This window comes from Geobacillus sp. C56-T2 (assembly GCF_007829715.1).
Classification (GTDB): domain Bacteria; phylum Bacillota; class Bacilli; order Bacillales; family Anoxybacillaceae; genus Geobacillus; species Geobacillus icigianus.
The window spans coordinates 2708665-2766335 of the sequence record NZ_VJWB01000001.1 but is presented as its reverse complement, the minus strand read 5'-3'; the positions used below and the strand labels follow the sequence as shown (position 1 = coordinate 2766335).

Genomic DNA, 57671 nt, shown 5'->3' with positions numbered 1-57671 from the left:
GAGCGGGTCGTTCTTTCCGCCTGACGACCGTCAAGCAAGCGGGCCAAGGAGGGGAAGGCCCGCTTCTGTTTCAAGTCGAAACCATTAGGGTAAAAAAACAGAAGAGGGGAGGAAATGGAGTGGAGTGGATGTTGTATGCAAGCCTCGCTGTCGTGGCGCTCGCTTTTGCGCTTTTGGCCGTTTACATAGCGAAAACGCTGACGGTGTTGCAGGAGACGCTCCGGCGCTTAACGGAAATGATCGGCCACACGGATGAGCAAGTGCAAGCGGTGGCGGGGGAAATGCGCCAGCTTTTGCAGACGGCCAACAGGGTTGCCCATGATGTGCAAAAAAACGTTCACGCCCTTTCCGGGGTGGTGGAAGCCGTTGGGGAAACCGGGGAGGCGCTGAAATTGGCCAATCGCGCCCTGCGCCAGACGGCGGCCACGCTTTTGCGCGCGGCCGATTCATCGAAAATGAAATGGTGGGAAACGCTGCAAAAGGCAAATGTTTTCCGCAAACGATGGGCAAAATGGAGAAGAAAACAATCAGGCAAGGAGGTTGAAATCAATGGGCAAAGACAATAACTTTTTGCTTGGCGCACTGGTTGGCGGTTTGGCCGGCGCGGCGGCGGCGCTGTTTTTGACGAGCGAAAAAGGGCGGAAATGGCTCGCCGAATGGGGCGATCAAGAAGCATGGAAGCCGGTCAAAGATACGGCGACCGACTTTTTGACAACGGCGAAAGAAAAAACGAAAGAAGTGGCAGAATACATCCCGATTAAAGCGAACGAAATGGTGTCGAATGTCGGTGCGGCCACAAAGGAAGCAGCCGCCAACGCCAAACAAAGACTCAAAGAAACGGCCACTCAAATGAAACATACGGCAAAAGAAATGATGACCACGGTGGAAAAAACGATCAGCGAAACGGCGCCGCGCGCCAAACAGGTCGCAGATCGAGCCGCCAAGAAGGTGGAACAAGCGGCGGATGAGGTGGCGGCGCAGGCGGGAAATGCCGTTGACAACGTGGCGAAGATGGCCGAAAACATGAAAGACGTGGCGGCGTCAGGAAACATTGACCGCGACACGCTCCAACGCCTTCTGAAAGAAGCGGAAACGGCCTTGGATGATGCCGAGAAAAACGTGAAGCCGCCGAAAGAAGGGGAGAGCTATGGGCATGGAGAAGCTGGAGACGATCGAACAGTTTGAACGCCTCAAGAGTGAAACGGGCCGCTTTTTGTTCGTCAAGCACAGCCTGACCTGCCCGATCAGTCGGGCGGCGTTCCGCGAATGCGAAACGTTTGCGGCCGACCATCCAGAGCTGCCCGTATATTGCTTGTACGTCCAAGAGGCGCGCCCGCTTTCCAACCATATTGCCGAGACGACCGGGGTGAAGCACGAGTCGCCGCAAGCGTTGCTGTTTGAAAACGGCCGCGTCGTTTGGCACGCCTCGCATGGGAACATCACGTACGCGACGCTAGAAACGGCGGCGGGAAGCTGATTTCTTCAGACGAGCGGACGGCTATTGTCGCCAGCACGGGATGAACGAGGCTGGCGGTGGCCGGCCGCTCGTTGTTTGACGCACAAAGCAAGTTCCTTCACAATCGCCGGCTGTCCGGCGCTTGTCTCGCCAAGCTCGTCTGCCCTCGTTTTTTGTTTTTTTGCTTTAATGCTTAAAAGCGTTTAATTAAAAAAGCATTTTTTTCGTGACAACGATGCGGCTATCGATTATAATAAACACTAATTATAAAACTCCGTTCGCCATGACGGGGGTGCCGCTGGGCGGCGCAATGATGCACGACATTGGGGAAAGGATGAGGGAAGCATGAGCAATGACAGATTAGACGAGCTGCGGGCACGCGTGGACGAGATCAACTTGCAGCTGCTGAAGCTGATCAATGAACGGGGGCGGCTCGTTCAGGAAATCGGCAAAATCAAAGAGGCGCAAGGAACGCACCGCTATGACCCGGTGCGCGAGCGGAAGATGCTCGACCTCATCTCCGAGCATAACGACGGGCCGTTTGAAACGTCAACGCTGCAGCACATTTTCAAGGAGATTTTCAAAGCGGCGCTCGAACTGCAGGAGGACGACCATCGGAAAGCGCTCCTTGTCTCGCGCAAAAAACATCCGGAAAACACGATCGTCGAGATCAAAGGGGAGCGAATCGGCGACGGCAGCCAGTATTTTGTCATGGGGCCGTGCGCGGTCGAAAGCTATGAGCAGGTCGCCGCTGTCGCTGCCGCGGTGAAGAAGCACGGCATTAAATTGCTGCGCGGCGGCGCCTACAAACCGCGCACCTCGCCGTACGACTTTCAAGGGCTCGGCGTGGAAGGGCTGAAAATTTTAAAACGGATCGCCGATGAATTTGATTTGGCGGTCATCAGTGAAATCGTCACACCGGCGGATATTGAAACCGCCTTGGATTATATTGATGTCATTCAAATCGGCGCGCGCAACATGCAAAACTTCGAGCTGCTCAAGGCAGCCGGTCAAGTGAACAAGCCGATTTTGCTCAAGCGCGGCTTGGCGGCGACGATCGAAGAGTTTATCAACGCCGCCGAGTACATCATGTCGCAAGGAAACGGGCAGATCATTTTGTGTGAGCGCGGCATCCGCACGTACGAGCGGGCGACGCGCAACACGCTCGACATCTCGGCTGTGCCGATCTTGAAGAAAGAAACACATTTGCCGGTGTTCGTCGATGTCACCCACTCGACCGGGCGGCGCGATCTGCTTCTCCCATGCGCCAAAGCCGCCTTGGCGATCGGCGCCGACGGCGTTATGGCCGAAGTGCATCCCGATCCGGCTGTCGCCTTGTCCGATTCCGCCCAGCAAATGGACCTTGCCCAGTTTGATGAGTTTATGCGGGAAGTGCGCGCCTTCCAGCGCCAGTTTGTTCAAGCGTAACGCGGCTCCCCCGGCTTGCGCCGGACAGGGTCCGCCGAAAAAAGCCGTCCATTTGATGGGCGGCTTTTCTCATGCCCGGTGATTGTTTGGGGAAAGCTACCTGTGAACGGTCGTTTGTGAACCAATCCGCTGTTTTCGCCCGTTGTTGTCAAGCGGCGTCGTTCGTGAACGGTTTGTGAACAAACCGGCAAAATGGTTGCGATTTCGTTGCGAGTTGGCGATAATGTATCGTATGATAGGTGTACATACATTCGGAATTCACCGGTTATCGGATCGAGTAAAAAGGAGTGAACGGAATGACCGTAACGATTTACGATGTGGCCCGTGAGGCGAACGTTTCGATGGCGACCGTTTCGCGCGTCGTCAACGGAAACCCGAACGTCAAACCATCGACAAGGAAAAAAGTGCTTGAAGCGATCGAGCGGCTTGGCTATCGCCCGAACGCTGTGGCGCGCGGCCTCGCCAGCAAAAAAACGACGACGGTCGGGGTGATCATCCCGGATATTTCGAGCATCTTCTTCGCCGAGCTGGCCCGCGGCATTGAGGACATCGCCACGATGTACAAATACAACATCATTTTGAGCAACTCCGATCAAAACAAGGAAAAGGAGCTGCATTTGCTCAATACGATGCTCGCCAAGCAAGTGGACGGCCTTTTGTTTATGGGCGGGACGATCACCGAGGAGCACGCCGCCGAATTTCAAAAGTCGTCCGTGCCGATTGTGCTGGCGGCGACGATGGGGCCGGAGGAGATTCCGTCGGTGAACATCGATTACGAGCAGGCGGCGTTTGAAGCGGTGACGTATTTGTTGGAAAAAGGAAACCGCCGCGTGGCCTACGTGACTGGGCCGACCGACGACCCGATCAACCAGCGGAAGTTGGCCGGGTATCGCCGGGCGCTTGAGGAGCGCGGGGTGTCGTATGATGAAGAGCTCGTCATCGAGGGCGACAACTCGTACGACTCGGGCTTGGAGGCGTATGAAAAAATCGCCGAGCTTGCCGAACGGCCGACGGCGGTGTTTGCCGGCACCGATGAAATGGCGCTTGGCATCATTCACAGCGCCCAAGACCATCGGGTGCGCGTGCCGGATGACTTGGAAGTCGTCGGCTTTGATAACACGCGATTGGCGACGATGGTGCGGCCGCGGCTGACGACCGTCGTCCAGCCGATGTATGACATCGGGGCGGTGGCGATGCGGCTGTTGACGAAGTATATGAACAAAGAGCCGGTTGACAACCATATCGTTGTGTTGCCGCACCGACTCGAGGTACGCGAGTCAACGAAATGACAAAACGGCTGATTCCACGCCTAGACGCGTTCGGAATCAGCCGTTTTCGTTCGCGGGGGCAAAAAAGATTCGTTCCGCTCTTTTGCCAAGCGGGATGTTTGCCGATCGTGAAGGCCGGCGGCTTTTAACCAGCCTCAGAAGTCTTCATCCCAAGCGCCGGCGCGAAGCCGCGCAGGAAAGGAGGAGGCGCCGTTCGCCCGGCGAGCGGGGCGGACCGCCAGCTGCCGAAGTCGTCCGGCATGGGGGTGTCGGCAGCGGCCGGCGTTCAGGACATCGCCGCGTCCGCTTTGCCGCCTAACATACGACTACAGCTGGTTCGAATGGGAACGGCGGATGAACGACAACGCCTTTTCCACCGTATGGGCGTTTTTTTCGTTAATTTCCGCTCGGCGCGGAATGGGCGGGTACAAATCATCCGGGTCATCCCACTCGAGCGGCAACGCGACGGGTGAAAGCGGTTGCCATCGTTCGCGCCAAGCGGCCGGCAATGGGCCGAACACATCGGCTTGATCGGTCATCTCCAGCCAAAGGAGGGCCCATGCCCGCGGCACGACGCGCCAGATGTCATAGCCCCCGCCGCCGACGGCGATCCAGCGTCCGCTGCAATATTCATGAGCGATTTGATGCGCAAGTCTTGGAATGACCCGATACGTTTTCATCGTCACCGACAAATGGGTGAGCGGGTCATAGTAATGGGCATCGACTCCGTTTTGCGTCACGATGACGTCGGGACGGAAAAAATCGGCGATTTCCCGGAGGGCGGTCGTGTAGGCGGCCAGCCATGATTCATCTTCCGTAAACGCATCGACCGGAATGTTGAACGAATAGCCATACCCCGCCCCATGGCCTCGTTCGTTGACATTTCCCGTCCCTGGAAACAAGTAGCGGCCCGTTTCATGAATCGAGAACGTGCAGACGTTCGGATCATCGTAAAACGCCCATTGCACCCCGTCCCCGTGATGGGCGTCGGTGTCGACGTACAACACGCGCAGCCCGTATTTTTCCCGGATATATTGAATGGCGACCGCGCTGTCATTGTAGACGCAAAAGCCAGACGCCTTGCCGCGAAACCCGTGATGCAAGCCGCCGCCAAGGTTGAGCGCGTGCTCCACCCGCCCGGACAGCACGGCGTCGACGGCGGTGAGGGTGCTGCCGACCAACAGAGCGCTCGCTTCATGCATGTTTGGAAACACCGGCGTATCTTCTGTGCCGAGGCCGTAGTTGAGCGCCACCGTCTCCGGCAGTTCGCCGCGCCCGGCTGCTTTGACCGCCGCAATGTACGACCGGTCATGAATGAGCGCAAGTTCATCGTCCGTCGCCATGCGCGGGGCGATGATATGTCGATCATCCAAAGCGCCGAGCGTGCGCAGCAAATCATGCGTCAGTTTGACCCGCAGCTGGTTGAACGGGTGGTCGTCATGAAATTTGTACTGAAGAAAATCCTCGCTGTAGACAAAGGCGCAGTTTTGACTCATGACGTAACCCCCGGCAAGTTCGGCCATAGCACGTGATAGCCGGCGTTTTGCAAATCGCGGATCAACGGCAGCGGGTTCATCGTCTGCACGCGGAAGACTAAAATTTTGTCGTTCGGGTCCGGGTCCGGGTACAACAGGACGCTGGCGATGTTGACATGGCGCTCGCTGATGATGGCCGCCGCTTTGCTGAGCATTCCGGCTTCGTTCGGGACTTTAATTTCGATTTGCGATCCCGGCTGATGCACGCCGGTCAGTTCCACGAACGTGCGCAACAAATCCGTCTGCGTAATGATGCCGACGAGTTTTCCGTTGTTGACGATCGGCAGGCAGCCGATGCGGTGTTCGTAAAAGAGCGCGGCTACTTCCTCGACAAAGTCGAGCGGATGGCCGACGATGACGTCGGTGTTCATGATGGAGCCGACCGGTTTTTGCAGGTCATCGAGCTGTTTGTGAAGATCGTCAATCGGCGGGCTGGCGCTGCGCAAATCGCGGCTGGTGACAAGCCCGATCAAGCGCCCTTCGTCATCGACGACCGGCAAATGGCGGATGCGGTGCGTTCGAAGCAGCTGCAGCGCCTCAGCGATCGTGTTCGCGGCGCGGAGCGTAACGACCGGCGATTTCATGATTTGCTCAACAAGCATCGTTTCCCTCTCCCTTTATGAGGCTGTTGATTTAGTGCAAAAACGACTGATTCCGCTCATTTCTCAATTAGAAAAACCTTGCAGAATCCGCTTTCTCTTCTGAATGGAAACGCCGCCGATCGGGGGTGGCAGCGGTTTGTCACCGGCTTTTTATGCATCCGATATGTTAGTACATGTAGCGGTTCATAAACCGAAGCCGGTCGAACCGTTGGATCGATTCGGCATCGACCCGTTTGCCGATGCGGACCATCAAGCAGTTCGCCGGATGCGAGCAAATTTCCGGGTCATCGGTCGCATACCAGACAAGTCCGCCGGCGTTCATCATTTTCTCCATCACTTTTCGGTATTCCCATACGTTCAGCCCAGTGCCTTTTAGATCCCAATGCCAATAATATTCGGTTGTAATGATGATGTAGTCTTCCATGGCATCGTCCATCATCGAGACGATCAACAAATTTTTGCCGACGCCAAACCCGCGAAACTCGGGGATGACTTCAATGGCGCCCAGTTCAAGCAAATTTTCCATGTTCCCTTCCGACCACCGCTCGAGCGGGTCGGGATACAAAAACGTCACATAGCCGACGATCGTTTCGCCGCGGCGGGCGATAATGATGCGCCCCTCGGGAAGACGGGCGATGTCGATGAGCGCGCGGTGCTGTTTCTCGGGTTGGCGAAAGGACGTCAAATCATGGTGAAACGCATAGCGGGCCAACGCTTCCGGCGTCACTGGCCCTTCGATGAGCAGCGTTCCTTTTGGTGTTTTCAGTTCTTTGGCATTATAAGTTTTTCGATGCTCCATTCGGTCACCACCTGAATCGATCGTTCTGCTTCCATTATACATGAAAATAGGCGTGAAAACGCTGTCATAAGGGTCGATTCAAAAAAAATTCAAAAAAGCGAGGACGAGGAATATTTTAAAAATTGAGAAACTGTGAATGATCCACTATAATAGAAATGTAATCACTTACATAGGGGGGATCGGAGAATGAAGACGGAACTGTTGCCAGCTGTACAAGGGGATTACAACTTGAAAAGCTATGAGGACACATATCCCCATTTTCAATGGTCGGAAGCTGAGAAAGCATTTTCTTGGTATGAAACGGGACGAGTCAACATGGCGTACGAGGCGATCGACCGCCATGCCGAATCGTTCCGCAAGAATAAAGTGGCGCTTTACTACCGCGATGCGGTTCGGAATGAAAAATATACGTTCAAAGAAATGAAGGAGCTGTCCAACCAAGTAGCGAACGTGTTGAGACAGACGGCTGACATTCAAAAAGGCGATCGCGTATTTGTTTTTATGCCGCGTTCTCCGGAGCTGTATTTTGCTGTTCTTGGCATCATCAAAACCGGCGCTATCGTCGGACCGCTGTTTGAGGCGTTCATGGAAGGCGCGGTGCGCGACCGTCTCGAAGACAGCGGGGCGAAAGCGATCGTGACGACGCCGGAGCTGCTGCCGCGCGTGCCGGTCGGTGACCTGCCGGAGCTGAAATACGTTTTCTTGGTCGGAGACGGCATCACCGAGGAAGGGCCGTACATCGATTTGAAAAAGCGGATGAAGGAAGCGAGCAAGCACTTTGACATCGAATGGGTCGACCGCCAAGACGGCTTGATTTTGCATTACACCTCCGGTTCAACCGGCAAGCCGAAAGGTGTTTTGCACGTCCATAACGCGATGATCCAACACTATCAAACGGCGAAATGGGTGCTCGACTTAAAAGAGGACGACATTTACTGGTGCACGGCCGACCCGGGCTGGGTGACCGGGACATCGTACGGCATTTTCGGCCCATGGCTGTGCGGAGCGTCCAGCGTCGTCGTCGGTGGCCGGTTCAGCCCGGACGCTTGGTATCAAACGATTCAAGATTTCGGCGTCACCGTTTGGTACAGCGCGCCGACGGCGTTCCGCATGCTGATGGGCGCCGGCGATGAGATCGTGAAAAAATACGATTTAAGCTCGCTCCGCCACATTTTGAGCGTCGGCGAGCCGCTCAACCCGGAAGTGATTCGCTGGGGGATGAAAGTGTTCGGCCGCCGCATCCATGACACGTGGTGGATGACGGAAACAGGGGCGCACTTGATCTGCAACTATCCGTGCATGGCCATCAAGCCGGGATCGATGGGGAAACCGATTCCGGGCGTTGAGGCGGCGATCATCGACGACCAAGGCAACGTCCTGCCGCCGTACCGGATGGGCAACTTGGCCATCAAAAAAGGCTGGCCGTCGATGATGAAAACGATCTGGAACAACCCGCAAAAATATGAATCATACTTCATCGGCGACTGGTACGTCTCCGGCGATTCGGCCTACATGGATGAAGACGGCTACTTCTGGTTCCAAGGGCGCGTCGATGATGTCATCAACACGTCGGGTGAGCGCGTGGGGCCGTTTGAAGTCGAAAGCAAGCTCGTTGAGCATCCGGCGGTGGCCGAAGCCGGTGTCATCGGCAAGCCAGACCCGGTGCGCGGCGAAATCATCAAGGCGTTTATCGCGCTTCGTGAAGGGTACGAGCCGTCTGAGGAGCTGAAAGAGGACATTCGCCAATTTGTGAAACAAGGGCTCGCTGCCCATGCGGCGCCGCGCGAGATCGAGTTCCGCGACAAACTGCCGAAAACGCGGAGCGGGAAAATTATGCGCCGCGTCTTAAAAGCGTGGGAGCTCAACTTGCCGACCGGCGACTTGTCGACGATGGAAGACTGAACATTTGCTAGACGGCTGGTGAAAAGCGGTTGTTTCTTTTCGGCAATGGGGGAGCGTTTGAAAGACGATTCCGATGCGACAAGGCTTTTCTATTTGAGAAACAGGCTTGATAAGCGACTTGCTCCCTTAAATCACCGGCCTCCTAGAACGTGCTCAAGAAAGGACAAAGCAAAGAATAAGGGCGAGCTGAAGCGCACCGTTGCATTCGAACGGGGCCACGCCGAGTGAAACAAACGGGGCGAGTAGGGTCGAACGAAGAAATGAGGGAGGGTGTCCCAACGGGGTCGGGACACCCTCTTTATTTACTAGATACGTATCAGCTGCTTTTGTTGGCTGTTGTGCTCCTCTTAGGAAGCTGGTGATGTAATCGTGGATACGGCTTTACAACGAAGGGATCAGTCGGCATTCGTCCCTTCCTCGGCTGCTTCCGAATGGGGAGGAATGTCGTTCTCCGCCCCGTCCTCGGCGGCCGGCGGTGCGGGTCGTTCGGCAGCCGGCCGCGAAACGAGATTGGATGGCGCCGATTCTTGGCCGGCGATGTCCACTGCCGTGACATCGTACGATGCCCCGGGTTCGAGCGCGGAAAACGCCGTTGGCTCCCCGGCTTTCACCACCGCCACTACGCGCCGCGCTCCGCCATCGTCCACTCGGTAGACGCGATACCCGATGACATCGCGTTCGCGGTGGGGCGTCCAGACAAGGGTGTGGCCATCAAGACGCGCGGACGGAGGGGCGGGCGGATGGCCGTTTTCTTTGAGCACCGCAGCGGTGAAATCCATTCCGTCCCAGTCGTCTTCCGCCACTCCCCAAGCGGAGAGCAGCTCGGGCTGGACGATGACTCCGCGGGTGACAAACTCCTCTGGCGTCGTCGCCAACGCTAAGTAGCGGCGTCCGTCAATGACCACGAGCCGGCTTTCCGTCAAATCGGCGCCGCTCCCTTCTTTGGGCGCAAATCGCGTATTGTACAAATCGTAGCGGACAAGCCCGGCTTTTTGGCACGCCTCCGACGGGCTGAGGCCGGTGGCGGCGCAGTAGGCGCGCCGGGCGATGCCTCCGGGCATGGCAAACCGCTCCCGCGGAGCGATGAGCTTCGGATGAACCCGATAGGCGGCGTTCATGAACTGCGCCCACAACAGTTGGGTACGTTTCCCATAGGAAAGTCCTTTATAATACGTTTCCAGCGGCGCCGGCCGGTCGTAGCCGATCCAAACGCCAAACGTAACGTTCGGGTTGACGGCGACAAACCACGAATCGCGGTTGTCTTGCGACGTGCCGGTCTTGCCGGCCCAGTCGGCGGAAAACGCTAAATAGCCGGGCAGTGAAGAAGCCGTTCCGCCATGGAGCACATCGCGCATCATGTCGATCATCAAGTACGATGTTTGCGGGGAAAAGACGGAAACGGGCTTGCTTTGATGTTGATAGACGACGTTTCCGTTCTTGTCAACGATTTTTTCAATCATATAGGCATCGACAAACGTGCCGTAGTTGGCGAATGTTGCGTAGGCGTTGACGTTTTCTTCGACGGTGACGCCGACGTTTGTTCCGCCGATCGCTAAGGCCGGATGGCTTTCCTCTTGCTTGGCAACGCTGGTGATCCCCATTTTGTGCAAATAGTCGACCGGGTCGCGATGCTGAATTCGCATGTAGGCGCGAACGGCCGGGATGTTGAACGATTGCTGCAAGGCATAGCGCGCCGTGACGAGCCCGTGCGTTTTCCCATCCGCGTTTTTCGGTTTGTAAGAGCCGATGGACAGCGGAAGGTCAGGGATGATGGTAGCGGGCTGGACGATGCCCATTTCCATCGCCGGTGCGTACACCAAGAGCGGCTTCATCGTTGAGCCGTTGGATCGGTGCGCTTGGGTGGCATGGTTCAGCTGTTCGCGCTTATAGTCGCGCCCGCCGACAAAGCTGAGGATTTTGCCGGTTTTGTTTTCGATGAGCATCGCCCCGACTTCCACAGGCTGGCGATGGGCGATCGTTTTGCCTGTTTGTTTGTCTTTCGCGTAATAGACGTTGTCGTTTCCATAGTATGGATAGCGGGCGGCGACGCGCTGCATTTGCTCATACAGGTCCTTGTCGATCGTCGTGTAAATTCGGTATCCGCCTTGGCGCAGCGCTTTCTCGGCTTCACCGACGTAGCGCCGGAACAGAGAAGGATTTCGCTTCAGTTTGGCCGGTTGGTGGCCGTCGCGCTTAGCGAGCACCTCCGCTAAAATGTCTTTGGCTCGCCGCTCAATTTCCATGGTCAAAAACGGATACTGCTCGAACGGCGAGGGCTTCGGAGCGGCGAAATGCTTGGCGACGTCGTATGCCAGCGCCTCGTTGTACTGCTCCTCGGAAATGTAGCCGGCGCGTTTCATCCGGTAGAGCACGGTTTTCATCCGCCGCAGCCCGGCCGAAATGTCCGGTTTGACGCTGCCGTCTGGCGCAAACGGCGTATAGACGAACGGATTTTGCGGCAAGCCGGCCAAAAAGGCGGCTTGGGCGAGGTTGAGGTCTTTGGCGTTAACGCCAAACACTCCTTGCGCGGCGGCCTGAATGCCGGCGATGTTCCGGCCCGAGGAACTGCGGCCGAACGGCACGACGTTCAAATACGCCTCTAAAATTTGTTGTTTGGAAAAAAACGTTTCCAATCGCAGCGCCAAGAGCATTTCTTTCGCTTTGCGCTCAAACGACACTTCACTGGTGAGCAGCTGGTTTTTGACGAGCTGCTGCGTGAGCGTGCTGCCGCCGCTTTTGATCGGCGAGTTGGTCAGCTCCTGGAACATGGCGCGGATGACCGCTTTCGGAACGACCCCGTGATGCTCGTAAAAATGTTCATCCTCGGTAGCGATGATGGCTTGCACAACATACGGGGAGACATCAGACAGCGGCACCGCCTCGCGGTCGAGATCCGATCGGAAGCGCCCTAAATAGACCCCATTGGCAAAATACATATGGCTCGTCTCCTCGTAGCTGGAAATCGCGCTGTGCATGCTCTCGCGTGAAGGGGCGTCCATATCTTTGACCAAAAACGCGAAATAGCCCGCGCCCGCGCCGACAGCAAAGCAGGCGAGACAAAGCAGGGCGACGAGCAACGCGAAGACGGTGTTCCAAACGAGGCGGTAAGTACGTGAAAAATAATGCCACGTTTTTTCCAAAGAAAGTGGAAACGGCTGGTGTTTCATGACGGCCCCCCTATCTTGGCCAATCGGTGTTTCTATAAGTATACCATACCGCTGGCGGCTGTTGTGGAATTTTGCCGTTTTTTCGCTGCTGAAGACGAAAAAGGACGCAAATTTTGGTCGGGGCGTTGCGTGCACCTAGTTGACATGGAGCGCCGCATATGGTAAAAGAAAGTATATCTTCATCATGACAAAGCCATGACGGGAACAAGTAGCGGCTGTCTCCCTGGTGCAGAGAGCTGGCGGGCGGTGCGAGCCAGCCCAAAGGCAGGCGTGAATTACCTCCCTGAGCAGCGATGGCGAACGGTTTCGTTTTTTGCGGTCGGGTCAAATGAGGATCGGCTCCGTTTTGCGACGGAGCTGGCGCGGAGGACCACGCCGCTGGCGGCCTAGTAGCCATTGGCCGGCATGCGCCGTTACCGAAATGAGCGAGAAAGCCTATGGCTTTCTAAGTAGGGTGGTACCGCGATGAACACTCGCCCCTTCATACAGGGCGGGTGTTTTCTTTATGTAGAACATTCCATAGAGAGGTGAAGGACATGGATTTGCTTGCAGAATTGCAATGGCGCGGGCTCGTCAACCAAACGACGGACGAAGACGGGCTCCGAGCGCTGCTGAACGAGGAAAAAGTGACGCTTTATTGCGGGTTTGACCCAACAGCCGACAGCTTGCACATCGGCAACTTGGCCGCCATTTTGACGCTGCGCCGTTTCCAACAGGCAGGCCATCAACCGATTGCGCTAGTCGGCGGGGCCACTGGATTGATCGGCGATCCGAGCGGGAAAAAAAGCGAGCGCACGCTCAATGCCAAAGAGACGGTCGAAGCGTGGAGCGCCCGCATCAAAGGGCAGTTGGAACGGTTGTTGGACTTTACGGCTGTCCACAACCCGGCGAAAATCAAAAACAATTACGACTGGATCGGGCCGCTGGATGTGATCTCGTTTTTGCGCGATGTCGGCAAGCATTTCAGCGTCAATTACATGCTGGCGAAAGAGTCAGTGCAGTCGCGCATCGAGACGGGCATTTCCTTTACCGAGTTCAGCTACATGATGCTGCAGGCGTATGACTTTCTGAAGTTGTACGAGACGGAAGGCTGCCGTCTGCAAATCGGCGGGAGCGACCAGTGGGGCAACATTACGGCCGGGCTTGAACTCATTCGCAAAACAAACAGCGAGGCGAAAGCGTTCGGCTTGACGATCCCGCTTGTGACGAAGGCGGACGGCACAAAATTCGGCAAAACGGAAAGCGGCACGATTTGGCTCGATCCCGAGAAAACGTCGCCGTACGAGTTTTACCAGTTTTGGATCAACACCGACGACCGCGATGTCATCCGTTACTTGAAATATTTTACGTTCCTGTCAAAAGAGGAAATCGAGGCGCTTGAGCAAGAGCTGCGCGAGGCGCCGGAGAAGCGGGCGGCGCAAAAGGCGCTTGCCGAGGAAGTGACAAAGCTCGTGCACGGCGAAGAGGCGCTCAGGCAAGCAATCCGCATTTCTGAAGCGCTCTTTAGCGGCGACATCGCCAAGTTGACCGCGGCGGAAATTGAACAAGGCTTCAAAGATGTGCCGTCATTCGTTCATGAAGGAGCCGACGTTCCGCTTGTCGAGCTGCTTGTCGCCGCCGGTATTTCGCCGTCGAAACGGCAGGCGCGCGAAGATATCCAAAACGGCGCCATTTATGTGAACGGGGAGCGCATCCAAGACGTGGGCGCCGTCCTGACCGCCGAGCACCGCTTGGAAGGGCGGTTTACCGTCATCCGCCGCGGAAAGAAAAAGTATTATTTGATTCGCTACGCCTAAACAAAAAGATCCGAAATGCCGATGCATTTCGGATCTTTTTTGCGCCTTAACGCGAGTAGAACTCAACGATGAGCGCTTCGTTGATTTCCGCCGGCAGTTCGGAGCGCTCCGGCAGGCGGGTATACGTGCCTTCCATTTTTTCCGGATTGAACGTCAAGTAATCCGGAATGTAATTGCTCGCTTCGATCGCTTCTTTAATCACTTGCAAGTTGCGCGATTTTTCGCGGACGGCGATCGTTTGCCCCGGTTTGACGCGGTACGACGGGATGTTGACGCGGCTGCCGTCAACCAAAATGTGGCCGTGCGTCACGAGCTGGCGGGCTTGGCGGCGCGTGCGGGCCAACCCTAAGCGGTAGACGAGGTTGTCCAAACGCGACTCGAGCAAAATCATGAAGTTTTCGCCGTGTTTGCCCGGCATTTTGCCCGCTTCATCGAACGTTTTGCGGAACTGGCGCTCGTTCACGCCGTACATATGGCGCAGCTTTTGCTTTTCTTGCAGCTGCAAGCCATATTCCGACAATTTCCGCCGTTGGCCAGGGCCGTGTTGACCCGGCGGATACGGGCGTTTTTGCAATTCTTTCCCCGTGCCGCTCAACGAGATGCCAAGGCGGCGGGAAATTTTCCATGTTGGTCCGGTATAACGAGCCATGCACTGCTCCTCCTTATGCTTTTATTCCCGTAAAATAAAAGCAGATGTGCGCCAACAATTATGGCCATTTTGTTTTCATGCATCCTCGCTCTCGCAGCTAAGAGTTACGCGATGCACCTCGACGGGAAGCCGAGGAACAAAATGGTCCATAAAGGTGAGCACAAAGGCTGCTATATTTTACACAAAGGCTATTATATGATTTTTTGCACACAAAGTCAACATTTTGTTTTCCCTTTTTCCGGTTTCTATGATATAATAAAAGATGCAATTTTTAGAAAAAATTTCGCTTATATCTATTGACAATGCCAATTTAGGTGGAAAAGATGATGAGCATGGAAGAGATGAAGCGATATGAATCATTTAAACAAAAATTTTTCCACTGGTTTTTGGCGTTTCCTGACGACGAACCGTTTCTGGCGGCGGCCGACGAGCTGCTCGCGCTGTTGAAAGAGGAGATGGGGCTCGAGCAAGCCGTTTTTTATTTGTTCGATCCGGAGCGGGCGGCGTTTTATCCGGAAGCGTCCACCGGCGGGGTGATGGGAGCGGGGGCGGTGGCAGCTGACGGAGCGCGGGAGATCGCTTTGCTCGATGGCGGCTCGCATGAGAAAGCTAGGCTCTTTTTTTCGCTTCCGGACGGAACGCCGGCGTTGCTCGAGCTGACGTACCGCAAAGACCGCGCCATCGACCAACCGCTGCTCCAGGCGGTGCGGGCCGATTTTGCTGATTTGTTCGGCAAACTCGCCGCCATGCTTCAAGGGGCGGGCGAAGAAAAGCGGTACGGGCAGCTGCATCGGTTTGCGGCGAAAATCCACTCCTCCATGCGCATTGATGACGTGCTCGAGGAAATTATCCGCACGCTGCAAAACGTCTACCCATCCTTTACATACTATCTTCTCTTGTCGCACGACAACCACCTGAGCGATCATTTGCCGATCAAAGCGCTCGCTTTGGATGAAGGCGAAGGACAAACCGCGGCGTTGCGGGCGTTTTTGACCGGCCAAGTGCAGTGCGACGAGCTGGAAACGCCGCGCCGTTCCGTGTTGTATGCGCCGATCAAAGGGGTTCAGGCCGTGTATGGGGTCATCCAAATTATCGCGCCGTATGCGGCCCCGTTTCCGCAGCGGGAGGTTCGTTTTATTTCCTTGCTTGCCGGAACGGCGGGCAGCGCGCTCGAGAACGCCAAATTGTACGAGCAGTCGCGTCGGCTCGTGGCCGACTTGCAGCTCATTAACGACACGATGCGCCAGCTGAACGCCCGCACGCGCCTGCACGAAGGCATTGAGTACATGGTGTCGCAAATTCGCCAGTCGTTTGGCGCCGATGAAGTCGGTTTTTTCTTGTTCGCGAACGGCCAGCGGGAGCTGTTGCCGGGAAGCACGCCGTTTTTTTATGAAGAGCGGTCGGCAATGTACGTCAAATGGGTGGAAGAGCGGCGCCGAGATGGACAAGATATTTTGTTTGCCGGTGATGCATGGGCGTCTTCCCTTACGCCGTTCCGCTCGATCATGGCCGCGCCGATGCAGCAAAACAAGGAAACGAAAGGCGTTTGCATCGCGTTAGCCCGCGAGCCGTACCGATTTACGTTTGAGATGTTCAAGCTGCTCGAGTCGCTCGTGCAGCATTCGACATTGGCGTTTATGAACGCCATTTTGCGCGAGGAACTGGAAAAGCTCGTCGTCACCGATTATTTGACGAAGCTGTATACACGCCGCTATTTGGACGAGACGATTCAAAAGTCGATGGAAACGGACGGTTCGGGGGCTTTTTTGCTGATTGATATCGACAATTTTAAGCAAATCAATGACTTGTACGGCCATCAAATCGGTGATGAGGTGTTGATCCGCGTGGCTGAGACGGTTCGGACTAGCGTTCGTGAAAGCGATGTGGCTGCGCGCTGGGGTGGCGAGGAGTTGGCGGTGTATTTGCCGAATGTCCATCTCGTCGATGCCGTGGCTGCGGCTCGCCGCATCACGGAAAAAGTAAGGCAACATACGGCTCCCGCGGTGACGGTGTCATGCGGCGTTTCTTGGTGGGGGCGGCGCTTTGGCGACAATGCGAAACAGCTGTTCAAACAGGCGGACAAGGCCCTCTACCGGGCGAAAGAGATGGGGAAAAACTGCATTTTCGTTTATGACGGCCGTCGCTTGTATAAAGCGTAAAAAAAGGAATCCGAGCGGATTCCTTCTTTGTGTCCGCCGCTCGCGTTCGCCCGCTTGGCGTCAAGCGGAGACGAGCGCCGCGGCAAACTGCTCCAAATAGCGGCGATCGACGTCATCAAAGCGGTTTTTGATCGGGCTGTCAATGTCTAAGACGCCGACGACGCGGCCGTCCTTGATGAGCGGCACGACGATTTCCGACTGGGACGCCGCGTCGCAGGCGATATGGCCAGGGAATTGGTGCACGTCGGGGACGACGACCGTCCGCCGCTCAGCCGCGGCCGTGCCGCATACCCCTTTGCCGAACGGGATGCGCACGCACGCCGGAAGCCCTTGGAACGGTCCGAGCACCAGTTCGTCGCCGTCTGCCAAATAAAACCCGACCCAGTTGATCTGCTCAAGAAACTGGTTGAGCAAGGCAGCGGCGTTCGCCAAGTTGGCGATGAGATTCGGCTCCCCGGCGATGAGCGCCTTCAACTGTTCGATCACAAGCGTATAGTTTTCTTCACGGGTGCCGTTGTAAGCCATGCGATGAAACATAAGGCTGCCTCCTTTTTTCATTTTGGCTCATTGTATGACGGCGCGCCGCCGTTGTCAACGAAAAGCGCTTCGCGGTCCATGGCGTCTCGCCCTTGGTGAAGGTCGGCGGCGCAATGGGCGTCCGAACCGTAGACGATCGGGATGCCTCGTCGCTGCGCTTCGGCCATGATTTGGATGGGCGGATACGGTTCTAAACAAAGCGGTTTGGCCAAACCGGCCCCGTTGCCATCCAGTTCGCCGCCGAACCGCTCGATGTCATCGAGAATCGCCACCATCCATTCCGTCATCGGCTCGGGGCATGGAAAGCGGCGTTGGAATTTGCGGACGAGCGTCATATGCCCGATTCGTTTCGGTTTGTAGCGGCCGAGCTCGGCGCGGATCGATTGGCGCACGGTTTCGTAGTACGCGCGATGGACGCGCTCTACCGAACCGAACAGGCGGATGATGTGGGCGAACATGTCCGCGCTGTAATCAATGCATACATACTGTCCGCGGCAAGGCAAAAAATGGACCGATAAAATGCTGTCATCGAGCAGAGGACCGACTTCATCCAGCATTCGAGCGGTCTCCTCTTCGAAACCGGGGATGAAGTCGACCTCGAGCCCCACGCGAATTGTAATGTCGTTTCGATAGCGCGCCTTGATGTCAGAGACTGCGGCCAAATAGCGCTCCAGCTCCCGGCTGTTCATCGCGCTGTCCCGCTCCGGCGTCGGATCGATAAACCGCTCCGGCAGCGGGGCATGCTCCGTAAATGAGATGTCGGTATAGCCGAGCGCAATCGCCCGCTCCACGTACCGTTCCAGTGGGTCGCTGCTTCCGTGTGGGCAAAACGGCGTATGAATATGTCCGTCGCGCATGGCGGGTTCCCCCTTTCCTTCTTCACGCATCATCGCAAAAAAATTGAAGATTCCTGTAAAAAAAATAAAAATTTTGGTCAAAAAATGTCGTTAACATGGTATCATAAAAACATTGAAAAAGATATAGTCTTCCTGTTTTCGGCTCGTTTGTCTGATGTGAGTAGGTTGAATGCAAGGGGGCATCAACGAATGGAAATAGCCTGGATTGTTCTGCTCCTCAGCGCGGGGGCAATCATATATAATCAGTGGCAGCGGAAGCGAATGTACCGGGAAATCGACCGTCTGGAGGAATGGAAAATCAGCTTGATGAACCGGCCGGTGCCGGACGAGCTGGCGAAAGTCAAACAGCTGAACATGACCGGGGAGACAGAGCGGCTGTTTGAACGGTGGCGCCAGCAATGGGACGACATCGTGGCGGTCAAGCTGCCCGATGTGGAGGAAAAGCTGTTTGATGCGGAGCAGTTGTTGGATCGATACCGCTACCGGCGGGCCGCCCGGCTGCTCGAACAGATTGAGGACGATTTGCGCCGCCTCGAGGGGGAAGTGCACGGGATCATCCATGAAGTCAACGAACTGATTGGCAGCGAAGAGCAAAGCCGCGTGGAAATCGAAGAGCTGCGCGCGCTCCATCGCGAGGCGAAAAAAAACTTGCTCGCCTACCGTTATACGTTTGGGGCGGCGGCCGATCCGCTTGACGCCCGTTTGACGGAGGCGGAGCGGCAATTTCAGCGGTTTGCCGAGTTGACCGAAGCCGGCAACTATTTGGCGGCGCGCGATGTCGTTCTTGCCCTGAAGGAAGAGCTCAGCCGCCTTTCCGTCATGATGGAAGACGTCCCGGCGCTGCTTGGCGAATGTCAAACATCCCTTCCAGCTCAGCTGGCCGAGCTCGCTGACGGCTATCGCGAGATGGAGCAAAGCGGGTACATTCTTGACCATTTGCAGATGGAGCGCACGCTGCAAGAAAAGAGGGAGAAAATCGATCAATGCCTAGCGATGATCGGCGAACTGCGCGTCGAGGAAGCGAAGGAAGCGGTCAGCGAACTGAAGGAGGAGCTTGAGGCGCTGTACGACTCGTTGGAAAACGAAGTGCTCGCTCATCAATACGTCCAAACCGAGATGCCGCGCATCGGCGGCATGATTGCGGAGCTGGTCGCCGAAGCGAAAGAAACCGAGGCCGAAGCGCTGTTCGTCCAGCAAAGCTATCACTTGTCGCCAAGCGATCTTGACAAATACCGGAGCATCGAAAAACAATTGCATCAGCTACAAAAGCGATTCGTTCTTCTTGAAGGGCGGGCCGCCGAGGCGAAAACGGCGTATTCGCTCCTGAAAGAAGAGCTCGATCAGCTTGTCGGGCAAATGAGCATGATGAAAGAAGAGCACGAGCAGTTCCGGACGATGCTGCAGACGCTGCGCAAAGATGAATTGATCGCGCGCGAAAAGCTTGACGACATGAGAAAAAAACTGGCGGAGGCGCTCCGTCTCGTACAAAAAAGCCGGCTCCCCGGGCTGCCTGAGCCGTACTCGCTGGAATTGGCCGAAGCCAAACGGCGCTTGCAGACCGTCGCTGCTCGCCTCGATGAAAAGCCGTTGGATATGGCGGCCGTCGATCGGGCGATCGAAGAGGCGAAGACGGCGGTCGGACAGCTGTATGAACGGACGATCGGGATGATTGAGCAGGCGACGCTCGCCGAACGGACGATTCAATACGGCAATCGTTACCGCCGCCGCTATCCGTCCGTGCGAAAAAAATTGGAGGAAGCGGAATCGCTGTTCCGGCATTACGAGTACGAAGAAGCGTTGCGCCAAGCGGTGGCGGCTGTGGAGGACGTCGAACCGGGGGCGTTTGACCGGGTGCAGCGCCTCTGGCAGGAGGACAGCGGCCGCGAATCGTAAAGAAAAACCCGATAAATGTCGGTTTCGGCCGATATTTATCGGGTTTTTGGCGAATAATGTAAATGGGCATTTCCGCCTTCTGGAAGGCTGTGGCAAAGGGCTTGATTCCGAACGGGGGCAAACGGCGGGTGGAAACGGTTGATTCGGCCACAGAGGGCGCCGCACGAAGGGCAGGAACGGTCAGCGGCGAGGGAAACGTGCCATCATCCCGAACCGGTCTTTGGCTGCACGAACGACAAAATGACGCGATCGCGGAACGGCGTCTTCTCATCTCGAGCTTGCCGGAATGTTCGTTCCGATCATGTTTTCCGCTTGCGTCTGCCTGCTTTTGAGGCACCCCGGGGCGCTGGCGCATCCGGGCGGCGACCATGTGTTCCGCTTGCGCCCGTCCGCTTTTGAGCTTGACGGGAAAACGCTCGCCCCGACGGCGTATGGATGTTTTTCGTTGCCGTTTTCGCCCCGCTTTTATATGATGATAGATGGATCGATGACGAGCGGAGGATGGACATGATGATTTATCTGGATAACAGCGCGACGACCAAGCCGTTTCCGGAAGTGGTCGATGCGTTCGCTACGGTCGCCTCTCACTATTTCGCCAATCCGTCTTCGCTTCACGGGCTGGGCATGAAGGCAGAACGGCTGCTTAGGCAGGCGCGCGAACAGATCGCCGCCATGCTCGATGTCAAACCGGGTGAAATCGTGTTTACGTCCGGCGGAACGGAGGCGAACAACTTCGCCATTAAAGGGGTGGCGTGGCAATACCGGCGGCGCGGCCGGCATATCATTACGACCGAAATCGAGCATCCGTCCGTTGCCGAGCCGTGCCGGCAGCTTGAGGAGCTCGGATTTGAAGTGACCTACTTGCCGGTCGGACCTGATGGACGAGTGTCAGCCGAACAAGTCGCGCGCGCCCTGCGCGATGACACGATCCTCGTGTCGGTCATGCACGTCAACAACGAAGTCGGCGCGGTGCAGCCGATTGAGGAAATTGGAGCCGTGCTCGCCCGCCACCCGAAAACGCTGTTTCATGTCGATCGGGTGCAAGGCATCGGCAAAGTTCCTCTTGATGTGAAACGGTGCGGCATCGATTTGTTTACAGTCTCAGCCCATAAGTTTCATGGGTTGCGCGGCGCCGGCCTTCTTTACGTCCGCGACGGCGTCCGCCTGACGCCGCTGATCGCAGGCGGCGGGCAAGAGCGGCAGCTTCGGTCCGGGACGGAAAACGTCGCCGCCATCGTGGCGATGGCGAAGGCGCTCCGTCTGGCCTTGGAACGGTATGAACGAGACATCGGCCGGCTGAGGGAGTTAAAAGCCGAATGGCTGCAGGCGCTCGCCGCGATTCCAGGCCTTTCGATCAACACGCCGGAGCGCGGTTCGGCGCCCCATATTATCAACTTTTCGCTGCCAAGCGGCATCAAGCCGGAAGTGTTCGTTCATGAGCTCGAAAAAAGCGAGATTTACGTTTCCACAACATCCGCCTGCTCCTCGAAAAGACGGGCGCCGAGCAAAACGCTGCTGGCGATGGGCGTTGGCGAAGGCCGGGCGGAGCGCGGCATCCGCATCAGTTTGTCTTTTGACAACAGACGTGAAGAGATCAAACCGGCTGTCGCGGCGATTCAACAGGCGATCAAAACGTTAAGCGAGGTAACGGGATCACATGGAGATGAAGTATGACCGCATTTTAATCCGTTATGGGGAAATGACGACAAAAGGAAAAAACCGCAACCTTTTCGTGCGGCGGCTTAGACAAAACATCGCCCGCAAGCTGCGGGCATTTCCGCGCATCGACATTGAATACATGCGCGACCGAATGTACATCTTATTAAACGGTGAGCCGCACGAACCGATCATCGCCAAGCTGAAAACGGTGTTTGGCATCCATTCATTCAGCTTAGCCATGAAGTGTGAAAACGATCTTGAAGCCGTGAAAGAAACGGCGCTCGCCGCCATCCGGCAGCTTCCGTATCAAGGGAAAACGTTTAAAGTAAGCGCCCGCCGCGTCAACAAACAGTTTCCCTATCGGAGCGAAGAGCTCAACCATGAGGTGGGCGCCCATATTTTGCGGCAGACGGACGGGCTGACGGTCAACGTGCGCGAACCGGATATCGATGTGCGCATCGAAGTGCGCCAGGACGGCACGTATGTGACCTGTCATGACATTTTCGGGGCTGGCGGCCTGCCGGTCGGAACGAGCGGCAAGGCGATGCTCATGCTCTCGGGCGGCATTGACAGCCCGGTCGCTGGCTATTTGGCGATGAAGCGGGGGCTGGAGATCGAAGCTGTTCACTTTTTCAGCCCCCCGTTTACAAGCGAGCGGGCCAAGCAAAAAGTCATCGACTTAGTGAAGCAGCTGACCGTTTACGGGGGAAGAATCAAGCTTCACATCGTTCCGTTCACCGAAGTGCAACAAGCCATCTATCAAGGAATGCCGAATGAGTATTCACTGATCTCCACCCGAAGGGCGATGCTGAAGATTACAGACGCGCTCCGCCGCCGCCATCGGGCGTTGGCGATCGTCACGGGCGAAAGCCTTGGCCAAGTCGCCAGCCAGACGCTGGAAAGCATGTATGTCATTAACGACGTCACGAATACGCCGGTGCTGCGGCCGCTCGTTTCAATGGATAAAATGGAAATCATTGAAATGGCTAAGCAAATCGGCACGCATGACATCTCGATTCTTCCTTATGAGGACTGCTGCACCATTTTTACGCCACGGGCGCCAAAAACAAAGCCGAAGAAAGAAAAAGTGCTTCATTACGAGAGCCAGCTCGATCTTGCGCCGCTGCTCGAAAAAGCGGTCAACGACACGGAAACGATCGTCCTCGATGAGCAGGACGGGCAAGCTGACGAGTTTGCCGATCTCTTTTGAATCTCAAAATTTACCAAAACCAACGTTGCATACATCCATCTGTTTTCACACACTCTATAGGTGCAAGGAGGTGAAAACAGATGGCACGCAACAACAACACGAATCAATTGCTTGTTCCAGGCGCGCAGCAAGCGCTTGAGCAAATGAAATATGAAATCGCCCAAGAATTTGGCGTCAACTTAGGCGCTGACACGACATCGCGCGCGAACGGTTCGGTCGGTGGCGAGATTACGAAACGTCTCGTCGCGATGGCGCAACAACAATTGGGCGGTGCACGCCAATTCTAATTTCATCACCATGGCTTGGGCGGCGGGGAGTTTCCCCGCCGTTTCTTTTGTCAAAAAATGATTCAAAATAGACCGACTATTTTGTATAATAAAAAGTGCCATCCATAGAAATGAAACCGGAGAAAGGGGAGAGGGACGAATGAAGAGGGAAGAGCTGATCGCCCCCGAGCGCTACAACTTGACGTCGGAAGTCGAGCGGCACGCGGCTTTTCATCCAACCCGCATCGCGTTAAAATGGGAGAGCGAACAAGGCGAGACAAAAGAGATTACATACGGCCGCCTGATGGCGCGCGCCAACCAAATTGGAAACGTTTTCTTATCGCGTGGGCTGCAAAAAGGAGACAAAGTGCTCATCATGGTGCCCCGTCTCATTGAAGCCTATGAAGTGTACTTAGGGGCGCTGAAAGCGGGACTTGTCGTCATCCCGAGCTCGGAGATGCTGCGGACGAAAGATCTGGAATACCGACTCACCCATAGCGAGGCCAAAGCGGTCGTCGCCTACGCGCCGTATCTTGACGAGTTTGCGCCGATCGCAGGCATTGACCGCCTCACCAAGTTCGTCATCGGAAACGAGGGTCAAGACGGGTGGATCTCGCTGGAAACCGCCATGGCGAACGAGAGCGAGACGCTTGAGGCGGCAGACACCGCGCGCGATGACATGGCGTTTTTGTCCTACACCTCTGGCACGACCGGCAATCCGAAAGGGGTTGTCCATTGCCACGGCTGGGCGTACGCTCACTTGCGGACAGCGGCCAAAAATTGGCTCTGCATTGAGGAAGGCGACCTTGTTTGGGCGACGGCCGGACCGGGGTGGCAAAAATGGATTTGGAGCCCGTTTTTATCGGTGCTCGGCTCGGGGGCGACCGGGTTCGTCTATTACGGCCGTTTTGAGCCGGAAAAATATTTGCAGCTACTAGAAAAATACAACATCAATGTGCTGTGCTGCACGCCGACCGAGTACCGCCTCATGGCGAAAGTGCCGGATATCGGCCGCTACCGTTTGCCGCATCTGCACAGCGCCGTATCGGCCGGCGAGCCGCTCAATCGCGAAGTGATCGACACGTTCGCCAAGCATTTTGGCGTCCACGTGCGCGACGGCTATGGGCAGACGGAAAACACGCTGCTTGTCGGCGTCATGAAGGGGATGGACATCAAACCGGGATCGATGGGGAAACCAACGCCGGGCAATCTTGTCGAGATCATTGACGAAAACGGCGAACCGTGCCCTGTGGGCGTCGTCGGGGATATCGCCGTCCATGTCGACACGCCGGCGCTGTTTAAGTATTACTACAAAGACCCGGAGCGGACGGCGATGCAGTTCCGCGGCGACTATTACATCACCGGCGACAAAGCGCGCAAAGACGAGGATGGCTACTTCTGGTTTGAAGGCCGCGGCGATGACATCATCATCAGCTCCGGCTATACGATCGGCCCGTTTGAGGTTGAAGACGCGCTCGTCAAGCATCCGGCGGTGAAAGAATGCGCCGTCGTCGCCAGCCCGGATGAAGTGCGCGGCCATGTCGTCAAAGCGTTCGTCGTTCTCCGCGACGGGGTCGACAAAAACGATCCATCGCTCATTCCGGCATTGCAGGAGCATGTCAAACAATTGACCGCTCCGTACAAATACCCGCGCAAAATCGAGTTCGTCGACGACTTGCCGAAAACAGCGTCCGGGAAAATTCGCCGCGTTGAGCTGCGCGAGCGGGAAGCGCGCTTGGCCGGCCGGTCATCGTAAGCGCGGGATATGGAAACGCGAGGGCAATGAAAGGCCGCAAAACAGCCCGCCTCCTTAACGTGAACCAGCCTGAAGGCCACCCGTTTCGGGAGGGGGCGAGCCGTTCATAAAACGAAAGAGGGGTGTCCCGAAAGGATCGGGATCCCCTCTTTCGTTGCTCTATATACGTGCTGACTGCTTCTGTCGCACGATCGGTTGTGCCGATCTTGAAGGCAGACAGCCTTTTGGGTCAGCCCCTCTTCCATCCATACGCACCCAATACTCCCGCACCCCTTGTCGTCTCCCGAAGAAAGGCGGCCTTGGGCGCCGTTTATAAAAAGACGCGTTTCACCTTATCCCAGAATGAATTGTCTTTCAGCCGCACCGTTTTGACGACGCGATCGCTCAGGCGGATGTCGATTCGTTCGATATGCTGGATGCTGAGCGCCTCGTTGTCGAGGCCGATGATCGGAAAATGGCTTGCTTCTTCCGACATTTTTAGCGTCAGCTTCCGCGCTCCACTTAAAATGAACGGCGAGCCGAGCGTTCGGTAGCGGTTGCTGTTAAGGGAAGCGAGCTCGCTCACTTGGAAGCACGGCAAAAGCGGATCGACGACCGCCCCGTGCACCGATTTATTGTAGCCGGTGCTGCCGGTCGGCGTGGAGACGATCAAGCCGTCGCCGCGGAACGTTTCAAAATGAAGGTCGTCAATAAAGACATCGACCGCCATCGTTTTTATGATTTGCGAGCGAATCGAGCATTCGTTTAAACAAAAGAACGAGGTCGTGCCATCGATCGTCACTTCAATAATCGGATAGCGCCGCACTTCAAGTCGCCAATTTTTGGCCGCTTCCACCATATGATCGATATCGTTGATATGGAAATCGCAGTAAAATCCGCGTGTCGGCAGCACGGACACACCGACATACAGACTGTCGGGACGGAACCCCGTTTGTCGGACCGCTTGTAAAAATGCCCCATCATCGCCGATGCTGACGATGATATTCGCCTCGCGAAAGTCATCGACCACGACGAACGGCCCGCGCTCTGCTCGCTCGATCAGCGGCTTCACCCGTTCGACGAGATCGTCATCGCGCTTATAAAAAAAATAAAGCCGATTGCGTTCCATCGTCATTTTTAGCGCCCTCCTATTGGCATGATCTAGCTGTTCCATGTACAATGAATATTGTACCACGTTTTCCATGATTCTAAAAATATAGGAGGCTGGCGGAAGCCCGAAGGCCCCACAAGGACGCGGGAAGGCTCATGCAGACGCAGGAAGCGTCCTGGGGCTCTTGTTCTGTCAGGAGAGGGAACCAGCAACATAGGGGGGAAGAAGATGAATCGAAAGCGATGGGTGGCGTTGGCGATTGCCTCCGTCTTGCTCATTATCTCGGTGCTCGTCGAGGTGATTGGCGCGCTAGTATCCGACGAGGCTGGGCGCTGGTCGGACAGCTGGCTGGCGATGATGGAGGCGCCGTTTAGCGAAGAAGTTGTCCAAGACGGCGATCCGCTGAAAAAAATTGCGGTCTTGGAAGTGAACGGCGTGATCGAAGACGCGGGTGAAGCCGAGGCGTTTTTGTCGTCGCCGCTTTACCATCACCAAACGTTTTTGCGGATGATCGAACAGGCGCAGGAGGACGAGGATGTCAAGGCGATTGTGCTGCGCATCAATTCGCCGGGCGGCGGAGTGGCGGAGAGCGCGGAAATTCATGATCAGCTCTTGAAACTGAAAAAGAAAACGAACAAGCCGATTTACGTGTCGATGGGGGCGATGGCCGCTTCCGGCGGCTATTACATTGCGACCGCCGGCGATAAAATTTTCGCCAGCCCGGAGACGATCACCGGCTCCATCGGGGTGATTATGCAGAGCGTCAATTATGAGAAGCTGGCGAAAAAGTACGGCGTGGAGCTCGTGACGATCAAAAGCGGGCCGTACAAAGACCTCATGAACCCCGCGCGCTCGATGACGGAAGCGGAACGCGACATACTGCAGCGGCTCATCAACAACTCCTATGAGGCGTTTGTCGATGTGGTCGCCAATGGGAGAAAACTGCCGGAAAATGTGGTGCGCAAGCTGGCCGACGGCCGCATTTACGACGGTCGCCAGGCAAAATCGCTTCATTTGATTGATGAGTTTGGTTACTTCGACGATGTGATCGCGGCGCTCAAAAGAGAGCATCACCTCAAGGGGGCGCAAGTGGTGAAATACGCGACCGATACGCCGTGGAGTTCGCTTTTTGGGCTTGCTTCAGCCCGCATCAAGCCGGACAGCGGAACGCTGGAGATTGCCCGCTTGCTGTCGCGGCCGTCATCTCCGCGGCTCATGTACTTGTATGCCGAGTAAAGGAGGGAACAACCGATGACAGAGATGGAAGCGTCGGTTCCGGCGGCAACGAGTCTGCCTGCGGAGCGCCCCCGCTGCTATGGCGGATTTTGGCTTCGCTTTTGGGCGTATGGTCTTGACCTTCTTGTCGTCTCAAGCTTGAACCGGCTGATCGTCCGCCCGCTTTTTCGCTTGTTTGACTGGCCGCTGGAGCAGGATGGCTTGTTCGCGCCAGCGGCCCTCGCGGCGGCAATTTTGTTTTATGCGTATTTTGTGCTCATGACGAAAGCGTTCGGCCAAACGCTTGGCAAAATGGTGTTCGGCTTAAAAGTGGTTGACGAACGGGGCGGGCGGCTCACATGGCTGACGGTGCTGTTCCGCGAAGTCGTCGGCAAGTTTATTTCCAAAACGCTGTTGTTTGTCGGTTTTCTGTTCGTGGCATTTTCCGAAAAGAAAAAAGGCATGCACGATCAATTCGCCGATACGATCGTCATCCGCGAGTAGTCCCCGGCAAAGGGCGCCGGTCACTTCACCATCATCATCGACCTGCCGAAACGGCAGGTTTATTTTTTTGCCATATGGTGACAATGTATGGAGAAAGGAAGTGCGGACCGTTGAAAACAGGAATGGTAGTGATCATCATCGTTAGCTTTTTTCTGTTGCTGCTCGCCTCGATGAAAGTGTCGGTGGCCATCGCCTTCCGCCACGTACGGAATGATGAAGAATGCAAAATCGTAGTCCGTACGCTGTTTGGCCTTTTCCGTTATACGATCCGCATCCCGCTCCTCAAACCGGAATGGGACGGAAAAACGCCGCAGGTGGCGTTTGTCCAAAAGCAAGGTGTCGGCGGAACGAGGGACAAGGAGGAAAAAAAGGGGAAGTTGACCCCGGCGAAAGTGGCCCGCTTCATCCGGCAAGTAAAACGGTTTTTGCGGCAAGTTGTCGATTTGCACGAAATTATGAAACAATTTTATCGCCATGTAACGGTGACGCAATGGGAGTGGAAAACGAGAATCGGCACCGGCGATGCGGCGTCAACCGGTTTGCTTGTGGGGCTTGGCTGGTCATTGAAATACATGATCATCGGCGCGGTGAGTCGCTACATGAACATGAAAACCGTCCCGGTTGTTGCCGTTGTGCCAGCGTATGACCAAGCTGTGTCAGAAACGGCGTTTGCATGTATGATTCATTTTCGAATCGGGCATGCTATGGTAGCAGGATGGCGAGTGATTAAGCATTGGCGCGGGCGGCGGCCGGCGAGATGGTCGACCGCACGGCAGGCAAACGAAGGCTACTAGGAGGAATGAGCATGACGAACCATCCGATTCAAGGGCTGATGACGACGGCGATGGAAAATTTAAAACAAATGATCGACGTCAACACGATTATCGGCGACCCGGTCGAAACGCCGGACGGCAGCGTCATTTTAACCGTGTCGAAAGTCGGGTTTGGCTTTGCCGCCGGCGGCAGCGAGTTTATGGTTGACGGCCAACAAAATGGCCAGCAAGGAACACAAGCGGGCGGAAACGGACAGGCACAAGGGAACGGACATCCGTTTGGCGGCGGCAGCGGCGGCGGCGTGTCGATCACGCCGATTGCGTTTCTCGTCGTCAACTCGTCCGGGGTGAAGCTGCTTCATCTGGACGAAAGCACGCACTTATATGAAAAAATTCTCGATGTCGCTCCGCAGGCGCTTGAAAAAATTCAGGCGATGCTGAAGAAAAACAAGAAAGACGGCGGCGCCCGCGAACAGACGAACGACTTTGACATTTAGCCGGACCGCTGGCGTCCGGCGTTTTTTTGTTTGGCAACCGTATCGGACAAAATCGTTGAAAAATTCCGTTTTGCGCTTTAGTATGGAAGTAGTACATATTTTTTCTAAAGGGGGAGAGAGCCCATGGCTCAGGTGACGTTTAAAGGGCAGCCGGTGACGCTTGTTGGCAACGAAGTGAAAGTCGGCGACAAAGCGCCGGATTTCACCGTGCTTGATCAAAATTTGCAGGAAGTGACGCTCGCCGACACGAAAGGGCACATCCGGCTGATCAGCGTCGTTCCGTCGCTCGATACCGGGGTTTGCGACGCGCAGACGCGCCGATTCAATGAGGAAGCGGCGAAGCTGGACAATGTGAAAGTGTTGACGATCAGCGTCGATTTGCCGTTTGCGCAAAAACGGTGGTGCGGTGCCGCCGGCATTGAGAACGTGCAAGTGTTGTCCGACCATCGCGATGTCTCGTTCGGACAGGCCTACGGCGTCTTGATCAAGGAGCTGCGTCTGCTTGCCCGCGCCGTGTTCGTCATCGACAGCAACGATACGGTGACGTATGTCGAATACGTGCCGGAAGTGACGAACCACCCGAACTACGAAGCGGCGATAGAAGCGGCAAAAGCGGCGAAATAACGATGAGCGGCGGACATCCGCCCGCATAGGATGCCCGACCATAGGGGCCCCGACTCGTTCGGGGCCTTTTCACGTTTTCGATCGGCCCCTTTCTTGCGGTGTGAGGCGGACGGGCGTACAATATACAGAAGGGACGTTGGTAGAAAGGTGGGGACGGATAGATGATGACGCCAGTTGAACGGTTATTCACGGTCGTTGACGAGACGGCCCAGATTTTGCAAGAAGAATTGCAATGCACGTATTTGGAAGCTGTTGCCGAGACGGGGGAAAATTTGTTTCATGGCGACGTGTTGCAAGACGAAGTGAGCGAGCTGAACGCGAAACGGTTGAAAAAGCAGTATCGCGAACTGCTGCTGGAACGGTTTCAAAACGAAGACATCCGCAAAGCGTTCCAGCTCGCGGTGCTAAAAGGGATGCGAACGCATGTCCAGCCGCATCATCAAATGACCCCCGATGCGGTCAGCTTGTTTTTGGCCTATTTAGTCCGCGAGTTTACGCGCTCGCATTTGGCGGTGACGATTCTCGACCCAGCCGTCGGCACGGCGAATTTATTGACGGCGGTGTTAAACGGCCTGCGGGGCAAACAGGCGGCCAGCTACGGCAGCGATGTCGACGACCTGCTCATCAAATTGGCCTATGTCAACGCGAACTTGCAAAAGCATCCGGTGCAACTGTTTAACCAAGACAGTCTCAGGCCGCTGTTTGTCGAGCCGGTTGATGTTGTCGTCTGCGATCTGCCGGTCGGCTATTACCCGGATGACGACAATGCCGCCCGCTTCGCCTTAAAAGCAACCGAAGGAAAGTCGTACGCCCACCATTTGTTCATCGAGCAAAGCTTGCGCTATACGAAAGAGGGGGGCTACTTGTTTTTCCTCATCCCGAATACGTTGTTCTCGAGCCCGCAGGCGAGGCAGCTGAACGAATTTTTAAAAGAGGCGGCCATCGTCCAAGGCGTCTTGCAGCTGCCGCTGTCGATGTTTAAAAACGATCAGGCGGCCAAAAGCGTGTTGATTTTGCAAAAGAAAGGGCCGAACGTCAAAAAGCCAAAACACGTGCTACTCGTCGATTTGCCTAGATTTTCCAACAAATCAGCGATGCAGGCGATGATGGCCAAAATCGACGCTTGGATCACTGCGGAAAAAGGACAGTGACAAGAGGGTGTCCCCCATGGCGATGGGACACCCTTTTTGATCACTGACCCGTCAAGCCCATTCGCCAAACGGGAAGTTGCCTCTTCCTCCCTCCTTGCGCTCACGCCTAGAAGAGGGGCTTCTCGATGATCAAGGCTGCTCTTGCCCCTCCCTTTGCAATCAGCATCGTTTTCATTTTTCGCAACATAAAAACTTTTTCTTGCAACCGGTTGCGAACCAAAACTGCGCTTGAAACGGGGAAACGGGGTGCATACAATGAAAAAGGCATAGTGAAACGGACGCGCATCGCGCACACTAATGGCAAGCGCGAGCGGATTTTTGTCAAAAAGGAGCGGGATACGTCTATGGCGAAAGTGCTAGCCATTAATGCAGGAAGTTCCTCGTTGAAGTTTCAGCTGTTTGAGATGCCGGCGGAAACGGTGTTGACTAAAGGGGTGGTCGAACGGATTGGCTTTGACGACGCGATTTTTACCATCGTCGTAAACGGCGAAAAGCATCAAGAAGTGACGGCGATTCGGGACCATGCCGCGGCGGTGAAAATGCTGCTGGATAAACTCATTCGCTACGGCATCATCCGTTCGTTTGCCGAGATCGATGGCATCGGGCACCGCGTCGTCCACGGCGGCGAAAAGTTCAGCGATTCGGTGTTGATTACCGATGAAGTGATCCAGCAAATCGAAGAGGTGTCCGAGCTCGCTCCCCTTCATAATCCGGCCAACCTCGTCGGCATTCGGGCGTTTCAGGAAGTGCTGCCGGACGTGCCGGCGGTGGCGGTGTTTGATACGGCGTTTCACCAAACGATGCCGGAACAGTCGTTTTTATACAGCTTGCCGTATGAGTATTACACGAAATTCGGCATTCGCAAATACGGCTTCCACGGCACGTCGCACAAATACGTCACCCAGCGGGCGGCGGAGCTTCTTGGCCGGCCGATCGAACAGCTGCGCCTCATCTCGTGCCATTTAGGCAACGGAGCGAGCATCGCGGCGGTCGAGGGCGGCAAGTCGATCGACACGTCCATGGGCTTCACCCCATTAGCCGGCGTGGCGATGGGGACGCGCTCCGGCAACATCGACCCGGCGCTCATCCCGTACATTATGGAAAAAACGGGAATGACCGCCGATGAAGTGATTGACGTGCTGAACAAAAAGAGCGGCATGCTCGGTATATCCGGCATCTCGAGCGATTTGCGCGACTTGGAAAAAGCGGCCGCCGAAGGCAATGAGCGCGCGGAACTCGCGCTTGAAGTGTTCGCGAACCGGATTCATAAATACATCGGCTCGTATGCGGCGCGCATGTGCGGGGTCGATGCCATCATCTTCACCGCCGGCATCGGCGAAAACAGCGACGTCGTGCGGGCGAAAGTCTTGCGCGGCCTCGAGTTCATGGGAGTGTACTGGGATCCGATCCTAAACAAAGTGCGCGGCAAGGAAGCGTTCATCAGCTATCCGCACTCGCCGGTCAAAGTGCTCGTCATCCCGACGAACGAAGAGTTGATGATCGCCCGCGATGTGATGCGGTTGGCGAATTTGTCCACTCATTAAAAGGCTGCCGAAAATTACCGGCCGACATTTTGACGAGAAAAAACGGTCGCCGCCATGTTAACGAAAACGGCTGTCCCGAACAGACGGGGCGGCCGTTTTTTATGGCGTTTTGGCGCCTTCGTTCGCGTCTCACTCTCGGCCCCGGCAATCGTCGGAATTGCCTACATTGTTATTTCGCGCCAAAATGAGGGTGCATACCCGGTGTAAAGGGGGTGAACGTATGGCCTTGTTTCGTGATCATGCTCATTTGTATCGGGTGATCGGCGAGTTCATGCAAATTCCATCGCGGCCGCGGACGATCGAAGAGCTGCGGCGGTGGTGGGGCCATCATCCCGCCTATTATGAACAAGGGAACGAATTGGAGCAAATCAACCGGATCGGCGAGCAAATCTGCCGTTCCCGCGCCGCGTTCGTCTTTTACTTGACCGATCCGGAAGCCGTCATCAGCATCGATGCGAGGCGGCCAACGCCCGGCGAACATTACGAAGTGCTGTTCGGACGGGGGCTCGATCAGCCTGACGTCGCCATTGTAACAACCGGGGACGTCGCCCATCAATTTTGGGGTGGCAATATTAGCGTCCCGTTAGCCCTCATAACGGGAAAAATGAGAGCCAAAGGGTCGAAAGCGAAGGCGCTCCAGCTGCTGCCGCGCATCGTGCCGGCGTTTCCGCTTTACCGGCGCTACTTGGAGCTCATTGACGAGCCGGCGCTTCTGCGGGCGCTGCAGACGTAAAAACATCGGGAAACGCCAAGGGCGAGAAGGGAAAGTCCCGACAAAGTTCGGGATAGGACGGCGGTGGGAAAGGCGATATAGTAAAAGTGCGGAAATAAATTTCAGATAGTTCAAAATTTTAGGGAGGATATGAAGATGACAGCCGTAAAAGACATTTTTCAGCTGATCGACTCGCAGTTGAAGGAAGACCCGTCCCGCGCTGATGGGATTGTCGCCGTGTACCAATTCAATTTGAGCGGAGCCGATCCGGGGGTGTATCAAGTCGTCCTGCGCCCGGATGCCGGATTTGTCGTTGAAGGAGAACAGGAGACGCCCGATTGCACGCTCAGCATGGACAGTGACGATTTCAAAAAAATGGTCGATGGCGAGCTCAACGGAACGGAAGCGTTCATGAGCGGGCGGCTTCGCATCGATGGGGATATGGGGTTGGCGCTGCGGCTGCAGGAAGTGTTGGCTGCCTACAACAGCGCCAACCAATGAGCAAAGCGGGATGTTCCGAGAGCGGTGACAGCATGGAGCAACAGGCGAACAAAGACGGCGGGCTTGCCCTTTTCCATCAGCCCGCCCATTTTGGCTAAAAGGAGACGAGGGCATGGATTTGCGCACGATTTGGACAAAAAACATCGAGCAGTTCGGTCCTTACGCGGCGTTGATATTTGAAGGAAAAGAGTACACGAACGTCGAGTGCGACGCCCGTTCGTCCCAATTGGCTCACACGTTGATCGAGCTAGGGGTCAGGCCGGGCGACCGCGTTGTCGTGACGATGCCAAACAGCCCAGAAGTGGTCGTCGCTTTCAGCGGCGTCTTAAAGGCAGGAGCCGTTGTCGTGCCGGTGCTGCCGCTGTTGCAGGCGCAGGAACTCCATTACATTTTTCAAGATTGCGAACCGAAAGTCGTGCTGACAGCGGAAATGTTGCTCGGGAAAGTGAGAGAAGCGGCGCGCGATTTGCTGCGCTCACCGTCCGTGTTGACGCTCGAGCCTTCTAACTCGTCTCACTCGCTGTGGGAGAGGATCAAGCAGGCTCCGGCCACTCTGCCGGAGGTGGAAATCACGGACAACGACGCGGCCGCCTTGCTTTATACATCAGGAACAACCGGCCAGCCGAAGGGGGTCGTGCTGACGCACCGCAACTTGTACGCCAATGCCGAAGCGGCGGCCGAAATGGCCAAGCTGCTGCAAACGAAGAGCGATCGTGTCGGCCTCGGGGTGTTGCCGATTTCTCATGCGTTTGGTTTTACGATGATGAATGTGGCGCTGCTGCTTGGTGACCGTGTCGTTCTTCTGCCGTATTTCGAGCCGAAAAAAGTGCTTGCAGCCATCGAAATGTACCGGGTCACGCACACCGCGATGGTGCCGGCCATGTTTCACGCCTTATGTCATGTTCCTGAGGCCGACCGGTATGACACCTCCAGCCTAGTGGCCTGCGTGTCCGGCTCCGCCTCGCTGCCGCCGGCGCTTGCCGAACGGTTTCAGCGCCAGTTTGGCTGCTTGATTTTGGAAGGCTACGGCCTGTCAGAAGCGGCGCCCATCGTTACAGCAACCGATCCGACGAAACCGATCAAGCCCGGATCGGTCGGGCTGCCGCTGCCGGGGGTGAAGGTCGCCGTTGTCGATGAACAAGGAAATCCTCTGCCGCCCAATGAGGTGGGGGAGCTGATTGTTTCTGGGCCGAACGTGTTTTGCGGCTACTATGGAAAAGACGAAGAAACGCGTCGAGCGCTGCGCGACGGTTGGCTGTACACCGGGGACATGGCGCGCATCGATGAAGACGGGTACGTGTTTATCGTCGACCGGAAAAAAGATGTCATCATCCGCGGCGGATTCAACATTTACCCGCGCGATCTTGAAGAGCTGCTCATGTCGCATCCTGATGTGCTGGAAGCGGGCGTTGTCGGCGTTCCGTCGCCGAGGATGGGAGAAGAAGTCGCCGCTTACGTCGTCATCCGCCGCGGGGCGAGCGTGACGGAAGAGGAACTCATTCGCTTTTGCCAAGAGAAAGTGGCGAAATACAAAAGCCCGCGCTTTTTGAAGATCGTCGGTTATTTGCCAAAAAATTTGCTCGGGAAAACGGACAAGAAAACGTTGCGCGAGTGGGCGAACGAGTTCGTTCCCGCCGCTGTGGACGGGAACGAATAAGCGGAACGCGCCCCGTTGTGATTGGCATAAAAGGAGGGAGAAACGATGATCTCATTTCGGCCGACCGAAGAGGAGCGGGCGTTTTGCGAAGTGGCGAAAACGATCGCCGTTGAAGAGATGCGGCCGAGCGCCCGCGACTGTGAACAGCGCCGTTCTGTAAGCGCAACCATCGCCAAACGCCTTCACGAGTTGGGATTTTTAGGGCTTGAACTTCCCGAAAGCTGGGGTGGGCTGGAACTTCCGCTCATATCCCAAGCGCAAATTTGGCAAGTGCTCAGCTATGGGGATTTAGGGATTGTTCAAGGGCTTCCCGGACCCGGGGAAGCCGCCTCGCTCATGCGTCAGACGCCTGAGCATCCCGTTTGGCGACCGTATCGGGACGTGGGTCAAACGGGAATGTGGCCGACGGTGGCCTTCATCGACGGTGAAGAAACGATCGAGGTCCGCCGCAGCCGCGACGGTTATCGTCTCAACGGGACATCCACGCCAGTCCGGCGCGCCGCTTTTGCCGATTGGGTGGTTGCAGCCGGCAAGGATAACGAGGGGGAACCGGTCATTGTCGTTTTCGATGAGCGCACATGGGAGACGGTCGAAGGCGATTTCCGCCTCGGGCTGCTGGCCGCAGGGCTTGGGCGCATTCGCTTTTCCGATGTGTTCGCGGGCAACGACCGCGTGCTTGCCCGCGGAGAGGAGGCGTCGGCCTTGCTTGGGCACGCCCGCGCCCGCCAGTGCGTGCTTGAAGCGGCGAAGGAGGTCGGGTTGATGGAAGCAGCGCTCGATTACACTATCGAATACACGGCTGGCCGCAAGGCGTTCGGGCAGGAAATCGCCAAATTCCAAGGCGTATCGTTTACGGTTGCGGAAATGGCGTTTGAATGCCGCGGGGCCCGGAACATCACCTGGGCCGCCGCTTGCCGCGTTGACGAGCAAGGAAGGGCGGCAGAAGGCTTCGCCTGGCGGGCGCTCGCCCGCGCCCATCGGTCGGTGCGCTACGTCACCGATCAGGCCGTACAAATGCTGGGCGGGCACGGATATGTGCAAGAATATCCTGCCGAAAAATGGATGCGCGACGCCCAAGCGCAAGTGCTGCTGTATGCCCGGGAAACGGACTGGTTCATCCGCCGCGGCGAACAGCTGCTGGACGAACGGAAAGAGAGGGTTGCGCCGTGATTTCATTTGCGTTGTCACCGCAGCAAAAACAAATCAAAGAGCTCGTTCATTGGTTCGCCCAACACGAAGTGCGCCCGCTTGCCCTCGAGGCCGATCGGCTCGGACGGGTCCCGGAGGAGTGGCTGCAAAAAGTGAACAAAATGGGCATCCAGCTGAACACATCGTCATTCGGCGGCGGACGGTCGGCGCCAGCAGCGGGGCAGAAACCGGAAAAAAAAGAACGCGAAGGCAACCGCGTGGCGGTGATTGCCGCCGAGGAGCTCGCGTGGGGCTGCCCGGCCATTGCCTTATCCCTTCCCGGTCCCGGCCTTGGCGGGCCGCCGATCCAGTCAAGCGGCACTCCGGAACAGAAGCAGCGCTTTTTATCGATATTTACGAAAGACGAACCGCGCTGGGGGGCGTACGCGCTGACCGAGCCGGAGGCCGGTTCGGATGCGTCCGGCATTCGGACGACAGCGAGAAAAGTTGACGGCGGCTATGTGTTGAACGGGCAAAAAATTTTCATTACCAACGGTGCTCGCGCTTCATGGGTCGTCGTGTTCGCCACGGTCGATCCGAAGCTCGGCCGCGCCGGACATCGGGCGTTTGTCGTCGAAAAAGGGACGCCGGGCTTTTTGGCAACGCGCACCGTCCATAAAATGGGGCTGCGCGCCAACGAGACAGCGGAGCTCGTGTTTGAAGACTGCTTCGTTCCGGCGGAAAACTTGCTCGGTGGAGAGGAGTTGTACAGCGCTGCGGCCCATCAACCATCCGGATTTCAAGTGGCGATGAAGACGTTCGATAGCACGAGACCGATCGTTGCCGCCATGGCGGTCGGCATCGCCCGCGCGGCTTACGAATATACGCTCGAGATCGTTCGCCGCGATTATCCGAAGCAAGGGCGGCTGTACTATGAAGCGGCTGAACTGCTCGCCGAGGCAGAACAAGAGATCGATGCGGCGCGGCTGCTCACGTGGGAAGCGGCGTGGAAAGCGGACATCGGCGAAGCGAACGCGATGGAAGCGGCGATTTGCAAAGCGGTGGCTGGCAAAATGGCGCTGCGCGTATGCGCGATGTGCCTTGAGCTGCTCGGTCCGGTCGGCCTTGATGGGCATTTGGTGGAGAAACTGTATCGCGACGTGAAAGTGTTTGATATTTTTGAAGGCACCCAGCAAATTCAGCGCCTTGTCACCGCCCGACGGCTGTATGCGCCATACGGCGTCCATGTATAACGTCTATGCCCAACTCGTTTCGGGCGGAACGAGCTTGGGCGCCCTGACTCGCAGTCGCCAAGGATATCCCCGCCCGATCGGCATCGGTTCCCGGTCGATTCGGTCGTCATCGGAGCAGCCAGCGCCGTTGGCGGGGGCATCGCAGCGAACGAAAGGAGAGAGTGTGACTTGCCTTACGAAACGATTCGCATCGAACGGCGGGACAAAGGAGTCGCTTGGCTGATCATCGACCATCCGCCGGCCAACGCCATTAGTGAAACGTTGATGAACGAATTGGAACAAGCGGCCGATGAGCTGGAAGCCGACAGCAAGGTGCGTGTGATCGTCATTGCGTCGGCCCATCCGAAAACGTTTCTCGCCGGCGCCGACTTAAAGGACATGATTCGGCGGGGAAGCCAGTTGGCCGGCAATAAGGACGGCATCGCCGAACAGAGCGCCCGCATGCAGCGCTGCTTCGACCGCTTCGCCAAAATGCCGAAACCGGTGATCGCGGCCATCAACGGCTATGCGCTCGGCGGTGGCTGCGAATTGGCGCTCGCTTGCGACTTCCGCATCATGGGCGGAGGCAAAATCGGCTTAACGGAAGTCTCCCTCGGCTTGATTCCAGGAGCAGGCGGGACGCAGCGGCTGACGCGCCTTGTCGGACGGGCGAAAGCGACGGAGCTTATTTTTCTCGCCCGCCGGCTCGACCCGCAGGAAGCGCTCGCGCTCGGCCTCGTTCACCGCGTGACCGCTCCGGAACGGCTGAACGAAGACGTAGCATCGTTTGCCGAACAGTTGTCCGAAGGCGCGGTGCGGGCGATGGGGCTGGCCAAGCGGGCGATCGATGCCGCCGAGGAGTGCGCTGAGGATGGGTTCGCTGTTGAAGCGGCGTCCTTTGCGGCCACGTTTCAAACAGGGGAGCCGGCCATCGGGCTAGCGGCGTTTTTCCAAAAGAAACAACCGCAATTTTTACGGTAAACGGAGGGATCAGCGATGTCATCGTGGGCGGAATTGTTGAAAGGAAAGGTGGCGGTCGTCACCGGTGCTTCGCGCGGCCTCGGGCGTGCGGACGCGCTGGCGCTGGCGGAAGCGGGGGCTGATGTCGTCATCACCGACATTTTGCTCGAATCGGATGAAGAAAGCAAACAAACGGCGCAAAAATACGGACCGCTCTCCCAAGTGATGCAAAGCACGAACGTCGTGTACGCGGAAAAAATGGCGGAAGAAATTCGCGCCATGGGACGGCGGGCAATGGCGATCAAAATGGACGTCACCGACCGCGAGCAAGTGAAGGACGTGTTCGCCCGCGTCAAAGAGGAGTTCGGATCGATCGACATTTTGGTCAATAACGCCGGCACGCTTGACCACGTTTCACAAATCGAAAAGCAAAACGATGCGTTGTGGGAGCGCGATTTGCGGGTGAATTTGACCGGCACGTACAACTGCACGAAAGCCGTGTGGCCGTACATGAAAGAGCAAGGATGGGGGCGGATCATCAACATGTCGTCCGTCGCCGGCACGCTTGGCGGCTTCGGGCAGGCGAGCTACTCGGCGACGAAAGGAGCGGTGTTGAGCTTTACGAAAAGCATGGCGCTGGAAGGAGCGCGCTACGGCATTACGGTGAACGCCATCGTGCCGGGCATTATCAATACGGAAGCGTTCCGCATGGGCAACCCGAAAATGAACGAACGGATGATCCAGCGCACGGCGTTCCGCCGCCCGGGTGAGCCGGAAGACGTCGCCAACGCCATCGTCTTTCTTTGCTCCGACAAGGCGAAATATATTACCGGCATCGGGTTGAACGTATCCGGAGGCATAGAACTGTTTACGTTTTGAGCCAAAAGCGCGGTGGTGGCCGAGCGCCAGCTGACCTTTGGGCTGTGGCGAAGCCTCGCGTTCTCACCGCGTCAGAAACGTTTGGCCAACCGGCTATTGGACTGTGAGCCTACACCCGAAGCGGGCACCGCGGCGGAAATGTTCTTGGCTGAGGCCAGCAAGTGGAGGTGGGCTCGGATCGGAAGCGGCGCGGCTTCGGCGGCCCGCAACGGCTCGCCAAGGGGAGAGCGGATCGATGGTGATCCGAGCGTGAGAGGCACTCGCCAAATCGCTCAACGATTTCGAGCAGACCGATTTTCAGACAGAACAGGAGGAGCGGCATGAGGGAAGTGGTCATTGTCGATGCCGTGCGCACGGCGATCGGCAAGAAAAAAGGAGCGTTCGCCAACGTCCATCCGGTTGACTTGCTTGTTCCGGTGCTGCGGGCGCTTGTCGAACGAAACGGATTGGACGCCGGCTTGGTGGAAGATATCGTTGTCGGCTGCGTAACGATGACCGGGGAGCAAGGCGGCAACATCGCCCGTCAAGCCGCACTCGCTGCCGGCTTTCCGGTCGAAGTGCCGGCGTTTTCGTTAAACCGGATGTGCGGCTCGAGTCAGCAGGCCATTCATAACGCAGCGCAAGCGATTTTGGCCGGCGACATGGACATCGTCATCGCTGCCGGCGTAGAAAGCATGACCCGCGTTCCGATGGGAAGCGATATGGGACGATTCAGCCGCCAGCTGACAAGTCGGTACAACATCGTGCCGCAAGGGATTTCCGCCGAGATGATCGCGAAAAAATGGGGATTGTCGCGCGACGAGTTGGACGCGTTTGCGCTCACCAGCCATCAAAAAGCGGCGGCAGCCACCGATAGTGGAATGTTTGCGCGGGAAATCATCCCACTTGAAGTGCAGGGCGAAAACGGAACGATGACAGTTGCCCATGATGAAGGAATCCGCCGCGATACATCGAGGGAAAAGTTGGCAGCGTTAACGCCATCATTTCAGCCCAAAGGCGGTGTCATCACGGCCGGCAACTCAAGCCAAGTGAGCGACGGAGCGGCCGGCGTGCTGCTCATGTCGGCGGAAAAAGCCCGGCAGCTCGGGTTGCGGCCGAGAGCCCGCATCATCGCCCGCGCGGTCGTCGGCGAAGACCCGATTCTGATGCTTACGGGCGTCATCCCGGCCACGCGCCGCGTGCTCGAAAAAGCGGGGCTGCGCCTTGACCAAATCGATGTCATCGAAATCAATGAAGCGTTCGCTTCGGTCGTCAAAGCATGGGAGCGGGAGCTTGAGCCGGATATGGCGAAAGTGAATCCGCGCGGCGGAGCGATTGCCCTCGGACACCCGCTTGGCGCGAGCGGGGCGCGGCTGCTGACGACGTTGCTGCATGAACTCGAAGACATGAACGGGACTTACGGCTTGCAAGTGATGTGCATCGGCTTTGGCATGGCGACCGCCACCATGATTGAACGCTTGTAAAGCGGAGAGGAGGGGAGCGGTTTGCACGCATCGATCGAAACAGCCAAACCGAAACAAAAGCGCGATTTTACGGCGGTCAGCGCCGCCATTGAAGCCGAGCTGGCCGCCATCACGGCGGGAAGGCGACGGCGAAAAATCATGACAACGTTTGTCAAAAACGGACTTGGCGTAGTGTTTAGCGACATCATCGCCCATAAACTGCGAGGGAAAGAAGGAAACAGTGCTTCGTTGCGCCAAATCGGCCGCCGGCTCCGCTTAGCGTTTGAGGAGCTCGGCCCAACGTTCATCAAGCTTGGGCAGGTGCTCGTCACCAGGCAAGATTTGCTGCCGGAGCCGATCACGCTCGAGCTCGAACGGTTGCTTGACCGAGTGCCGCCGATCGAGTTTGCGAAAATCGAGTACATTCTCGAACGTGAGCTTCCGGACGGTCTTGAGACGTTTGAATGGATCGAAGAAACGCCGCTCGGTTCGGCGTCGCTTGCCCAAGTATACAAAGCCAAGCTGAAAGACGGGCCGGTCGTCGCGGTCAAAGTCGTGCGCCCGACGGTCGAAAAGCTGTTTCAAACCGACATCGCCGTTATCAAAAAAATGGCCGCCCGCCTGCAGAAGCGGCTGCCCCCTGAGCTGCAGGCCGCCCTCGATCTTGGGGGGCTCGTGCAAGACTACTACAGCAGCGCCATGGATGAGCTGGATATGACGGAAGAAGCGCGAAAAATGCAAGAGATGAAGCAAAAATACGAACGGAGGGCCGAACATGTCACGGTTCCGCACGTGTACGAAGCGACGAAAAGCGTCTTAATTATGGAATACATCGACGGCTGGCTCATAAAAGATTTCCCCGTTGATTTTCTCACCTTTGAAGAACGGGTCAACATTATGATCGACCTCGTTCACCATTATGTGCAGACGATGCTTGATGGCCATTATCATGCCGACGCCCACGGTTCCAACATCATGATCGACAAGCGAACGAAAAAGGCGGTCATCATCGACTGGGGAATGACCGGGCGGATGGACAGTGTGATGGCGCAAATTTTGATGCGCGTCATTTTGCACATCCAGCTCAACCAAGCGGAAGACGCCGCCGAAGTGTTTATGGAGCTCATGTCGCCGACCATCTACACCGATGTCGTCAAATTGAAAGATGAACTGCGGACGCTGACGTTAAACTATGTGTCCGCCCACCAAGGAAGCAGCCGCTACAATTACGGCCGCCTCGTCCTTGAAGCGACGGCGATCGGGCTTCGCAATTATTGCAAAGTCCCAAACGGCTTGGCGCTTTGGGCGAAAGGGTTTTCCGCGACCGAAGGGACGGCGCGCTGGATTTGTCCGGAAATTTCGTACGGCGAAGTCGTCGAGGCGTATGAAATCCCGATTTTAAAAAGCATTCTCGGAAAGCGTTTTAATTTCCGCGCCAACGCCAGCCTCGTCGCCGAAACGGCCGAATTGGTCGCCACCTTGCCGCGCCGGTTCAACAAAGTGCTCGAGACGATGGCGGAAAACAAATGGCGCATGACCGTGCAGCTGCAAACCGACCCGGTGACGCGCAATACGCTCAACCAAATTGCCAACCGGCTGGCGCTTTCCCTCCTCGCGTTTGCCATTATCGTCGCCACCGGATTGATTGTCGCCAGCATCCCGGGCGGAACGTTTTGGGGGATGGACAAAACGACGATCGCCAACATCGGATTGGCTGTTTCGTTCCTCTTGGTGGTGTTTCTTGGTTGGCGGCTGTTCCGCACGCGCAAGCAACGGCCGCGGTTTTAACCTAGCTTGTTGAAAAAATCGGCATCAAGCGGTCGGCGCGGTTCTGGAAGGGAAAGCTTCCGCTACGGCAATCGAATCGATCCGCGATGAGGAGTGCTAGCCATGTTCGCTGGATAGGAACGCCATCCGATAATGGCCGCGATCGGATCGATCCGCAACGAAGAGTGCTAGTCCCGGGCACGAGCGCATCGTGCCACATTGTCGCTAAAGGAGGGAACGATGTGCGCGACGAGCATGAGGAATGGACGATGTCCCAGCGTATCGAAGCGTTTTACCGCCAAAGTGGTGGACCGGGAAGCCCGGTAATTCGGCGCCTGTTGGAGAGGCATTTGCTGTATGGAAAAGACCATGGCATCCCCGGAAAACGGGAAGAATTCGCGGACGCGTTTCGCGAAGTGTTTTTGCACGACCATTCCACCCGCTCGCTCGTTCTTGGCCTGTTCAAGCTAAAAACCGCCTTGCAAGAGGAATGGAACGCCTACTTGGAGGCGCTGCGAGGTCAAGGCGGCGCCCGTGAAGCAAACGCGGATTTCGCTGACAGGCGGGAGCGATAAGGCCGTGAAAGGGGAGAACAACGATGGTGAAAGCGGCGGTGTTGCACCGTTACGGGGAGCCGCTGGCGATCGAGGAGCTGGATTTAGCTGCCCCCCGGTTTGGGGAAGTAAAAGTGAAAATGAAAGCGGCCGGCCTTTGCCATAGCGATTGGCATGTCGTGCAAGGCCAGCTGCCGCTTCCTTTGCCGCTGGTGCTCGGCCATGAAGGGGCAGGCATCGTTGAGGAGGTTGGCGAGGGAGTGACGAGCGTTCAAGCCGGCGACCACGTTGTGCTCAATTGGGTGCCGTCGTGCGGCCGCTGTCCTTATTGCCGCCTTGGCCGGCCCGACTTATGCGAAGCGGCGGCCCGGCTGACGGCGACCGGCACGCTGCCGGACGGGACGACGCGTTTTTCCCTTGGCGGGAAGCCAGTCTATCAATTTCTCACCGCCGGGGCGTTCAGCGAGCGCACGATCGTGCCGGAACGGGCGGCGATTCCGATTCGCCGCGATGTGCCGTTTGAATTGGCGGCCTTGATCAGCTGCAGCGTCATGACCGGGGTGGGGGCGGTCATCCATGCCGCGCGGGTGCGCCCCGGCAGCACGGTGGCCGTCATCGGCGCCGGCGGCGTCGGCTTCAACATCATCCAAGGAGCGGCGCTCGCCGGGGCCAAACAAATTATCGCCATCGACATTGTCGAGGAAAAATTGACGATGACGAAAACGTTCGGGGCGACACATACGGTCAACGCCGGCGACGAAGATGCCGTCAGCGCGGTTCTCGACTTGACGGACGGCCTTGGCGTCGACTATGCCTTTGAAGCGATCGGCCGCCCGGAAACGATGGCTGATGCGTACAACATGACGAGAAAGGCGGGGATGACGGTCATCGTCGGCATCGCCGCGCCGCATGAAACGGTGGAAATCAACGCCTTCTCCTTGCCGTCGCAGGCAAAGACGTTGACAGGGGTGTGGCTCGGCCAAGGCAATCCCCCGGTCGACTACCCGAAGCTGCTCGACTTGTACGCGGTGGGCAAGCTGAAGCTGGAACCGCTCATCAGCGCCGTCTATGCCCTCGAACAAATCAACGATGGCTTCGCCGCCTTAAAGAGCGGACAAAACATCCGCGGCCTAATCCGCTTTGAGGAATAAACACGCACCAACAAGGAGGCGATGCCTCTCACGGCGAGCTTGGACCGCTGAGCTTGGGAATGCGGCCGGAAGCCGGATTTCAGAAGGCGGCCGCTCATTCGGCGCCATCACCAGTGTGCAAGGTATAGGGAGAACGTCTTGAGACGATATCGCTGACTTAGAAAGAACAAGAGATCGTCTTGGCGATCATCGTCAACTTAGGAGGAACGAGAATCTTGCCGGTGACCACGGCTTAGAAGGAATAAGGCGATCGTCTTGCCGGTGACCGCGGCTTAGAAGAAACAAGGGATCGTCTTGGCGGTCATCCCAGCTTAGAAGGAATACGGCAATCGTCTTGACGATCATCACCGACTGGGAAAGGGGAAAACGAGATGCCGGTGTTTCAAAGCGAGCAGGAGCTGTATGACGTTCTCGGCCGCTTTTTTGAAAAAGTGGCCGAGACGGACGAGTCGAAGGAATTGATCGCCTCGACAGAGCTAACCCCCGGCTATGACGCGTATGTCCAGTATATTTTTCATAAGCCGGAAGCGAAAATTACGTGGACGCATGAAAACGGGAGGTTGAAAATCGTCTGCGGCGAGACGGACTTGCGGCCGGAGCTCATCTTTGAACAGAGCGCCGATGTCGGACATAAATTTTGGCTCGGGCGGCTCGATTTGCAGCAGGCGCTTGCCCGCCAACAAATCAAAGTGCAAGGACCGCTCGTGAACGCATTGAAAGTGCTGCCGCAGCTTGACGCCATCTATCCGGCGTACCGCGACTATTTGCAGGAAATTGGCCGCAGCGATTTATTGCGATAGCTTGGTTCAAAATCCGATAAATCGAGAACATGGAGCGATGGAAAGGAGGAGACGGCAATGATTTCGGCGCAAACGACGGAAGCCGATTTATGGATTGATGGAGAATGGCGGCCGGCCGCCAGCGGCGAACGGTTTGACGTCATCGACCCGGCGACGGGCGAAGTGATGGCCCGCGTCGCCAACGCTGGCGAGGACGATATCGACGCGGCGGTCGCCGTCGCCGAAGAGGCGTTTTCGGATCGGCGCTGGCTGGCCATTTCCCCGCTCGAGCGCGGGCGCATCTTGCGCCGCATCGCTGAACTGATCCGCCATCATCACGATGAACTGGCACGGCTGATGACAAGGGAAAACGGCATGCCGATCAACATGGCGCGGTTTATCGAAATTCCGCTCGCCGCCGACTGTTTCGACTTTTTCGCTTCGCTTGTCGTCAAGCCGCAAGGAGAGGTGCTGCCGTTTTCCGTCGCCGGCACCGCCCCTGACTATATGGCGTGGACGGTCAAGGAGCCGATCGGGGTGGCGGGACTGATTACGCCATGGAACTTCCCGCTTTTGATGCCGACATGGAAAATCGCTCCGGCGCTGGCGGCGGGCTGTACGATGGTGGTAAAACCGGCCCCGGAGACGCCGCTGACGGCGCTTAAACTGGCCGAACTTTGCCAAGAAGCTGGCGTGCCGGACGGCGTTGTCAACGTCCTGCCGGGGCGGGATGAAGCGGGCAAAGCGCTCGTCCGCCATCCGCGCGTGCCGAAAATCGCGTTTACCGGCGAGACGGCAACGGGGCGCCACATCTTGCAGGCGGCCGCTCCCCACATTAAGCGGGTGACGCTTGAGCTCGGCGGCAAGTCGCCGAACATCATCTTTGCCGATGCCGACCTCGAGCAGGCGGCCAAAAGCGCGCTGTTTGGCGTGTTCTACAACTCCGGGCAAGTATGCCAAGCGGGAAGCCGCATTTTAGTCGAACGGTCGGTGTATAAAACGTTCGTTCAACTGTTGGCCGACCGGGCCAACACATTGCGAATGGGCCCCGGGATGAGCGCCCGCACCGATATTGGCCCGGTCGTCAGCCGCGAGCAGTACGACAAAGTGCTGCGCTACATCGACATCGGCCGGCAGGAGGGAGCGAAACTGGTTGCTGGAGGAAACGCGCGGCCGGAGCTCGGCGGCTACTTTATCGAGCCGACGATTTTTGCCGATGTCAAGCCGTCGATGCGCATCGCCCGTGAAGAAATTTTCGGTCCGGTGGCGGCCGTGATTCCGTTCGCCGATGAGGAAGAAGCGGTTCGCCTTGCCAACGATACGATCTACGGCCTCGCTGCCGCTGTTTGGACGAACGATATCAAGCGGGCGCTCCGCTTGGCGCGCCGGGTGAAAAGCGGAACGGTATGGATCAACACGTATCAAGTGCTGTCGCCGACCGCCCCGTTTGGCGGCTATAAGCAGAGCGGCCTCGGCCGCGAGCTTGGGATGCAGGCGCTTGAACCGTATTTGGAGACGAAAACCGTCATTTGCGACGTAAACGACCGGCCGATGACGTTGTTTTAAGAGAGGGGAAAAGGCTGGTGAAAAACAGCCGTTTCCCTTCCATGGATGGGGGAACGTGTGTAAATGTGACAAAGCGTTTCGATGGGAAAATCAAGGCCGGAAAACGGGAGGGGCGATGCCATCACCAGCGTCGGAAAAGACCGGTGACAACCGGTCGGTTTGTGAGAAGCTGAAAAGAACGCGTGATGGTGCCGCGACATGTTTTCGCTTGAACAGCGCGGTTGGGAGCGCCTTGTTTCCTGACATCAACAGCCTTCAAAGGAGGAGAAACGCGATGACTCGCCATGATGGGTTTCAAACGGTGAAAGGAACGATCGATTGGGAGCATCCGATGTATAAATTGTATGAAAAAGCGAAGCGCAACGGGAAATGGAATCCAGCCGACATCGATTTCAGCCAAGACCAAACCGATTTTGCCAGCTTGACGAGCGAAGAAAAAATATCGGCTTTGCCGCTTGTCGCCGGGTTTTCCGCCGGCGAAGAGGCGGTGACGCTCGACATCTTGCCGATGACAAACGCTCTCGCGCGCCAAGGGCGGCTCGAGGACGTCCTGTTTTTGACGACGTTTATGCACGACGAAGCGAAGCATGTCGAGATGTTTTCCCGCTGGCAGCAAGCCGTCGGCATCGGGCAGATGGACTTGTCCGTCTTTCATAACGACCATTACAAACGCATCTTTTACGAAGCGCTGCCAGAAGCGATGGACCGCCTGTATAGCGACGACTCGCCGGAAGCGATCATCCGCGCCGCTACGGTGTATAACATGATTGTCGAAGGAACACTGGCTGAATCCGGATATTACACGTTCCGGCAAATTTACAAAAAAGCCGGGCTGTTCCCAGGGCTGCTCCAAGGCATCGATTATTTGAACATGGACGAAGGCCGGCACATTCAATTCGGCATTTATACGATCCAACGGCTTGTCAACGAAAACGAACGATATTATGAGTTGTTCATCCGCTATATGGACGAATTATGGCCGCACGTCTCCGGATATGTCGCCTATTTGACCGAGCTTGGCAAACGCCAGCAGCACCTCGCCCGCGCACGGAGTCTGGAAATTGACTATGACATGCTAACCAACTATGTGGTCAAACAGTTCAACATCCGCAAAAAACAAATCAGCCGCACGAAGCGGTATGACAGCGTCGAGGAGCTAGAAAAAACAGCGGCCGAATTTTAAAAGGCTCGTGGAAAAGAGCGGTTTCTCTTTATCAGAAGCGCTTTTTTCGATTCGAGAGCGAACATGCTTAATTCCGAGCAGACGGGCGGGTTTCGCCCGCCCGCGTCTTGGCAGAAGAAAAAATCGCTTTCGACCGCTTCCTTTTGGAGGAAGCCAGAAAGCAACAAGAGAGCAAGGAATGGAACGGGCGTGAGAACGCCACATTCAATAATGGGAACCGACAGCAGGGGGAGAGAAAGGCTTTTGTGATCAAACATAGTTGGTTTTGTTAGGAAACAAGGTATTTATTTTGGGGGGAATAGGGGGAAAATGATCATTTCATGGGAGAAAACGAGGGGGCATGAAAAATGGGGAACTTGTTTGCGGTCAATCCAAAACGATTTGCGATTGCGGGCGGAGCGGGATTTCTCGCGGTCATCGCTCTAGTGGCTATGTTGCTTTTGTCAGGTACGGCGTTTGCCGCGTTTCCGCTATCAGGTGTCGGGGGATTTACGATCAGCGCCGATAAAATTACAGGAACCGGATTTAAACTGTATCCTGCCATCGGTGAAACGGAACAAAGAGGGGCTTGGGGGCAAGCAGCCATTGACTTGGCGTCAGCGAATATCACCAATTTGGTGCTGGCGAAAAACATTAACACCGAGTCAGCTCTCGGCGCTTACGGCATTAAAAGCATCGATGTCGTTGTCACCGGCGGCAATGTAAGCGGACAAAATTTGAAACTGCGCGTCACTGGCATTCAAGCGGATAGCACGTCATTTGCCGGTTTGGAGACGCAAGAGCATAAAACCGACAACCCGCTCAACGTCATCGACTTAAGCGCGCCGAACTTAACGCTTGATAAACCGAGCTTGAATACGCATTACATGTCGGCAGGTTCGATCACCATCCCGAACATGAAGCTGAAAGTGATCGCTAACATGAAAGATGGGAGCCGGATCGGCGACTTTTAATTCGGTCTGATCATCATTGGGACGCGAGTTGTCCATCCCCTATTCCTCCCAAAATAAATGAGAAGTTCGAGTTGTCATCTTGTTTCCTGTGTGATCACGCATTTATGCTTAACGACTGTGCGCCGGTTTTTTTATTCTGGAAAATTTTTTTCTCTTCATCGCTTTTGGCAAATAAAGGGGAGAGGAAGAGGGAGCCAAGCGACGAACAGTGGCGCGTTTATAGATGATCAGCCGGTGTAAAACAGAGCGATCGTTCTTGGTCAAGAAACAAACGGCGGCGCGTGTCGAAGACTGGTGAAAACCGGTTGTTTCGCTGGAGAAATGGGAAGAGTGTGAAAGGCGATGCCTTAGAGCTTTTCTATTGGAGAAACGAGGGGGGAAGCGGCTTGCTCCTGAAAAGGTTGGTGAAAAACCGCTGGTTGCCTTGATCGGCGCCTGAACATAAAGGATAATGCAGCCAGTTTTTTTCACTTGAGAAACGATCCCGAGAAGCGGTGGCGCGAGGTAATCGGCCTCTTCAATTGCCAGCCTTTTAGGCTAATGATTAGCCAAAAAGAACGAAAAAGAGGTAAAGGAGGCAAGATGGGATGATGAGGAAGCTAGTTGAAATCGGGCAAATGACGACCATCGGAGCACTGACGGGCGCGTTTATCGGCGGAATCGTCGTTGGCGGTGGAGGAAACGGAGCGCTGTTGGGGGGACTGCTGCTAGCAGTCGCTCTCTCCTTGCTTATCCCGTTTTTTTCGAACCGCCCAACGGCGATCGTCCGCGTGAAATACGGAGCGGCCGCTTTGTTGCCGGGGATGCTTGTAGGTGGGAGCCAATGGGTGTCGCTTGGAACGGTCGGCGCTGCGGCGGGAGGGATAGCTAGCAGTGTGCTTGCCGCTTTTTTTGCCCAAGACATCATCGAGAAACAAGAAAGGCAAGGACGATACATTCGCACACGGTTTCATTACGTGTGGTTGTTTTTTGGAGGATCCCTAGCCACATTTTGCGCGTTGAACGCCTTTTTTGCCGCCGAGCGGGCGGTACCGTGGCAAACATGGGTGCGCTCCATTCCAATGGTGGTGCAGACGACGGTCATTCTCGCCTTTGTGTTGCTTGGGGTTGTCATTGGCGTTGCTTGGAAAAAGAGAAACGCTGAGACTTGGCGGCAAGCATGGACGTCTGCCCGCCGCCCGGTACGGGGAGTCGTGGTCGGTGGAATCGTGGCTATCATCGTCGCTTCCCTTGTCCATTACGGCTTTTTGTCTGTCCGCACCGCCGCTCGCTTCGTCGGTCCTCTGTTATCCTATGCCTTCGGTTGGATATTGCCGTGTGCTGTCGGGTATTTGCTTGCTGTCAACCGCCATCGCCCTGTTTTAGGATCGGTGTTGGCGATGATAGGGGCAGGGTTTGTCTTGATGGTAGGCATCAGTGTGTTCCCCATGCTTCTGCTTCCTGGAAGTGGGCTGATGTGGGCCGGATTGGTCACGGGCTTAGTAATGGTGGTTTTGGCGATTTTAAGCATCATCAAGCCGCAAAGCCATGTAGCATTCGGCAGTTTTCTCATCCTTGCTTCCATCCTTTCGTTTGTCGGTGCGGCCGGCGGCCTGATCATCGGAGGCGTCATCGGTCTGGTGGGCGGTGCATTGGTGGTGGCATGGAACGGACAGCAAGCGGGGGAGACGGACAGCGACTATCCTCCTCCCGTTTCCCCTCTTTCCAATCGCTCATCAACAATGACAGGATAAAAGGGAGGATGCAAATGAAGGCAAGCAAATGGTGGAAAACCGCGCTTCTCGCTTTGGCACTTTTTCTCTGCCTACCGCTTGGCGGGGCGCGTTCGCTCGCCGTCAGTGAAGAACAGGGATTTGTCATTCATGCCGATAAAGTGGTGGGCCTCTTGGACTTAGGTGGCATTGTTCTTGGGTCGCCGAAAGTGATCGTCGGCAAACTTCCCATTGCTTTCATCCAAACCGACATCAGCGGATTGTCTATGGAACGGGCCATCGACACGCCGCAAGGAACGATTCGATTGTCCATTCAGTCGAAAGGAACGGCGCAAGCCAATTGGATGAAACTGGATGTAACGAAATTAAAGTTTGGCGGTCTTTGCTTCGACGGCTTCCCGATTAAGCAATGTTTGAAAGACGTCACATTGGTGGCGACGAAAATGACGGCTTCGCGCCTCGCCCTTCCTGATATGTCGCTGTCAGCCTCGTTTTCCGGCGCCTCGATGATGCAAGCGGAGCGAAGCGCACTCGAACAAACGGATCTCGCCCAAGAAGCCGAACGGCTCATTTGGCAGCTTGATGAGCAAAAGCAAGGAACCGACAGCGCTGCCTACATGGTAAAGACGCTGCAGACGGATATCCCTACGCTTAGGAAGCGGGTTGAGTCGAGGGCGGACGAATGGACGGCGATGGAAGAAAAACAAACCGCCGTTTCCGCTTCCCTCCAATCGCTTGAACAAGCTATGGCGGGAGAGCAGAGAGCCGGGAGTGAAGAACAAAGACAATATGAAGCGGTGGTGATGCGCTTTCAAGAGTGGAAACAAATGCTCGAACAGCAAAGCGCTGCTCTTAGTGAAGACGTAGGAAAATGGAATGAACAAGATGGGTTATGGGAAAAAGCCGCTTCATACGTCGCAAAGCGACTGCGGCTTGGGGAACAATCGAACGCGATGAACATTCTTTCGGCTTTGCGCTCATCGCTCGACGACATGAAACAGCAGCTCGACAAAGAGAGAAAAGCCCTGGCCGCTTGGAGCCAAACGGTGACCGAGTTCGAGAAGCGACTCAATGCGGTTGAGGAATGGGTGAAACGGAAACCGGCCACCGGGGAGGAGCGCGCAGCTGGGCGTTCCGACGTACCGCTTTCTTCGCCGAAAACAGATGGTGAAGTGACTCCATAGAAGAAGAAGGTGTCCCGGAAGGAGCGGGACACCTTGTTTCATCATATAGGCCATATCCGTTTGAATGTACGATGGGGATTGCCCCTGTCTTGAAGACGGATCGAAACGGGGCCGTAGGGAGTTCGTCCCGCGTCTAAGGTGCCGCCGTTGCCTTAAATGATTCCGTCGCGGATGGCCTTGACGATGGCTTCCGTCCGGTTTTTGGCGTTCATTTTTTGCAAAATCGCCGACACGTAGTCGCGCACCGTATACTCGCTCAAATGAAGCCGTTTCGCCGCTTCATAGGTCGACGCCCCTTCGGCGACCAGTTTCAATACTTCGATTTCTCGCGGCGATAAGTGCGGGGTCGGTTGCACAAGCTCTGGGCGGCCGCCGCTACATTTAGCTAAAATTTCCCCCGCGCTTTGGCCGAATTTCATTACCGCTGTGTAGAGGCCATTGGACAATTGAAAAGCGGTCTTCGGACCACAATCCAAAATGGCAGCACCGATGAGCCGATTTTCCGAGGGGGCATACATCGGGGCAATGACGATTGACTCAAGTTGAAACTGCTGAACGTATTTCATCGGCAATCCTTGTTCCGCATGGCGGACGTAAATCGGTGGTACGTTTGTCATTTGGCGACCGAGCAGCTGTAGTCGTTGAATGTATTGTTTAATGAAAGGAAGATGATCAATGTGTTCATGAATGCTTTTGATTTCATGATTATCAAGCTGATAGCCGTACAGTCCGAATCCGCTTTCATGAATGCTGGAATAGGCGAACAGCGCACATCGTTCAAATGGCAAGTAGGCGACAAACCCGGTTGAAATGTATTCAATGGCTTGATGCAGCGTTTTGGCTCGCATGATCCATTGGTCAAACAACAACACCGCGTCTTTCCAAAGCTGTTGCTCTTTCGTACGGATGGAAACCTTTTGAGCAGCATGAAACTGTTCGAGAGCGTGAAGCAGAAATGGAATGACGAACCGATCTTCCCCTTCGGTACAAACAAGCAAAAGATCGTCTCCCCATGGGAGTGGGATCAATCGCGTTTCGCTGACATCCATGTGGCAAAGAATGCGTTCACATAAGGCGAAAATCGTCTCTCCGCACACCGTGTTGTCGATAAGGGCATCAGCCACGCTTCCATACCATTTGGCGACAATGAAGCCGCCGTCGGCTGTTCTGGCCAGTTGGGCAATCCATGTGATCGGCAGCTGCTTGGATGAAACGGTTTGCTCAAGAAACTGCTCTAAATCGAACTCCGCACAATCAGGAGCGGTAACGGACTCATGAAGTTTCAAAAAAACGTACTGAATGGCTTGATGAACGCGAAAGTCCATAACGTCCCCCGACTGAATGGCTTCGTGAGCCGCGTTTTCCATCATCGATAAAATGACGGTCGACTGGTTGGGCGACAGCTTCCCGTTTCGTTTTTCCCATTCGCGGCGAAACGTCGCTAGCCATTCGGCGATATCACTTATCGGATGGCCCCATTGTGAAGAGAACGCCTCAATGGCAAGTCGCAAGGGGTGGGCGGCGGCGTGCTGCTTGTCCTCCAGTTCCTCGCATTTGTCTAGCCAGGCTGAAAGAATGCTCTCGCGGTGATGTTCGAGCGTATTCCACCCTTCTTTCAAAATGGCATCCAATCGGTTTGAAAGGCGCAAGTTCATTCGGTTCCCCTCCTTAACTGGTTTGGTATTGTCAAAAGTTTATCCTCCACACTCACGGTTTTCCCTTGAGTTTCAACGGTTGGAAGAAAAAAAGCTTGCCACCCCCATTGTTTTCGGCCATCATTGAGGTAACGACACCCAACAGCCAAAACAAAGGAGTGACAAGCTTGTTACCTCAATTATTAGCCTATTTGCTCGAAATCATCAAGACCCAATATCAAATCATTGTGTATTTGATGGGTGTGATATTGGGAAAATCCTTGCATCTCGAGGACTGGGACGAACCCATCCAAAAGCCGTACCGGAAACTTCAGGTCGATGACCTTCCGATCATCGATGTGCCGGAAACCCTTGATTACCGGAAGCTGTTGGCAGACTATGAAGCCCAGCACAGACGTCCTTTACGGCCCATCCAGCGCCGCGCGAAGGCGAAACACCGTGTTCCGGATTCGTTGACCTGCCCTCGCTGCCAGGCTCCCTCTTCTTACCTGTACGCCAATAACGGCGGAAAAGGGCAATACCAATGCAAAGTGTGCCAATGCCGGTTCAACCACCGAAATCGGTTCACCAAGCAAGCGGTCTTTCGTTGTCCGCACTGCAAAAAGACGTTGGAAAAAATCAAGGAACGCAAGGAATACAACGTCTATAAGTGCAAGAACAACGATTGCCCGTTTTACCAGGCCAACCTTCGCCGGATGACGAAGAAAGAGCGCCAACAGTTTCAACAGAATCCTCAAGCCTTCAAGGTGCGGTATTTGTTTCGGGAGTTCTTGTTTGACTTTCTCCCGTTGGCTTCCTCGTCGCTCATCAAGCCGAAGGTCGATTTGTCCCGGCTGGCTGCGTCGCCGCACGTGTTGGGGCTCGTGTTGACGTACTACGTCAACTTTGGGATGTCCTCGAGGGAAACCGCCGCCGCCCTGAAGGACATCCATGGCGTCTCGATCTCTCATCAGACGGTGCTCAACTACGCCAACAGCGTCGCGCTTTGGATCAAGCCCTTTGTCGACCGATTCCCGTATGAGCTGTCCGGTTCGTTCTGTGGGGACGAGACATATATTCGTGTGAAGGGCCGTTGGCATTACCTATTCTTTATGTTCGACGCCGTGAAAAAGATCGTGCTGTCCTATCGCGTCTCGCCCAACCGGGACACGCTCTCGGCCATCAAGGCGATCAATGATGTCCTCAGGAAGCTGCCGTCCCTTCCAGACGACTTGTCGTTCGTCGTGGATGGCAACCCGATTTACCGGTTGGCGCAACACTTCTTTGCCCAGCACGGGATTTCGTTTGACGTCCGCCAGGTGATCGGCCTGACCAACGAAGATCCGGTCTCGGAAGAGTTTCGCCCTCTCAAGCAGATCATCGAGCGATTCAACCGGACCTTTAAAGGCAACTACCGCCCGACCCATGGGTTTGGCGCCGAGGAAGGCTCGGTGTCCTTTGTGACGCTGTTTGTGGCGTATTTCAACTTTCTGCGCCCGCATAGCGCGCTCGAAGGCCGGGTACCGGTCGTCATCCCGGAGCTCGCCGAGCTGCCGCATATGCCAGCCCGGTGGACGAAGCTCATCACCATGGCTCAGGACTTCCTTCAAAACGAGGCAGCCTAACTTTTTTGTCCTCCAGAGCCCGTTGAACAGAACTCCTGCCGGATTCGGCGAAGCGAACCCTTGACCAACCGAACACCGCCAAAGGTAAAATTCGGTAAAAGCAAGGGCGGCTTTCCTATTGCCTTCTTTTTTGTCCCCGTCGCCCTTGACGACTCTTTCCCACCTTTGGCGGGTGTTGGTCAAGGGCGAATCCGGCTCTCTGCATGCCCCACGATGCTCAATGGGATGGTCTGTGTGGAGTTTTCATAGAACTTTTGACGCTACCACTGGTTTCGGATAGGTTTTGCCTTGTTTTTGGTTTGAAAGATGAAATCGCTCTTTCTTGTCTATCCATCGTTTCGGACAAAACAGGGCTTGTTGGTCGAATAGGTCCGTGTCTGGAGAGAAAAACGGGTTCAATCATTTTGGCGATAAGAGAAATGGTTGTGGAGTGCCCTTTTATTAAAACGTTCTTTATTAATAATATTATAACAATTCTGTCTATTATAATACAAATGGTTTGTCAATCGTATCTCCGTTGTGTACGATAGAGGCAAAGAAAGGAAAGGGGATTGCGAACGGATGAGCACGACCGAACATAAACAAGAAGCCCCGAAAACCGTCCGCTGCAAAGTCATCACCGTCAGCGACACGCGAACTGAGGAAACCGACCGGAGCGGCCGGCTGATGATCGAGCTGCTGACTGAGGCCGGTCATGACGTTGTGGGCTATGAAATTGTAAAAGACGAGGAAGCGGCCATTCGCGCGGCGGTGCTCGACGGCTGCCGCCGCCTTGATGTCGACGCGGTGCTCACCAACGGCGGCACCGGCATCGCCAAGCGCGATGTGACGATCGAAACGGTGAGCGCGCTGCTTGAGAAAGAACTCGTCGGCTTTGGCGAGCTGTTCCGCTTCCTCAGCTACACCGAAGACATCGGCGCCGCCGCCATGCTGTCGCGCGCCGTCGCCGGCGTGGCGATGGACACCGCCATCTTTTGCACCCCCGGCTCCACCGGAGCGGTGCGCCTGGCGATGACGAAGCTCATTTTGCCGGAGCTCGGGCATGTTATAAGAGAGATTCGGAAAGACCGGTGAGGAAACACGTGTCCGTTCGGGTGAGAACGGACACGAAGTTTGATCAGGCGTTTTTCTGTTTTTCCCTTTCTTGATTGCGAAGGATGAAGCGTTGGATTTTGCCGCGGAACGGCGTAGAGGGAGTCATCAAGGAAATGTCATCGCAGCGGAATCCGCCACATCTGTTTCCTTCTCTTCCAGTTCCGCTCGCATCGTGAAAAGCAGCTTGTCTGCCATCGCTAAAAGAACATCGAACGGCATTAGCACTCATTCGTGATGGTGTGTCATGGGTTTCTCGGTGAGCGATGAAACGGATGGCACGGTGCGGTACCAAATCCACAAATCGTTGACCATCGAAGCGAGTTCGGCGATGTCGGCGTTGAGCTGGCACGAGCGCGCAAAATCCGTTTCTTCGCCAAGCGCGTCTTGCTTTTCATTGATTTCCCGCTCCAACGCGGCGATGCGGTCGGGGATCAAGCCGCGGATCGCTTCCCACTCGAGCAAAATCGCCTCCTGTTCCTCGGCGCTGTAGTCGTCCCAATGTTTGTCCAACTGCGGCACGCGGATGCCGAGCCGTTTGTCTTCGATGAAGATGCCGCTCATTCTCATGTCCTCCTTTTCCTCTATTATACGAAACGTCTCCATAGAGTGTGGTGGAATTTTTATGCTTTTTCATGAATACGTATTGAAAAATGAGCCGAAAGCTGATAAAGTGATTAATGTATCGGATTTGAATATTTATTTATATTTAAGTATATTTATGTGACAGGAGAGGAGAACGACCATGGCAAATCCGAAATTGGTGCTGGCATACTCTGGCGGTTTAGATACATCGGTGGCGATCAAGTGGCTGCAGGAGCGCGGGTATGATGTGATCGCCTGCTGCCTGGACCTTGGGGAAGGAAAAGATCTTGATTTCGTGAAAGAAAAAGCGCTCAAAGTCGGCGCGATCAAATCGTACGTCATCGACGTCAAAGACGAGTTTGCCAACGACTATGCGCTCATCGCTTTGCAGGCGAATGCGCTGTATGAAGGGAAATATCCGCTCGTCTCGGCGCTGTCGCGTCCGCTCATCGCGAAAAAACTCGTCGAAATCGCCGAGCTGGAAGGCGCCGTGGCGGTCGCCCATGGCTGCACGGGGAAAGGGAACGACCAAGTGCGCTTTGAAGTGTCGATCAAAGCGCTCAATCCGGATTTGGACGTCATCGCCCCCGTGCGCGAATGGAGCTGGTCGCGCGAGGAAGAAATCGAATACGCGAAAAAACACGGCATTCCGATCCCGGTTGATCTGGACAGCCCGTTTTCGATCGACCAAAACTTATGGGGCCGCAGCAACGAATGCGGCATTTTGGAAGATCCGTGGGCTGCGCCGCCGGAAGAGGCGTACGAGCTGACGGCTTCGCTTGAGGACGCGCCGGATGTGCCGGATGTCATCGAGATCGGCTTTGAACAAGGCGTGCCGGTGACGTTAAACGGGAACGCGTACCCGCTTGCGCAATTGATTTTGGAACTGAATGCGCTCGCCGGCAAGCACGGCGTCGGCCGCATCGACCATGTTGAGAATCGCCTTGTCGGCATTAAGTCGCGCGAAGTGTACGAATGTCCGGGGGCGATCACGCTCATTAAAGCGCATAAAGAGCTGGAAGACTTGACGCTTGTGCG

At 56.0% G+C, this 57671-nt stretch carries 53 protein-coding genes and 1 other annotated feature (2 of these 54 only partly in view); of the genes, 42 read left to right on the top strand and 11 right to left on the bottom strand.

Annotation, left to right across the window (positions count from 1 at the left end; all coding sequences use genetic code 11):
* From murC to ccpA, 6 genes are all read left to right on the top strand, one after another.
* Positions 1-24: the end of a UDP-N-acetylmuramate--L-alanine ligase gene (murC, locus tag GC56T2_RS13765; RefSeq protein WP_144975952.1), read on the top strand. Its footprint begins 1281 nt before the window's first position; only the last 24 of its 1305 coding nucleotides appear in the window; its start codon lies off the left edge, out of view; its stop codon occupies positions 22-24.
* A gap of 104 nt (positions 25-128) precedes the next feature.
* Entirely contained in the window at positions 129-566 is a 438-nt protein-coding gene (locus GC56T2_RS13760) for a DUF948 domain-containing protein (protein WP_255516150.1), read from the top strand.
* Complete coding sequence (locus GC56T2_RS18185; protein ID WP_144975947.1) at positions 550-1185, top strand: hypothetical protein; 636 nt, start codon at positions 550-552, stop codon at positions 1183-1185. The genes GC56T2_RS13760 and GC56T2_RS18185 overlap by 17 nt, the downstream gene beginning before the upstream one ends.
* Positions 1148-1477, top strand: coding sequence for a bacillithiol system redox-active protein YtxJ (gene ytxJ, locus GC56T2_RS13750; protein WP_144975944.1), 330 nt, complete (start codon positions 1148-1150; stop codon positions 1475-1477). The genes GC56T2_RS18185 and ytxJ overlap by 38 nt, the downstream gene beginning before the upstream one ends.
* Positions 1478-1801: 324 nt before the next feature.
* On the top strand, positions 1802-2884 hold the full coding sequence (locus GC56T2_RS13745; RefSeq protein WP_033021961.1) for a bifunctional 3-deoxy-7-phosphoheptulonate synthase/chorismate mutase: 1083 nt from the start codon (positions 1802-1804) through the stop codon (positions 2882-2884).
* A 296-nt stretch (positions 2885-3180) separates the two neighbouring features.
* Positions 3181-4173 carry a catabolite control protein A gene (gene ccpA, locus GC56T2_RS13740; protein ID WP_033021960.1) on the top strand — a complete coding sequence of 331 codons (993 nt, stop codon included), beginning with the start codon at positions 3181-3183 and terminating at the stop codon, positions 4171-4173.
* Positions 4174-4478: 305 nt separating this feature from the next.
* On the opposite strand, the gene GC56T2_RS13735 is transcribed toward ccpA, so the two are convergent.
* The 3 genes from GC56T2_RS13735 to GC56T2_RS13725 form a co-directional block, all read right to left on the bottom strand.
* Positions 4479-5648 (bottom strand): acetoin utilization protein AcuC, encoded by a 1170-nt coding sequence (locus GC56T2_RS13735; RefSeq protein ID WP_144975942.1) that lies wholly within the window; start codon positions 5646-5648, stop codon positions 4479-4481.
* Positions 5645-6289 (bottom strand): acetoin utilization AcuB family protein, encoded by a 645-nt coding sequence (locus GC56T2_RS13730; RefSeq protein WP_144975940.1) that lies wholly within the window; start codon positions 6287-6289, stop codon positions 5645-5647. The genes GC56T2_RS13735 and GC56T2_RS13730 overlap by 4 nt, the downstream gene beginning before the upstream one ends.
* Positions 6290-6455: 166 nt before the next feature.
* A complete protein-coding gene (locus GC56T2_RS13725) occupies positions 6456-7088 on the bottom strand; it encodes a GNAT family N-acetyltransferase (RefSeq protein WP_144975938.1) in 633 nt (210 codons plus the stop codon).
* 186 nt (positions 7089-7274) lie between these two features.
* On the opposite strand from GC56T2_RS13725, the gene acsA reads away from it, so the two are divergent.
* A complete protein-coding gene (gene acsA, locus GC56T2_RS13720; RefSeq protein WP_033844360.1) occupies positions 7275-8990 on the top strand; it encodes an acetate--CoA ligase in 1716 nt (571 codons plus the stop codon).
* Positions 8991-9385: 395 nt separating this feature from the next.
* Here the strand turns inward: acsA and GC56T2_RS13715 are convergent, their stop codons facing one another.
* Positions 9386-12157 carry a transglycosylase domain-containing protein gene (locus GC56T2_RS13715; RefSeq protein ID WP_144975936.1) on the bottom strand — a complete coding sequence of 924 codons (2772 nt, stop codon included), beginning with the start codon at positions 12155-12157 and terminating at the stop codon, positions 9386-9388.
* 186 nt (positions 12158-12343) lie between these two features.
* Positions 12344-12641, top strand: a binding site (T-box leader).
* Positions 12642-12693: 52 nt separating this feature from the next.
* On the opposite strand from GC56T2_RS13715, the gene tyrS reads away from it, so the two are divergent.
* The gene (gene tyrS / locus GC56T2_RS13705) at positions 12694-13953 is read left to right on the top strand and encodes a tyrosine--tRNA ligase (protein ID WP_144975934.1); all 1260 of its coding nucleotides are present in this window, start codon (positions 12694-12696) and stop codon (positions 13951-13953) included.
* 46 nt (positions 13954-13999) lie between these two features.
* Here the strand turns inward: tyrS and rpsD are convergent, their stop codons facing one another.
* Complete coding sequence (gene rpsD, locus GC56T2_RS13700; protein WP_033844357.1) at positions 14000-14602, bottom strand: 30S ribosomal protein S4; 603 nt, start codon at positions 14600-14602, stop codon at positions 14000-14002.
* Positions 14603-14928: 326 nt separating this feature from the next.
* On the opposite strand from rpsD, the gene GC56T2_RS13690 reads away from it, so the two are divergent.
* Positions 14929-16761: a sensor domain-containing diguanylate cyclase gene (locus GC56T2_RS13690; RefSeq protein WP_144975929.1), complete on the top strand. Its 1833-nt coding sequence runs from the start codon at positions 14929-14931 to the stop codon at positions 16759-16761.
* A 60-nt stretch (positions 16762-16821) separates the two neighbouring features.
* Here the strand turns inward: GC56T2_RS13690 and GC56T2_RS13685 are convergent, their stop codons facing one another.
* Positions 16822-17298, bottom strand: a complete 477-nt coding sequence (locus GC56T2_RS13685; protein WP_144975927.1) for a GAF domain-containing protein — start codon at positions 17296-17298, stop codon at positions 16822-16824.
* A 17-nt stretch (positions 17299-17315) separates the two neighbouring features.
* Positions 17316-18155, bottom strand: coding sequence for a histidinol-phosphatase HisJ (gene hisJ / locus GC56T2_RS13680; protein WP_033844354.1), 840 nt, complete (start codon positions 18153-18155; stop codon positions 17316-17318).
* 189 nt (positions 18156-18344) lie between these two features.
* Between hisJ and ezrA the strand changes: the two genes are divergently transcribed.
* From ezrA to mbcS, 6 genes are all read left to right on the top strand, one after another.
* On the top strand, positions 18345-20048 hold the full coding sequence (gene ezrA / locus GC56T2_RS13675) for a septation ring formation regulator EzrA (RefSeq protein ID WP_144975925.1): 1704 nt from the start codon (positions 18345-18347) through the stop codon (positions 20046-20048).
* Between the two features lie 286 nt (positions 20049-20334).
* A complete protein-coding gene (locus tag GC56T2_RS13670; RefSeq protein ID WP_144975923.1) occupies positions 20335-20559 on the top strand; it encodes a hypothetical protein in 225 nt (74 codons plus the stop codon).
* Positions 20559-21722, top strand: coding sequence for a cysteine desulfurase family protein (locus GC56T2_RS13665; RefSeq protein ID WP_144977366.1), 1164 nt, complete (start codon positions 20559-20561; stop codon positions 21720-21722). Before GC56T2_RS13670 ends, GC56T2_RS13665 begins: the two co-directional genes overlap by 1 nt.
* The gene (thiI, locus tag GC56T2_RS13660; protein ID WP_144977362.1) at positions 21712-22917 is read left to right on the top strand and encodes a tRNA uracil 4-sulfurtransferase ThiI; all 1206 of its coding nucleotides are present in this window, start codon (positions 21712-21714) and stop codon (positions 22915-22917) included. The genes GC56T2_RS13665 and thiI overlap by 11 nt, the downstream gene beginning before the upstream one ends.
* 80 nt (positions 22918-22997) lie before the next feature.
* Positions 22998-23204 (top strand): alpha/beta-type small acid-soluble spore protein, encoded by a 207-nt coding sequence (locus GC56T2_RS13655; protein WP_144975922.1) that lies wholly within the window; start codon positions 22998-23000, stop codon positions 23202-23204.
* Between the two features lie 139 nt (positions 23205-23343).
* Complete coding sequence (mbcS, locus tag GC56T2_RS13650; protein ID WP_144975921.1) at positions 23344-24939, top strand: acyl-CoA synthetase MbcS; 1596 nt, start codon at positions 23344-23346, stop codon at positions 24937-24939.
* Between the two features lie 310 nt (positions 24940-25249).
* On the opposite strand, the gene GC56T2_RS13645 is transcribed toward mbcS, so the two are convergent.
* Entirely contained in the window at positions 25250-26053 is an 804-nt protein-coding gene (locus GC56T2_RS13645) for an NAD kinase (RefSeq protein ID WP_144975920.1), read from the bottom strand.
* Between the two features lie 204 nt (positions 26054-26257).
* Here GC56T2_RS13645 and sppA point away from each other — a divergent pair, with 204 nt between their 5' ends.
* The 22 genes from sppA to GC56T2_RS13535 all read left to right on the top strand — a co-directional run bounded on the left by sppA (position 26258) and on the right by GC56T2_RS13535 (position 48801).
* A complete protein-coding gene (gene sppA / locus GC56T2_RS13640; RefSeq protein ID WP_144975919.1) occupies positions 26258-27265 on the top strand; it encodes a signal peptide peptidase SppA in 1008 nt (335 codons plus the stop codon).
* Positions 27266-27280: 15 nt separating this feature from the next.
* Positions 27281-27748, top strand: a complete 468-nt coding sequence (locus GC56T2_RS13635; RefSeq protein WP_144975918.1) for an RDD family protein — start codon at positions 27281-27283, stop codon at positions 27746-27748.
* A 110-nt stretch (positions 27749-27858) separates the two neighbouring features.
* Entirely contained in the window at positions 27859-28542 is a 684-nt protein-coding gene (locus GC56T2_RS13630; RefSeq protein WP_255516093.1) for a DUF2953 domain-containing protein, read from the top strand.
* 11 nt (positions 28543-28553) lie between these two features.
* Positions 28554-29018: a GerW family sporulation protein gene (gene ytfJ / locus GC56T2_RS13625; RefSeq protein WP_144975917.1), complete on the top strand. Its 465-nt coding sequence runs from the start codon at positions 28554-28556 to the stop codon at positions 29016-29018.
* Between the two features lie 123 nt (positions 29019-29141).
* Positions 29142-29642, top strand: coding sequence for a thiol peroxidase (gene tpx, locus GC56T2_RS13620; protein WP_033844346.1), 501 nt, complete (start codon positions 29142-29144; stop codon positions 29640-29642).
* 161 nt (positions 29643-29803) lie between these two features.
* The gene (locus GC56T2_RS13615) at positions 29804-30793 is read left to right on the top strand and encodes a class I SAM-dependent methyltransferase (protein ID WP_144975916.1); all 990 of its coding nucleotides are present in this window, start codon (positions 29804-29806) and stop codon (positions 30791-30793) included.
* A 344-nt stretch (positions 30794-31137) separates the two neighbouring features.
* Positions 31138-32337, top strand: a complete 1200-nt coding sequence (locus GC56T2_RS13610; RefSeq protein WP_144975915.1) for an acetate kinase — start codon at positions 31138-31140, stop codon at positions 32335-32337.
* A 220-nt stretch (positions 32338-32557) separates the two neighbouring features.
* On the top strand, positions 32558-33070 hold the full coding sequence (locus GC56T2_RS13605; RefSeq protein ID WP_144975914.1) for a hypothetical protein: 513 nt from the start codon (positions 32558-32560) through the stop codon (positions 33068-33070).
* 135 nt (positions 33071-33205) lie between these two features.
* A complete protein-coding gene (locus GC56T2_RS13600; RefSeq protein WP_144975913.1) occupies positions 33206-33550 on the top strand; it encodes an SCP2 sterol-binding domain-containing protein in 345 nt (114 codons plus the stop codon).
* A 112-nt stretch (positions 33551-33662) separates the two neighbouring features.
* On the top strand, positions 33663-35207 hold the full coding sequence (locus GC56T2_RS13595) for a long-chain-fatty-acid--CoA ligase (RefSeq protein WP_144975912.1): 1545 nt from the start codon (positions 33663-33665) through the stop codon (positions 35205-35207).
* Positions 35208-35252: 45 nt separating this feature from the next.
* On the top strand, positions 35253-36377 hold the full coding sequence (locus tag GC56T2_RS13590; RefSeq protein WP_144975911.1) for an acyl-CoA dehydrogenase family protein: 1125 nt from the start codon (positions 35253-35255) through the stop codon (positions 36375-36377).
* On the top strand, positions 36374-37588 hold the full coding sequence (locus GC56T2_RS13585) for an acyl-CoA dehydrogenase family protein (RefSeq protein WP_144975910.1): 1215 nt from the start codon (positions 36374-36376) through the stop codon (positions 37586-37588). The genes GC56T2_RS13590 and GC56T2_RS13585 overlap by 4 nt, the downstream gene beginning before the upstream one ends.
* Positions 37589-37756: 168 nt before the next feature.
* Positions 37757-38548, top strand: a complete 792-nt coding sequence (locus GC56T2_RS13580; RefSeq protein WP_033844340.1) for an enoyl-CoA hydratase/isomerase family protein — start codon at positions 37757-37759, stop codon at positions 38546-38548.
* A gap of 15 nt (positions 38549-38563) precedes the next feature.
* Positions 38564-39406 carry an SDR family NAD(P)-dependent oxidoreductase gene (locus GC56T2_RS13575; protein WP_144975909.1) on the top strand — a complete coding sequence of 281 codons (843 nt, stop codon included), beginning with the start codon at positions 38564-38566 and terminating at the stop codon, positions 39404-39406.
* Between the two features lie 320 nt (positions 39407-39726).
* On the top strand, positions 39727-40869 hold the full coding sequence (locus GC56T2_RS13570) for a thiolase family protein (protein WP_144975908.1): 1143 nt from the start codon (positions 39727-39729) through the stop codon (positions 40867-40869).
* Between the two features lie 21 nt (positions 40870-40890).
* Positions 40891-42636: an ABC1 kinase family protein gene (locus tag GC56T2_RS13565; RefSeq protein ID WP_144975906.1), complete on the top strand. Its 1746-nt coding sequence runs from the start codon at positions 40891-40893 to the stop codon at positions 42634-42636.
* 221 nt (positions 42637-42857) lie between these two features.
* Positions 42858-43190 (top strand): hypothetical protein, encoded by a 333-nt coding sequence (locus tag GC56T2_RS13560; protein ID WP_144975904.1) that lies wholly within the window; start codon positions 42858-42860, stop codon positions 43188-43190.
* A 23-nt stretch (positions 43191-43213) separates the two neighbouring features.
* Positions 43214-44320 carry a Zn-dependent alcohol dehydrogenase gene (locus GC56T2_RS13555; protein WP_144975901.1) on the top strand — a complete coding sequence of 369 codons (1107 nt, stop codon included), beginning with the start codon at positions 43214-43216 and terminating at the stop codon, positions 44318-44320.
* Positions 44321-44691: 371 nt separating this feature from the next.
* On the top strand, positions 44692-45120 hold the full coding sequence (locus GC56T2_RS13550) for a hypothetical protein (RefSeq protein WP_033023467.1): 429 nt from the start codon (positions 44692-44694) through the stop codon (positions 45118-45120).
* Positions 45121-45177: 57 nt separating this feature from the next.
* The gene (locus tag GC56T2_RS13545; RefSeq protein WP_144975898.1) at positions 45178-46665 is read left to right on the top strand and encodes an aldehyde dehydrogenase family protein; all 1488 of its coding nucleotides are present in this window, start codon (positions 45178-45180) and stop codon (positions 46663-46665) included.
* Between the two features lie 274 nt (positions 46666-46939).
* Entirely contained in the window at positions 46940-47848 is a 909-nt protein-coding gene (locus GC56T2_RS13540) for a R2-like ligand-binding oxidase (RefSeq protein ID WP_033844328.1), read from the top strand.
* 347 nt (positions 47849-48195) lie between these two features.
* Complete coding sequence (locus GC56T2_RS13535) at positions 48196-48801, top strand: DUF6230 family protein (protein ID WP_033023471.1); 606 nt, start codon at positions 48196-48198, stop codon at positions 48799-48801.
* A 108-nt stretch (positions 48802-48909) separates the two neighbouring features.
* Here GC56T2_RS13535 and GC56T2_RS13530 read toward each other — a convergent pair whose 3' ends face one another.
* Positions 48910-49272: a hypothetical protein gene (locus GC56T2_RS13530; RefSeq protein WP_144975895.1), complete on the bottom strand. Its 363-nt coding sequence runs from the start codon at positions 49270-49272 to the stop codon at positions 48910-48912.
* A 116-nt stretch (positions 49273-49388) separates the two neighbouring features.
* Between GC56T2_RS13530 and GC56T2_RS13525 the strand changes: the two genes are divergently transcribed.
* Both GC56T2_RS13525 and GC56T2_RS13520 read left to right on the top strand, forming a co-directional pair.
* Complete coding sequence (locus GC56T2_RS13525; RefSeq protein WP_255516091.1) at positions 49389-50534, top strand: DUF6114 domain-containing protein; 1146 nt, start codon at positions 49389-49391, stop codon at positions 50532-50534.
* Positions 50535-50548: 14 nt separating this feature from the next.
* Complete coding sequence (locus GC56T2_RS13520; RefSeq protein ID WP_144975893.1) at positions 50549-51697, top strand: hypothetical protein; 1149 nt, start codon at positions 50549-50551, stop codon at positions 51695-51697.
* Positions 51698-51849: 152 nt separating this feature from the next.
* Here GC56T2_RS13520 and GC56T2_RS13515 read toward each other — a convergent pair whose 3' ends face one another.
* Positions 51850-53352: a response regulator transcription factor gene (locus GC56T2_RS13515; protein ID WP_144975891.1), complete on the bottom strand. Its 1503-nt coding sequence runs from the start codon at positions 53350-53352 to the stop codon at positions 51850-51852.
* A gap of 167 nt (positions 53353-53519) precedes the next feature.
* Between GC56T2_RS13515 and GC56T2_RS13510 the strand changes: the two genes are divergently transcribed.
* Both GC56T2_RS13510 and GC56T2_RS13505 read left to right on the top strand, forming a co-directional pair.
* Positions 53520-54956, top strand: a complete 1437-nt coding sequence (locus GC56T2_RS13510) for a DDE-type integrase/transposase/recombinase (RefSeq protein ID WP_144974183.1) — start codon at positions 53520-53522, stop codon at positions 54954-54956.
* Positions 54957-55517: 561 nt separating this feature from the next.
* On the top strand, positions 55518-56030 hold the full coding sequence (locus GC56T2_RS13505) for a MogA/MoaB family molybdenum cofactor biosynthesis protein (protein WP_061912414.1): 513 nt from the start codon (positions 55518-55520) through the stop codon (positions 56028-56030).
* A 246-nt stretch (positions 56031-56276) separates the two neighbouring features.
* Here GC56T2_RS13505 and GC56T2_RS13500 read toward each other — a convergent pair whose 3' ends face one another.
* A complete protein-coding gene (locus tag GC56T2_RS13500; protein WP_144975888.1) occupies positions 56277-56612 on the bottom strand; it encodes a hypothetical protein in 336 nt (111 codons plus the stop codon).
* Between the two features lie 181 nt (positions 56613-56793).
* Here GC56T2_RS13500 and GC56T2_RS13495 point away from each other — a divergent pair, with 181 nt between their 5' ends.
* On the top strand, positions 56794-57671 hold the 5' portion of the coding sequence (locus GC56T2_RS13495; protein ID WP_033844322.1) for an argininosuccinate synthase. The gene runs 343 nt beyond the window's last position; 878 of the gene's 1221 nt are visible here — the first part of the coding sequence; its start codon is at positions 56794-56796; its stop codon lies beyond the right edge, outside the window.

What these genes read in the sequence shown, in the direction of transcription:
- GC56T2_RS13760 (WP_255516150.1), top strand. Translation starts at nt 129, where the DNA reads ATGTTGTATGCAAGCCTCGCTGTCGTGGCGCTCGCTTTTGCGCTTTTG.
- GC56T2_RS18185 (WP_144975947.1), top strand. Translation starts at nt 550, where the DNA reads ATGGGCAAAGACAATAACTTTTTGCTTGGCGCACTGGTTGGCGGTTTG.
- ytxJ (WP_144975944.1), top strand. Translation starts at nt 1,148, where the DNA reads ATGGGCATGGAGAAGCTGGAGACGATCGAACAGTTTGAACGCCTCAAG.
- GC56T2_RS13745 (WP_033021961.1), top strand. Translation starts at nt 1,802, where the DNA reads ATGAGCAATGACAGATTAGACGAGCTGCGGGCACGCGTGGACGAGATC.
- ccpA (WP_033021960.1), top strand. Translation starts at nt 3,181, where the DNA reads ATGACCGTAACGATTTACGATGTGGCCCGTGAGGCGAACGTTTCGATG.
- GC56T2_RS13735 (WP_144975942.1), bottom strand. Translation starts at nt 5,648, where the DNA reads ATGAGTCAAAACTGCGCCTTTGTCTACAGCGAGGATTTTCTTCAGTAC.
- GC56T2_RS13730 (WP_144975940.1), bottom strand. Translation starts at nt 6,289, where the DNA reads ATGCTTGTTGAGCAAATCATGAAATCGCCGGTCGTTACGCTCCGCGCC.
- GC56T2_RS13725 (WP_144975938.1), bottom strand. Translation starts at nt 7,088, where the DNA reads ATGGAGCATCGAAAAACTTATAATGCCAAAGAACTGAAAACACCAAAA.
- acsA (WP_033844360.1), top strand. Translation starts at nt 7,275, where the DNA reads ATGAAGACGGAACTGTTGCCAGCTGTACAAGGGGATTACAACTTGAAA.
- GC56T2_RS13715 (WP_144975936.1), bottom strand. Translation starts at nt 12,157, where the DNA reads ATGAAACACCAGCCGTTTCCACTTTCTTTGGAAAAAACGTGGCATTAT.
- tyrS (WP_144975934.1), top strand. Translation starts at nt 12,694, where the DNA reads ATGGATTTGCTTGCAGAATTGCAATGGCGCGGGCTCGTCAACCAAACG.
- rpsD (WP_033844357.1), bottom strand. Translation starts at nt 14,602, where the DNA reads ATGGCTCGTTATACCGGACCAACATGGAAAATTTCCCGCCGCCTTGGC.
- GC56T2_RS13690 (WP_144975929.1), top strand. Translation starts at nt 14,929, where the DNA reads ATGAGCATGGAAGAGATGAAGCGATATGAATCATTTAAACAAAAATTT.
- GC56T2_RS13685 (WP_144975927.1), bottom strand. Translation starts at nt 17,298, where the DNA reads ATGTTTCATCGCATGGCTTACAACGGCACCCGTGAAGAAAACTATACG.
- hisJ (WP_033844354.1), bottom strand. Translation starts at nt 18,155, where the DNA reads ATGCGCGACGGACATATTCATACGCCGTTTTGCCCACACGGAAGCAGC.
- ezrA (WP_144975925.1), top strand. Translation starts at nt 18,345, where the DNA reads ATGGAAATAGCCTGGATTGTTCTGCTCCTCAGCGCGGGGGCAATCATA.
- GC56T2_RS13670 (WP_144975923.1), top strand. Translation starts at nt 20,335, where the DNA reads ATGTTCGTTCCGATCATGTTTTCCGCTTGCGTCTGCCTGCTTTTGAGG.
- GC56T2_RS13665 (WP_144977366.1), top strand. Translation starts at nt 20,559, where the DNA reads ATGATTTATCTGGATAACAGCGCGACGACCAAGCCGTTTCCGGAAGTG.
- thiI (WP_144977362.1), top strand. Translation starts at nt 21,712, where the DNA reads ATGAAGTATGACCGCATTTTAATCCGTTATGGGGAAATGACGACAAAA.
- GC56T2_RS13655 (WP_144975922.1), top strand. Translation starts at nt 22,998, where the DNA reads ATGGCACGCAACAACAACACGAATCAATTGCTTGTTCCAGGCGCGCAG.
- mbcS (WP_144975921.1), top strand. Translation starts at nt 23,344, where the DNA reads ATGAAGAGGGAAGAGCTGATCGCCCCCGAGCGCTACAACTTGACGTCG.
- GC56T2_RS13645 (WP_144975920.1), bottom strand. Translation starts at nt 26,053, where the DNA reads ATGACGATGGAACGCAATCGGCTTTATTTTTTTTATAAGCGCGATGAC.
- sppA (WP_144975919.1), top strand. Translation starts at nt 26,258, where the DNA reads ATGAATCGAAAGCGATGGGTGGCGTTGGCGATTGCCTCCGTCTTGCTC.
- GC56T2_RS13635 (WP_144975918.1), top strand. Translation starts at nt 27,281, where the DNA reads ATGACAGAGATGGAAGCGTCGGTTCCGGCGGCAACGAGTCTGCCTGCG.
- ytfJ (WP_144975917.1), top strand. Translation starts at nt 28,554, where the DNA reads ATGACGAACCATCCGATTCAAGGGCTGATGACGACGGCGATGGAAAAT.
- tpx (WP_033844346.1), top strand. Translation starts at nt 29,142, where the DNA reads ATGGCTCAGGTGACGTTTAAAGGGCAGCCGGTGACGCTTGTTGGCAAC.
- GC56T2_RS13615 (WP_144975916.1), top strand. Translation starts at nt 29,804, where the DNA reads ATGATGACGCCAGTTGAACGGTTATTCACGGTCGTTGACGAGACGGCC.
- GC56T2_RS13610 (WP_144975915.1), top strand. Translation starts at nt 31,138, where the DNA reads ATGGCGAAAGTGCTAGCCATTAATGCAGGAAGTTCCTCGTTGAAGTTT.
- GC56T2_RS13605 (WP_144975914.1), top strand. Translation starts at nt 32,558, where the DNA reads ATGGCCTTGTTTCGTGATCATGCTCATTTGTATCGGGTGATCGGCGAG.
- GC56T2_RS13600 (WP_144975913.1), top strand. Translation starts at nt 33,206, where the DNA reads ATGACAGCCGTAAAAGACATTTTTCAGCTGATCGACTCGCAGTTGAAG.
- GC56T2_RS13595 (WP_144975912.1), top strand. Translation starts at nt 33,663, where the DNA reads ATGGATTTGCGCACGATTTGGACAAAAAACATCGAGCAGTTCGGTCCT.
- GC56T2_RS13590 (WP_144975911.1), top strand. Translation starts at nt 35,253, where the DNA reads ATGATCTCATTTCGGCCGACCGAAGAGGAGCGGGCGTTTTGCGAAGTG.
- GC56T2_RS13575 (WP_144975909.1), top strand. Translation starts at nt 38,564, where the DNA reads ATGTCATCGTGGGCGGAATTGTTGAAAGGAAAGGTGGCGGTCGTCACC.
- GC56T2_RS13570 (WP_144975908.1), top strand. Translation starts at nt 39,727, where the DNA reads ATGAGGGAAGTGGTCATTGTCGATGCCGTGCGCACGGCGATCGGCAAG.
- GC56T2_RS13555 (WP_144975901.1), top strand. Translation starts at nt 43,214, where the DNA reads ATGGTGAAAGCGGCGGTGTTGCACCGTTACGGGGAGCCGCTGGCGATC.
- GC56T2_RS13550 (WP_033023467.1), top strand. Translation starts at nt 44,692, where the DNA reads ATGCCGGTGTTTCAAAGCGAGCAGGAGCTGTATGACGTTCTCGGCCGC.
- GC56T2_RS13545 (WP_144975898.1), top strand. Translation starts at nt 45,178, where the DNA reads ATGATTTCGGCGCAAACGACGGAAGCCGATTTATGGATTGATGGAGAA.
- GC56T2_RS13540 (WP_033844328.1), top strand. Translation starts at nt 46,940, where the DNA reads ATGACTCGCCATGATGGGTTTCAAACGGTGAAAGGAACGATCGATTGG.
- GC56T2_RS13535 (WP_033023471.1), top strand. Translation starts at nt 48,196, where the DNA reads ATGGGGAACTTGTTTGCGGTCAATCCAAAACGATTTGCGATTGCGGGC.
- GC56T2_RS13525 (WP_255516091.1), top strand. Translation starts at nt 49,389, where the DNA reads ATGATGAGGAAGCTAGTTGAAATCGGGCAAATGACGACCATCGGAGCA.
- GC56T2_RS13520 (WP_144975893.1), top strand. Translation starts at nt 50,549, where the DNA reads ATGAAGGCAAGCAAATGGTGGAAAACCGCGCTTCTCGCTTTGGCACTT.
- GC56T2_RS13515 (WP_144975891.1), bottom strand. Translation starts at nt 53,352, where the DNA reads ATGAACTTGCGCCTTTCAAACCGATTGGATGCCATTTTGAAAGAAGGG.
- GC56T2_RS13505 (WP_061912414.1), top strand. Translation starts at nt 55,518, where the DNA reads ATGAGCACGACCGAACATAAACAAGAAGCCCCGAAAACCGTCCGCTGC.
- GC56T2_RS13500 (WP_144975888.1), bottom strand. Translation starts at nt 56,612, where the DNA reads ATGAGCGGCATCTTCATCGAAGACAAACGGCTCGGCATCCGCGTGCCG.